Annotated in this window: 54 protein-coding genes (1 of these 54 cut by a window edge); 25 read left to right on the top strand and 29 right to left on the bottom strand. The window is 72.4% G+C overall.

The annotated features are described in order from the left end of the window. Positions 1–30: 30 nt before the first annotated feature. The 8 genes from H0H10_RS29200 to H0H10_RS29165 form a co-directional block, all read right to left on the bottom strand. Positions 31–1,080, bottom strand: a complete 1,050-nt coding sequence (locus H0H10_RS29200) for a BMP family lipoprotein (protein WP_188184124.1) — start codon at positions 1,078–1,080, stop codon at positions 31–33. A 259-nt stretch (positions 1,081–1,339) separates the two neighbouring features. After that, positions 1,340–2,392, bottom strand: coding sequence for a BMP family lipoprotein (locus tag H0H10_RS29195; RefSeq protein ID WP_188184123.1), 1,053 nt, complete (start codon positions 2,390–2,392; stop codon positions 1,340–1,342). A gap of 480 nt (positions 2,393–2,872) precedes the next feature. Next, complete coding sequence (locus H0H10_RS29190) at positions 2,873–4,102, bottom strand: M20 family metallopeptidase (RefSeq protein WP_188184122.1); 1,230 nt, start codon at positions 4,100–4,102, stop codon at positions 2,873–2,875. Positions 4,103–4,356: 254 nt separating this feature from the next. Then, positions 4,357–6,564 (bottom strand): alpha-N-acetylglucosaminidase, encoded by a 2,208-nt coding sequence (locus H0H10_RS29185; RefSeq protein ID WP_309141923.1) that lies wholly within the window; start codon positions 6,562–6,564, stop codon positions 4,357–4,359. A gap of 135 nt (positions 6,565–6,699) precedes the next feature. Next, a complete protein-coding gene (locus tag H0H10_RS29180) occupies positions 6,700–7,767 on the bottom strand; it encodes a hypothetical protein (RefSeq protein WP_188184121.1) in 1,068 nt (355 codons plus the stop codon). Positions 7,768–7,814: 47 nt separating this feature from the next. Further along, positions 7,815–8,753: an N-acetylneuraminate synthase family protein gene (locus H0H10_RS29175; protein WP_188184120.1), complete on the bottom strand. Its 939-nt coding sequence runs from the start codon at positions 8,751–8,753 to the stop codon at positions 7,815–7,817. Between the two features lie 14 nt (positions 8,754–8,767). Continuing rightward, complete coding sequence (locus tag H0H10_RS29170; protein ID WP_188184119.1) at positions 8,768–10,018, bottom strand: N-acylneuraminate cytidylyltransferase; 1,251 nt, start codon at positions 10,016–10,018, stop codon at positions 8,768–8,770. A gap of 62 nt (positions 10,019–10,080) precedes the next feature. Continuing rightward, positions 10,081–11,394, bottom strand: coding sequence for a DUF6716 putative glycosyltransferase (locus H0H10_RS29165; RefSeq protein ID WP_188184118.1), 1,314 nt, complete (start codon positions 11,392–11,394; stop codon positions 10,081–10,083). Between the two features lie 198 nt (positions 11,395–11,592). Here H0H10_RS29165 and H0H10_RS29160 point away from each other — a divergent pair, with 198 nt between their 5' ends. From H0H10_RS29160 to H0H10_RS29135, 6 genes are all read left to right on the top strand, one after another. Beyond that, complete coding sequence (locus H0H10_RS29160; protein WP_188184117.1) at positions 11,593–12,573, top strand: glycosyltransferase family 2 protein; 981 nt, start codon at positions 11,593–11,595, stop codon at positions 12,571–12,573. Further along, on the top strand, positions 12,570–13,904 hold the full coding sequence (locus H0H10_RS29155) for a polysialyltransferase family glycosyltransferase (protein WP_188184116.1): 1,335 nt from the start codon (positions 12,570–12,572) through the stop codon (positions 13,902–13,904). Before H0H10_RS29160 ends, H0H10_RS29155 begins: the two co-directional genes overlap by 4 nt. Positions 13,905–14,096: 192 nt before the next feature. Continuing rightward, positions 14,097–16,763 (top strand): glycosyltransferase family 4 protein, encoded by a 2,667-nt coding sequence (locus H0H10_RS29150; RefSeq protein WP_223180606.1) that lies wholly within the window; start codon positions 14,097–14,099, stop codon positions 16,761–16,763. Positions 16,764–16,975: 212 nt separating this feature from the next. Next, positions 16,976–17,923: a class I SAM-dependent methyltransferase gene (locus H0H10_RS29145; RefSeq protein ID WP_188184114.1), complete on the top strand. Its 948-nt coding sequence runs from the start codon at positions 16,976–16,978 to the stop codon at positions 17,921–17,923. Between the two features lie 43 nt (positions 17,924–17,966). After that, positions 17,967–19,121, top strand: coding sequence for an acyltransferase family protein (locus H0H10_RS29140; RefSeq protein ID WP_188184113.1), 1,155 nt, complete (start codon positions 17,967–17,969; stop codon positions 19,119–19,121). A 77-nt stretch (positions 19,122–19,198) separates the two neighbouring features. Further along, complete coding sequence (locus H0H10_RS29135) at positions 19,199–20,203, top strand: class I SAM-dependent methyltransferase (protein WP_188184112.1); 1,005 nt, start codon at positions 19,199–19,201, stop codon at positions 20,201–20,203. Positions 20,204–20,214: 11 nt separating this feature from the next. On the opposite strand, the gene leuE is transcribed toward H0H10_RS29135, so the two are convergent. From leuE to H0H10_RS29120, 3 genes are all read right to left on the bottom strand, one after another. Continuing rightward, positions 20,215–20,868 carry a leucine efflux protein LeuE gene (gene leuE / locus H0H10_RS29130; RefSeq protein ID WP_188184111.1) on the bottom strand — a complete coding sequence of 218 codons (654 nt, stop codon included), beginning with the start codon at positions 20,866–20,868 and terminating at the stop codon, positions 20,215–20,217. Between the two features lie 43 nt (positions 20,869–20,911). Next, positions 20,912–21,487: a Uma2 family endonuclease gene (locus tag H0H10_RS29125; RefSeq protein ID WP_188184110.1), complete on the bottom strand. Its 576-nt coding sequence runs from the start codon at positions 21,485–21,487 to the stop codon at positions 20,912–20,914. 92 nt (positions 21,488–21,579) lie between these two features. Beyond that, on the bottom strand, positions 21,580–23,160 hold the full coding sequence (locus H0H10_RS29120; RefSeq protein ID WP_188184109.1) for an acyl-CoA mutase large subunit family protein: 1,581 nt from the start codon (positions 23,158–23,160) through the stop codon (positions 21,580–21,582). A gap of 273 nt (positions 23,161–23,433) precedes the next feature. Here H0H10_RS29120 and H0H10_RS29115 point away from each other — a divergent pair, with 273 nt between their 5' ends. Beyond that, on the top strand, positions 23,434–24,282 hold the full coding sequence (locus tag H0H10_RS29115) for a L,D-transpeptidase family protein (protein ID WP_188184108.1): 849 nt from the start codon (positions 23,434–23,436) through the stop codon (positions 24,280–24,282). 217 nt (positions 24,283–24,499) lie between these two features. On the opposite strand, the gene H0H10_RS29110 is transcribed toward H0H10_RS29115, so the two are convergent. The 5 genes from H0H10_RS29110 to H0H10_RS29090 form a co-directional block, all read right to left on the bottom strand. Then, a complete protein-coding gene (locus H0H10_RS29110; RefSeq protein ID WP_188184107.1) occupies positions 24,500–25,639 on the bottom strand; it encodes a hypothetical protein in 1,140 nt (379 codons plus the stop codon). Beyond that, positions 25,639–26,301 (bottom strand): RNA polymerase sigma factor, encoded by a 663-nt coding sequence (locus H0H10_RS29105; protein WP_188184106.1) that lies wholly within the window; start codon positions 26,299–26,301, stop codon positions 25,639–25,641. Before H0H10_RS29105 ends, H0H10_RS29110 begins: the two co-directional genes overlap by 1 nt. A gap of 400 nt (positions 26,302–26,701) precedes the next feature. Beyond that, the gene (locus H0H10_RS29100; RefSeq protein ID WP_188184105.1) at positions 26,702–27,496 is read right to left on the bottom strand and encodes a hypothetical protein; all 795 of its coding nucleotides are present in this window, start codon (positions 27,494–27,496) and stop codon (positions 26,702–26,704) included. Between the two features lie 45 nt (positions 27,497–27,541). Beyond that, positions 27,542–28,159: an RNA polymerase sigma factor gene (locus tag H0H10_RS29095; RefSeq protein ID WP_188184104.1), complete on the bottom strand. Its 618-nt coding sequence runs from the start codon at positions 28,157–28,159 to the stop codon at positions 27,542–27,544. Between the two features lie 143 nt (positions 28,160–28,302). Then, positions 28,303–28,743 (bottom strand): hypothetical protein, encoded by a 441-nt coding sequence (locus H0H10_RS29090; protein WP_188184103.1) that lies wholly within the window; start codon positions 28,741–28,743, stop codon positions 28,303–28,305. A 192-nt stretch (positions 28,744–28,935) separates the two neighbouring features. Between H0H10_RS29090 and H0H10_RS29085 the strand changes: the two genes are divergently transcribed. Beyond that, positions 28,936–31,623: an N-acetylmuramoyl-L-alanine amidase gene (locus tag H0H10_RS29085; protein ID WP_188184102.1), complete on the top strand. Its 2,688-nt coding sequence runs from the start codon at positions 28,936–28,938 to the stop codon at positions 31,621–31,623. Between the two features lie 59 nt (positions 31,624–31,682). On the opposite strand, the gene H0H10_RS29080 is transcribed toward H0H10_RS29085, so the two are convergent. The 4 genes from H0H10_RS29080 to H0H10_RS29065 all read right to left on the bottom strand — a co-directional run bounded on the left by H0H10_RS29080 (position 31,683) and on the right by H0H10_RS29065 (position 35,116). Beyond that, on the bottom strand, positions 31,683–32,087 hold the full coding sequence (locus H0H10_RS29080; RefSeq protein ID WP_373566906.1) for a hypothetical protein: 405 nt from the start codon (positions 32,085–32,087) through the stop codon (positions 31,683–31,685). Positions 32,088–32,232: 145 nt separating this feature from the next. Next, positions 32,233–32,790 carry a hypothetical protein gene (locus tag H0H10_RS29075; RefSeq protein ID WP_188184101.1) on the bottom strand — a complete coding sequence of 186 codons (558 nt, stop codon included), beginning with the start codon at positions 32,788–32,790 and terminating at the stop codon, positions 32,233–32,235. A gap of 86 nt (positions 32,791–32,876) precedes the next feature. Then, the gene (locus H0H10_RS29070; protein WP_188184100.1) at positions 32,877–33,380 is read right to left on the bottom strand and encodes a hypothetical protein; all 504 of its coding nucleotides are present in this window, start codon (positions 33,378–33,380) and stop codon (positions 32,877–32,879) included. Positions 33,381–33,487: 107 nt separating this feature from the next. Then, positions 33,488–35,116: a beta-N-acetylhexosaminidase gene (locus tag H0H10_RS29065; RefSeq protein WP_188184099.1), complete on the bottom strand. Its 1,629-nt coding sequence runs from the start codon at positions 35,114–35,116 to the stop codon at positions 33,488–33,490. Between the two features lie 182 nt (positions 35,117–35,298). On the opposite strand from H0H10_RS29065, the gene H0H10_RS29060 reads away from it, so the two are divergent. From H0H10_RS29060 to H0H10_RS29015, 10 genes are all read left to right on the top strand, one after another. Beyond that, a complete protein-coding gene (locus H0H10_RS29060; protein ID WP_373566904.1) occupies positions 35,299–35,868 on the top strand; it encodes a 2-oxo-4-hydroxy-4-carboxy-5-ureidoimidazoline decarboxylase in 570 nt (189 codons plus the stop codon). 211 nt (positions 35,869–36,079) lie between these two features. Next, positions 36,080–36,460: a succinate dehydrogenase, cytochrome b556 subunit gene (sdhC, locus tag H0H10_RS29055; RefSeq protein ID WP_188184098.1), complete on the top strand. Its 381-nt coding sequence runs from the start codon at positions 36,080–36,082 to the stop codon at positions 36,458–36,460. Between the two features lie 5 nt (positions 36,461–36,465). Next, on the top strand, positions 36,466–36,948 hold the full coding sequence (locus tag H0H10_RS29050) for a succinate dehydrogenase hydrophobic membrane anchor subunit (protein ID WP_188184097.1): 483 nt from the start codon (positions 36,466–36,468) through the stop codon (positions 36,946–36,948). Between the two features lie 19 nt (positions 36,949–36,967). Beyond that, positions 36,968–38,722: a succinate dehydrogenase flavoprotein subunit gene (gene sdhA, locus H0H10_RS29045; protein ID WP_188184096.1), complete on the top strand. Its 1,755-nt coding sequence runs from the start codon at positions 36,968–36,970 to the stop codon at positions 38,720–38,722. Next, entirely contained in the window at positions 38,722–39,489 is a 768-nt protein-coding gene (locus H0H10_RS29040) for a succinate dehydrogenase iron-sulfur subunit (RefSeq protein WP_188184095.1), read from the top strand. The genes sdhA and H0H10_RS29040 overlap by 1 nt, the downstream gene beginning before the upstream one ends. Before the next feature lie 155 nt (positions 39,490–39,644). After that, the gene (locus tag H0H10_RS29035) at positions 39,645–40,265 is read left to right on the top strand and encodes a Uma2 family endonuclease (RefSeq protein ID WP_188184094.1); all 621 of its coding nucleotides are present in this window, start codon (positions 39,645–39,647) and stop codon (positions 40,263–40,265) included. A 41-nt stretch (positions 40,266–40,306) separates the two neighbouring features. After that, the gene (locus tag H0H10_RS29030; protein ID WP_188184093.1) at positions 40,307–40,717 is read left to right on the top strand and encodes a VOC family protein; all 411 of its coding nucleotides are present in this window, start codon (positions 40,307–40,309) and stop codon (positions 40,715–40,717) included. A gap of 108 nt (positions 40,718–40,825) precedes the next feature. Continuing rightward, positions 40,826–41,233, top strand: a complete 408-nt coding sequence (locus H0H10_RS29025) for a hypothetical protein (protein WP_188184092.1) — start codon at positions 40,826–40,828, stop codon at positions 41,231–41,233. A 4-nt stretch (positions 41,234–41,237) separates the two neighbouring features. After that, positions 41,238–41,726, top strand: coding sequence for a thiol-disulfide oxidoreductase DCC family protein (locus H0H10_RS29020; RefSeq protein WP_188184091.1), 489 nt, complete (start codon positions 41,238–41,240; stop codon positions 41,724–41,726). Positions 41,727–41,735: 9 nt separating this feature from the next. Further along, entirely contained in the window at positions 41,736–42,515 is a 780-nt protein-coding gene (locus tag H0H10_RS29015; RefSeq protein ID WP_188184090.1) for a TetR/AcrR family transcriptional regulator, read from the top strand. Here H0H10_RS29015 and H0H10_RS29010 read toward each other — a convergent pair. Both H0H10_RS29010 and H0H10_RS29005 read right to left on the bottom strand, forming a co-directional pair. Beyond that, entirely contained in the window at positions 42,506–43,858 is a 1,353-nt protein-coding gene (locus tag H0H10_RS29010) for a metallophosphoesterase (RefSeq protein WP_188184089.1), read from the bottom strand. The two genes, H0H10_RS29015 and H0H10_RS29010, sit on opposite strands and share 10 nt — an antisense overlap. Before the next feature lie 63 nt (positions 43,859–43,921). After that, on the bottom strand, positions 43,922–44,161 hold the full coding sequence (locus H0H10_RS29005; protein WP_188184088.1) for an SCO4848 family membrane protein: 240 nt from the start codon (positions 44,159–44,161) through the stop codon (positions 43,922–43,924). A gap of 91 nt (positions 44,162–44,252) precedes the next feature. Here H0H10_RS29005 and H0H10_RS29000 point away from each other — a divergent pair, with 91 nt between their 5' ends. Then, a complete protein-coding gene (locus tag H0H10_RS29000; RefSeq protein ID WP_309141922.1) occupies positions 44,253–45,542 on the top strand; it encodes a D-alanyl-D-alanine carboxypeptidase family protein in 1,290 nt (429 codons plus the stop codon). Here H0H10_RS29000 and H0H10_RS28995 read toward each other — a convergent pair. Genes H0H10_RS28995 through H0H10_RS28980 form a run of 4 tightly spaced genes read right to left on the bottom strand, consistent with a single transcriptional unit; the run spans position 45,490 to position 48,297 of the window. After that, positions 45,490–46,398 carry a YihY/virulence factor BrkB family protein gene (locus H0H10_RS28995; RefSeq protein WP_223180565.1) on the bottom strand — a complete coding sequence of 303 codons (909 nt, stop codon included), beginning with the start codon at positions 46,396–46,398 and terminating at the stop codon, positions 45,490–45,492. The genes H0H10_RS29000 and H0H10_RS28995 overlap by 53 nt on opposite strands. Next, complete coding sequence (locus H0H10_RS28990; protein ID WP_188184085.1) at positions 46,386–46,856, bottom strand: GtrA family protein; 471 nt, start codon at positions 46,854–46,856, stop codon at positions 46,386–46,388. The genes H0H10_RS28995 and H0H10_RS28990 overlap by 13 nt, the downstream gene beginning before the upstream one ends. Continuing rightward, positions 46,850–47,797, bottom strand: a complete 948-nt coding sequence (locus H0H10_RS28985) for a decaprenyl-phosphate phosphoribosyltransferase (RefSeq protein ID WP_188184084.1) — start codon at positions 47,795–47,797, stop codon at positions 46,850–46,852. Before H0H10_RS28985 ends, H0H10_RS28990 begins: the two co-directional genes overlap by 7 nt. After that, entirely contained in the window at positions 47,794–48,297 is a 504-nt protein-coding gene (locus H0H10_RS28980; RefSeq protein WP_188184083.1) for a phosphatase PAP2 family protein, read from the bottom strand. Before H0H10_RS28980 ends, H0H10_RS28985 begins: the two co-directional genes overlap by 4 nt. 133 nt (positions 48,298–48,430) lie before the next feature. Here H0H10_RS28980 and dprE1 point away from each other — a divergent pair, with 133 nt between their 5' ends. Further along, complete coding sequence (gene dprE1 / locus H0H10_RS28975; protein ID WP_188184082.1) at positions 48,431–49,786, top strand: decaprenylphosphoryl-beta-D-ribose oxidase; 1,356 nt, start codon at positions 48,431–48,433, stop codon at positions 49,784–49,786. Between the two features lie 19 nt (positions 49,787–49,805). Continuing rightward, complete coding sequence (gene dprE2 / locus H0H10_RS28970; protein ID WP_188184081.1) at positions 49,806–50,561, top strand: decaprenylphospho-beta-D-erythro-pentofuranosid-2-ulose 2-reductase; 756 nt, start codon at positions 49,806–49,808, stop codon at positions 50,559–50,561. A gap of 398 nt (positions 50,562–50,959) precedes the next feature. Here dprE2 and H0H10_RS28965 read toward each other — a convergent pair whose 3' ends face one another. Continuing rightward, complete coding sequence (locus tag H0H10_RS28965) at positions 50,960–51,541, bottom strand: 2'-5' RNA ligase family protein (RefSeq protein ID WP_188184080.1); 582 nt, start codon at positions 51,539–51,541, stop codon at positions 50,960–50,962. 174 nt (positions 51,542–51,715) lie between these two features. Then, positions 51,716–52,729, bottom strand: a complete 1,014-nt coding sequence (gene trpS / locus H0H10_RS28960; RefSeq protein ID WP_188184079.1) for a tryptophan--tRNA ligase — start codon at positions 52,727–52,729, stop codon at positions 51,716–51,718. 131 nt (positions 52,730–52,860) lie between these two features. Here trpS and H0H10_RS28955 point away from each other — a divergent pair, with 131 nt between their 5' ends. The 4 genes from H0H10_RS28955 to H0H10_RS28940 all read left to right on the top strand — a co-directional run bounded on the left by H0H10_RS28955 (position 52,861) and on the right by H0H10_RS28940 (position 55,887). Continuing rightward, positions 52,861–53,433: an RNA polymerase sigma factor gene (locus H0H10_RS28955; RefSeq protein ID WP_309141921.1), complete on the top strand. Its 573-nt coding sequence runs from the start codon at positions 52,861–52,863 to the stop codon at positions 53,431–53,433. Further along, a complete protein-coding gene (locus tag H0H10_RS28950; protein WP_188184077.1) occupies positions 53,426–54,301 on the top strand; it encodes a hypothetical protein in 876 nt (291 codons plus the stop codon). Before H0H10_RS28955 ends, H0H10_RS28950 begins: the two co-directional genes overlap by 8 nt. A 112-nt stretch (positions 54,302–54,413) precedes the next feature. Further along, positions 54,414–55,124, top strand: a complete 711-nt coding sequence (locus tag H0H10_RS28945) for a hypothetical protein (protein ID WP_223180564.1) — start codon at positions 54,414–54,416, stop codon at positions 55,122–55,124. 46 nt (positions 55,125–55,170) lie between these two features. Beyond that, complete coding sequence (locus H0H10_RS28940) at positions 55,171–55,887, top strand: hypothetical protein (protein WP_188184076.1); 717 nt, start codon at positions 55,171–55,173, stop codon at positions 55,885–55,887. Positions 55,888–55,926: 39 nt separating this feature from the next. Here the strand turns inward: H0H10_RS28940 and H0H10_RS28935 are convergent, their stop codons facing one another. Beyond that, a protein-coding gene (locus H0H10_RS28935) for a glycine hydroxymethyltransferase (RefSeq protein ID WP_188184075.1) crosses the window boundary here: on the bottom strand, positions 55,927–56,711 show its 3' portion. 664 nt of this gene lie beyond the right edge of the window; the window shows 785 of its 1,449 coding nt (coding positions 665–1,449); its start codon lies beyond the right edge, outside the window — the gene reads right to left on this strand; the stop codon is at positions 55,927–55,929.

Raw genomic sequence — 56,711 nt, 5'->3', positions numbered from 1 at the left:
GTTACACGCTGCTCAGGGTCTTGCTCTGGGTCAGCTGCTCTTGACCTTGATCTCGCCGCTGATGATCTTCTCCTTGGCCGCGGCGACGGCCTCCTGGACCGCCTTGTCGGCCTTGAACTTGGGGTTGGAGTCCGCGAGGCCGACCTCACCGGACTTCAGATCGCCCCTGACGATACCGGTCTCGGGCTTGCCGTCCTCGACCGACTTCGCGAGGTTGTAGACGGCCTTGGCGACGTCCTTCGTCGCCGACGTCAGGATGAACTCCTTGTACTTCGCGAGGGCTTCCTGCTTGTACTGGTCGGAGTCGACGCCGATCGCCCAGATCTTGTTGGCGGCGGCGGCCTCGATGACGCCCTGGCCGGACAGACCGGCGGCCGCGTAGACGACGTCGGCCTTCTTCTCGATCTGGCCCTCGGCGGCGGTCTTGCCCTTGTCCGGGCTGGAGAAGCCGCCCTCCTCGGCCGTCTGCGTCAGGTACTGCGACAGCACCTTGGCCTTGGGGTTGGTGTCCTTGACGCCCTGCTGGAAGCCGGCCTCGAACTTGTGGATGAGCGGCACGTCCACACCGCCCACGAAGCCGACGACGTTGGTCTTGGTGCTCTTGGCGGCGGCGACGCCGGCGAGGTAGGACGCCTCCTCCTCGGAGAAGACCAGGTCGGCCACGTTCTTGGCCTCGATGGTGGCGTCGTCCACGATGCCGAAGGTGGTGTCCGGGAACTTCTCGGCGGCGCTCTTCATGGCGGCGGCGTACGCGTAGCCGACGCCGATGACCGGGTTGTAGCCCTGCTTCGCCAGGGACTCCAGGCGCTGCTGCTTGTCGGCGTCCGTCTCGCCCTCGGTGGGCTCGATGTCGGCCGTCTCGTAGCCGAACTCCTTCTTCGCCTGCTCCAGGCCCGCGTACGCGGCGTCGTTGAAGGACTGGTCACCCTTGCCGCCGACGTCGTAGGCGATGGCCAGGCCCTTGTCGCCCTTCGACTCCGAGGACGACCCGGAGGTCGACGTACCACCGCAGGCAGCGAGGGCGAGGGCCAGGGAGGCGGTCGCTGCGCCTGCGACCGTGATCCGGGAAATCCGGCGCATGTCTGGTGCTCCTGTCGTACAAGCGCCGGACGGTTCGGCTTCGGCGCTGGCTTCGCCGCAGATTAACGCGCGTAGACCTGCCTGAAAACCCCTTCTGTCCACCTTGTTATCCGCCCGTGCCCAAGGCGCCGCGCGGGGCGGGCCGGGGCTTGCCGGACGCAAACGGCGCGTGGTCGGAGGGTGACGCGAAGGGCATGAACGCCGGAGCGGGCGGGCGCCTGCTCGGCGCCCGCCCGCTCCGCTCACGTTCCGTCGCGGGTCACTCGGTCTTGACCTTGATGGAGCCGTCGACGATGCCTTCCTTGGCCTTGGCCACGGCGTCCTGGGCGCCCGGGACCTCGGCGAACTTCGGGTTGCTGTCGGACAGGCCCACGCCGTCGGACTTCAGGTCGAAGGTCTGGGTGCCGGTCAGCGGCTTGCCGTCCTCGACCGACTTGGCCAGGGCGAACACCGCGCCGTTGATGTCCTTGAGCGCGGAGGTCAGGATGTAGTCCTTGTACGCCGCGAGGGCTTCCTGCTTGTACTGGTCGGAGTCGACGCCGATCGCCCAGACCTTCGCCTTGGCGGCGGCCTCGATCACGCCCTGGCCGGACAGGCCGGCCGCCTGGTAGACGACGTCGGCCTTCTTCTCGATCTGGCCCTCGGCGGCGGCCTTGCCCTTGTCCGGGCTGGAGAAGCCGCCCTCCTCCGCCGTCTGCGTCAGGTACTGCGAGATCACCTTCACCTTGGGGTTGGTGTCCGTGACGCCCTGCTTGTAGCCGGCCTCGAACTTGTGGATGAGCGGTACGTCCACACCGCCCACGAAGCCGACGACGTTGGTCTTGGTGGCCTTGGCGGCGGCGACGCCGGCGAGGTAGGACGCCTCGTTCTCGGCGAAGACGAGCGACGCCACGTTCTTGCCCTCGACCACGGAGTCCACGATGCCGAAGGTGGTGTCCGGGTACTTCTCGGCCACGGCCTTCATCGCCGGGCCGTAGGCGAATCCGACGCCGATGACCGGGTTGTAGCCCTGCTTGGCCAGCGAGGCCAGGCGCTGCTCCTTGTCGGCGTCCGTCTCGCCCTCGGTGGGCTCGATGTCGGCGGTCTTGTAGCCGAACTCCTTCTGGGCCCTCTGCAGGCCGGCGTACGCGGCGTCGTTGAACGACTGGTCGCCCCTGCCGCCGATGTCGTACGCGATGGCGAGGCCCTTGTCGTCCTTGGTGCCCTCGTCGCCGGTGTTGCTCTCGCTGCTGGTGCCTCCGCAGGCCGTGGCGGCGAGTGCGAGCGACGCGACCCCCACCGCGACGCGGGTCAGTCTCGATATCCGACGCATCTGAAGTTCCCCATTCTCCAAAGCCCCGCAGCGGGCGCTCGGTTCGGCGCACATTAACGCGCGTAGAAACTCCTGGGAACGGGGTTCCCCGGGGCCGTTACCCATTCGTGCCGCTGGCCGGTTACGCCCTTGTGAACCACCGGATCGAACGGGACCGAAAGGGGCGCTCGGGGCATGGTGCGGGCCTGCACCGCTCGCGCACCAGGCTGCTCCGACCACGCCCCGGCCGCAACCGGAACGGCCGGCGGGCCATCACGGCGGGAAGCCTGTCGCCGGACGGCGACGGTTGGTGCGGCCGGCGCGCGGTGTCGGCGGGCGCCGTCACGCGGTGATGATGAGCGCGGCCGTCACACGACGACGGGCGCGGCCCGTCACACGGCGACGACGAACACGACCGTCACACGGCTTCGACGAGCGGCGCGGCCCGTCACACGACGGCGGCAGGCGCGGGTGTCACAGGGCGACGGCGGGCTCGGCCCGTCACACCGCGTCGATGAGTGCGGACGCGGTGAAGAGTTCCACGCCGACGGTGATGGCGTGCTCGTCCACGTCGAAGTCGCCCTGGTGCAGGTCGCGGACCGTGCGCTCGCCGGGCGGGCGGACGCCGAGCCGGGCCATGGCGCCGGGCACCTGCTCCAGGTACCAGGAGAAGTCCTCGCCGCCGAGGCTCTGCTCGGTGTTCTCGACGGCGTCCGTGCCCCGCCGGGCGACCATGGCGGCCTGGAGCAGTTCGGTGCTGGTGACCTCGTTGACGACCGGGGGCACGCCGCGGACGTAGGTGATCTCGGACTTGGCCCGGTACAGGTTGGCGATCTCGTCGATGGCGCCGACGACCAGGTCGGGTGCCTGACGCCAGGCGTCGAGGTCGAGGCAGCGCACGGTCCCCGCGAGTTCGGCGTGCTGCGGGATGACGTTCGGGGCGTGGCCGGATTCGACCCGTCCCCATGTCATGACGAGCCCGCTGCGGCTGTCCACGCGCCGGGAGACGAGCGTGGGGACGTCGACGACCACGCGCGCGGCGGCGGTGACCAGGTCGGTCGTCAGGTGCGGTCGTGCTGTGTGTCCGCCGGGGCCGTTCAGGGCGATCTCCAGGCGGTCGCAGGCCGAGGTGATGGCACCGACCCGCAGACCGATCCTCCCGGCCTCCACCCGGGGGTCGCAGTGCACGGCCAGGATGCGGCGCACCCCGTCGAGCACGCCGCCGTCGATGGCGTCGGAGGCACCGCCGGGCAGCACCTCCTCCGCCGGCTGGAAGATCAGCCGCACCGGCCGGGGCAGCAGGCCCTGCTCGTGCAGGGCGGCGAGCACGAGTCCCGCCCCGAGGACGACGGTCGTGTGCACGTCGTGCCCGCAGGCGTGCGCCCGGTCCGGCACGGTCGACCGGTACGGGCAGTCGCTCTTGGTGTCCGGGATGGGCAGGGCGTCGATGTCGGCCCGCAGGGCGAGCATCCTCGGCCCGCCGGTCCACTGTCCCGACTCGGTGCCGATGTCGCAGACGAGTCCGGTCCCGATGGGGAGCACACGCGGCTTGAGGCCGGCCGCTTCGAGCCTTTCCTTGATCGCCGCGGTGGTGCGGAACTCCTGGTTGCCCAGCTCGGGGTGCATGTGCAGGTCGCGGCGGAAGGCGACGAGTTCGGCACGCAGTGCCTCCGGCAAGCTGCCGGGCAGCAGCGCTTCCCCTGACGTGTCGGCCTCGGACTCTCGGGACATCAGTTGCTTCACCCTCTGAAGGGTAGGACGCCGAGGCGGTCAACTGACCCACGATCAACAAAAGTTCAGCCCGTTAGGGGAAGAAAAGTTGGCCGTACGGCGCATGGCTCTCGACAGAGGTGGGTAAACTCGGATCCTTTTCGGCCCGGATCCGCGCTCTCCGTCCTCCTTGCTACTTTCACGGATACCACGCCCCGCCCGCCCCACGCGCCCGGGTCCACCACCCGGACGCGGGCACCCGGGCCCGATCCCCGTCAGGGGAGGGCGTCGAGTACGGCGGTGGCCAGTTCCACGGGGTCGCCCGAGGCCCTGACGGGGTAGGTGTTGCGCTGCCGGTTCCAGGCGTCCTCCAGTGCGAACCAGTCGATCGCGACCGGCTCCCGGCCGGTGGCCAGCGCGGTCTCCAGGGAGTCGAGGTATGTCGTCCAGCGCATCGCGTAGAAGTCGGAGACCAGGCCGGACCACTCCCTGTTGGCGTAGTCCCGCAGCCCTCCCTCGTCGCTTCCCGAGCGGTGGCCCCAGGTGGTGAGGATCGAGCGGGCGTCGAACTCGGCGGTGGCCCTCTCCGCCCTGGTGGCGCCCCAGGACCTGGCGTCCTCCAGCCAGGGACCGAGGAGGAAGCGGGTGTCGGTCGCGAGCAGGTCGTCCAGCAGGGCGAGGTCGCTCTTCCATTCGGCGGACAGCTCGCGGAACCGGGGCAGGTCCTTGGCGTCGTAGGCGGCCTTGATCTGCGGGAGCAGGGTCCGGCTGCGGTTGGTCAGGGCCTGGCGGGCGACGTCGACGAGGTCGAAGCGGTAGGCGTCGGTCGTGCGCAGGGCCGGTGCGACCTTCAGCAGCTCGACCAGCGCCCGGTGCACCGTGTCCGGGTCGTAGCGCATCGCGCCGGGACTCCAGGCGGCCGCCGAGGTGGCCGTCAGGTGGGGGCGGGCGGTGAAGAGGCTGTCCTGTGACTCGCTCCAGGTGCCGGACGGGGTGCTGTACGGGCCGCTGCGCAGCAGCTCCCACGCCTTCGCGGCGTGCGGGTCGCCGCCGCCGTAGCGGCGTTCCGCGTACTGGGCGAACCATGCCTGCTGGTCGACCGGGCCCGTCCGCCAGGCCAGTTCGGTGAACAGCTCGTAGGCCACGGGGTTGCCGCCGGTGCCCTCCGGGAGATAGGCGATGCCCTTCAGGGAGCTGCCGGGCTTGGTGCGCCACTCGTGGAAGCGTTCGGTCCAGACGCCGGTGTTGGCGCCGATGGTGGTGTGACCGCCGAAGTTGGGGATGGTGCCGAACGCGTAGGGCGCGCCGTGCCAGGCGGCCTCGCGGTCGAGGCCGTCGTAGCGGTCGGACAGGCCGTCGACGATCAGCAGCCTGCTCTTGTCGACGGCGTCGATGAGCTGCGTCGAGGGGTTCCGCTGCCAGCCGATCAGCGTCCAGACGGCACCGGGGTGCGCGGTCTGGAGGGCGTTCATCACGGCCCTGGCGGCGTCCGGGACGGGGACGTTCCCCGGCCGGCCGCCCTCGTGCAGCAGGTCCATCTTGTACATCGTGGAGTCGCCGAACAGTTCCCGCTGATGGCGGTAGAAGGAGGCGGCGACCTCGGGGAACACGTCGCTGCGCGGGTCGAGCCAGTCGGGCCGCTCGAAGCCGACCCAGTCGCCCTGCGGGACGACCGGTCCGGTGGGGTTCTTCTCCGTGAATCCCGGGGGCACGGTGCCGAAGTAGCCGGGCAGCACCGGGGTCATTCCCAGTTCGCGCAGCCGGTCCGCGATCCTGCGGCCGAGTTCGGCCCGGTCCTTCAGGAGCCGCTCGGAGACGGGGCCGCCGAAACCGGACATGTTCTGCATCAGCCACCACGGCTGGTGCGCCGGACCGGGGATCCACGACCTGAGCTCGTCCCCGGAGTAGCCGAACTCCTGGAAGGTCTCGTAGTAGACGGCGTCGGAGCCCATCTGGACGAAGACCTCGTTCACGCCGTGCAGGGCCAGCAGATCGATCTGCTTCTCGAAGGAGGCCCAGTCACGGTAGGCGCCGGAGTAGCCGTCGTCGGTGTCGTTGAGCGCGAAGCGGTGCGGTACCGACGCGTCCTTGCGGACGGTTCCGGCGGGCGCGGGCAGGGTCCGGGGCAGCCGTGCCGTGCTCGTTCCGGGCCAGCCGATGTCCACCTCGGCCGTGTACTTCAGGTACCAGTTGACGCCGCTGAGGATGACGGCGGGGCTGGTGCCCCGGACGCGTATGTCTCCGGCACGGCCGGAGACGGTGAAGTAGTCACCGGACTCGGGACGGCTCACCGGGACGAGAGTGAACTGCGAGACGTGATGCGGCAGCAGCCGGGCGAGCGCTGCCCTGGCGGCGGACGCGGTGAAGGCCGGCCGGCCCTCGGGAGCGGCCGTCGCGGTGGCGGGGGCGGGCATGAGGGGCGTGGCGAGAAGAGCGAGGACGGCTGCTGCGCAGAGGGCGGCCCAGGACCTGAGGCTTCTCACTGATCACCTCAATGGAGTCGTCGACGACACGTCGGTCCATTGGGCGGCGGCGACGTCCGGTCAGTCAAGACGCTCGACGCGCCGTTGCGGGAGGGGGGAACGGAACCGGACGGCCCGTGCCTGCCGGGCGCCCGGTCAGCCGCCGGCCGCGACCGCCGACAGCCGGTGGACGTCCCGTGCCGTTCCCGTCACGCCGGACAGGAAGCCGCGGGCCCGCGGGGAGGCGTGCTGGGTGAGCCAGGCGGGGTCGATGTCGCAGACGGCGATTCTCACCTCCGTGCCGGCCAGGGCCAGCGGGAGGGTGTGGACGACCGTGGACGGGAAGCTGAGGATGGTCCGGCCGATCGGGCCCCGGCGGGCGATCAGTTCCAGGGGCAGGTCGGGGCGGACGATCTGCAGGCCGGTCTCCACGGCCAGCCGGTGGAGTTTCTCGGCGCTCTCGCGGCGGTGCGCGAAGTAGCGGGTCGCGCCGTGGGTCTTCGCCAGGGCACGTACGGCGTCCAGGTAGCGGTCGCCGTCCACGACGCCCGTCTCCACCAGGGACGTGCCGACCATGTCGGCGCCCTTGGTGATGCGGGGCGGCCCGAAGCGGGCGCGGGTCCAGGCGAAGTCGTTCGCGGTGACCGTGACACCGTCCGGGGTCTCCTCGATCGGCATGGAGGAGAAGAGCGAGACGCGACGGCCGCCGGCCGGGGTCAGGCGGTGGCGTGCCGAGGCCGACACCGGGGCGAAGAGCAGGTCGCGGGGGCCGGGGCGGGTGCCCTTGCGGTGCCAGCGGACCAGGCGTTCGCCGCGGGCGAGCTGGGTGACGAACTCCATCGTGGCCGTGCCGTCGTCGACGACGACCAGGTCGCGGGCCCGGGTGATGGTGAGGAGCAGCTGGACGTAGCGGGAGAAGGGGTCGCCCAGGGCGATGCGGTCCGCGCGGCGGAGGGCGGACGCCAGGCCGCCGATCGTGCGGAAGGGCGCCGTGGCACCGCCCCGCGCCTCCTCCCAGCGGACCTCGTGGCCCTCCTGCCGGGCCAGTTCGGCCATGCGGCGCAGCTGGCCGCGGGTCATCGGGTCGACGGGTGACAGGACGACGAGGGTGAGCCCCGCGCCGGGCGCGTGCGTGTGCGCCCACTCGAGCACGTTCAGCAGCTGTACCGGGCTCTCGACGAAGGCGAGAGTGTGGGGGCCGGTATTCCCGGCGCGGGGGCTCATCGGCGTACGACCGTCCCGTCGGTGGGGGTGGTGGGGGGTGGGGTGGGTCAGACGGAGACCGGCTCGCCCGCCGCCGCGGCGATCTCCGCCTCGGCGACCACACCGGTGACGCGGCGCAGCTTCTTCATGGGGCCCAGCTCGGACTCGTAGACCTTCTTGACGCCGTCGCCGAGGGAGGCCTCGATGGTGCGGATGTCGCGGACGAGGCGCTGAAGGCCCTGCGGCTCGACGGAGGCGGCCTGGTCGGAGCCCCACATGGCGCGGTCGAGGGTGATGTGGCGCTCGACGAAGGTGGCGCCGAGGGCGACGGCGGCGAGCGTGGTCTGCAGGCCGGTCTCGTGGCCGGAGTAGCCGATCGGGACGTTCGGGTACTCCTGCTGGAGGGTGTTGATCACGCGGAGGTTCAGCTCCTCCGCCTTCGCCGGGTAGGTGGAGGTGGCGTGGCAGAGGAGGATGTTGTCGCTGCCCAGGACCTCGACGGCGTGGCGGATCTGCTTCGGGGTGGACATGCCGGTGGAGAGGATGACCGTGCGGCCCGTCGCGCGCAGGGCGCGCAGCAGCTCGTCGTCGGTGAGGGACGCGGAGGCCACCTTGTGGGCGGGGACGTCGAACTTCTCCAGGAAGGCGACGGCCTCGGTGTCCCACGGGGAGGCGAACCAGGCGATGTTCTTGGACTTGCAGTACTCGTCGATCTGGCGGTACTCGTCCTCGCCGAACTCCACGCGGTGGCGGTAGTCGATGTACGTCATCCGGCCCCAGGGGGTGTCGCGCTCGATGTCCCACTGGTCGCGCGGCGTGCAGATCTCGGGGGTGCGCTTCTGGAACTTGACCGCGTCGCAGCCGGCCTCGGCGGCCACGTCGATCAGCTTGAAGGCGTTGTCGAGGTCGCCGTTGTGGTTGATGCCGATCTCGCCGGTGATGTAGACGGGGCGGCCGGGGCCGGCCTCGCGCGTGCCGAACGTGCGGATGCGGGAGTTGGTGCTCATGGCGGGGGATTTCCTTACCTGGACTGGGTGCTGGTGGGGGTTCGGGGGGAGTCGAGCGAGGGGCCGAGGATCCAGCCGGCGATCTCCCGGATCGCGCCCTCGCCGCCGGGGACGGTGGTGACGGCGCGGGCGGCCGCGCGTACGACGTCGTGGGCGCCGGCGACGGCCACGGGCCAGCCGACGAGGGCGAAGCACGGGAGGTCGTTGACGTCGTTGCCGACGTAGAGCACGCGCTCGGGCGCGATGCCCTGCTCCTCGCACCACTGCTTGAGGGCGAGGTCCTTGCGGTCGATGCCGTGCAGCACCGGGAGCTTCAGCTTCCGGGCGCGGGCGGCGACGACCGGGTTCTGTTCCGTGGACAGGATCAGCATCGCCAGGCCGCTGCGGCGCAGGGCGGCGATGCCGAGTCCGTCGCCGCGGTGCACGGAGACGAACTCCCGTCCGTCGGAGTCGATCAGCACCCGGTCGTCGGTCTGGGTGCCGTCGAAGTCGAGGACGACCGCGTCGATGTCGGCGGCGGTCGGGAGGGCGCCGGGGCGCGCCGAGTCGAAGAGGGGCGCGAGGGCGCGGGCCCGGGCCAGGTCGTGCGGGTCGTCGATCTCCAGGACGCGGGCCGGGTCGGTGCGGACGAGTTCGGTGCGGCCGAAGAAGCGGTGGCCGTGGGTGCGGAAGCCCGCGGCGTCCATGGCGTAGGCGGCGCCGGTCTCCAGCAGGTCCTGGGGGCGGTCCTGGCGGCGGGGGCGGTAGGACTTGTCGTGGTTGACGCCGTGGCCGCCCTCGGTCGCGTCGTCCGCGTCGCGCCACACGAAGCCGTGGAACGGTGCCACCGTGACGGCCGTGTCCGCGCCGTTCTCGACGACCGCGGCGGCCACCCCGTCGACGTCCTCGCGGACCAGGAAGGGGCTGGTGCACTGCACGAGCAGCACCACGTCGACGGCCGCGCTGTGCAGGGCCTCGTGGACGTCCATGGCGTGCAGCACGGCCGCCTCGGAGGTCGCCGTGTCCCCGGCGATGGCGGCCGGCCGCAGCACGACCTCGGCGCCCGCCTCCCGGGCCGCCGCCGCGATGGCGCGGTCGTCGGTGGAGACCACCACGTCCGTCACCAGGCGGGTGGCACGGCATTCGCGCACCGCGCGGGCCACGAGGGGCACGCCGCCCACGGGCGCGAGGTTCTTCGCGGGGACGCCCTTGGAGCCGCCGCGCGCGGGGATCACGGCGAGCACGCGGCGCACCGCCGGGCCCAGGTCCGCTTCCGGGTCGGTCATGGGATCTGCTCCTTGCGCAGGTATGGCGGGGATCGGGGCGGTCGGCGCGGGAAGAGGGGTGGTCACAGTTCCCCCATGCGCCTGATCACCGGTGCCACCCGCTGCACGCCGTGCCGGTAGGCGCCACGCGCGGCTCGGCGGACGATCTGCCGGACGGCACCGGGTTCCCGGTCGGCGGCGGGCGCGCCGGGCAGCGGGGTGCCGTCCGGGCCGAGGTGGTGGCGGGCGAGGATGCCGGGCAGGTAGCCGGGAGCGGTGACGGGTGTGTAGTACGGGGTGAGCGGGGGCAGGCCGCCGGGCCGCCGGAGGAGTTCGGTGATGCGCCGGCGGGCCGCGTCGAAGGCGGTCGCGTAGCCGCCGCCGGCGGCGACGCCCTGCCGGGCGACCCACTCGGGGTCGGGCACCGGGCGGTGGCCGTCGTCGAGCTGGTCCCAGGAGGCGAGGCAGCCGGAGCCGACGAAGTGGTGGTTGCCGAGGGCCTCGCGCACGCCGAGGTCGGTGAGGACGACCGTGGGGATACGGCGGTGCAGGGCCTCCAGGGCGGCCGTGGAGCTGACGGTCACCAGCAGGTCGGTGCGGTCGAGGACCTCGCCCATGTGCCCGTAGACCAGGCGGAAGTTGGACGGCGGGTCGGCCTTCTGCACCAGCTTCTGGTAGGGCAGCTCCTCGATGTGCGTGGTGTGTTCGCCGGGCTTGGAGCGCAGCTTGAGCAGCACTTCGCGCTCGGGGTGCCGGCGGGCGTGCCGGATGAGCCGGTCCAGCAGGTAGGTGCGGTCCCTGCGGTTGTCCGGCACGGACGGCTGGGCCGCGAAGACGACCGTGTACGGGTCGTGGTCGCCGGTGTGCTCGGCGCCGCCGAGGAAGGGCAGCGCGACCTCCGTCACCGCCGAGGCGTCGGCGCCGACCCCCTCGTACACCGCCCGGAAACGGTCGGCGTCCTGACGGGAGTTGGCGAGGACGAGGTCGGCGCCGTGCCGCAGGAGGAGGCCGTCGGCGAGCTTCTCGTAGACGACGCCGACGTAGCCGGTGACGACGACGGGGCGGTCGGCGCGGTCCTCCCAGACCCGCTTCAGGCCGTGCAGCACGGCCTGGACGCCGCCGCCGACCAGGGCGAGGACGAGGACGTCGTACGGTTCCTCGGCCATCGCGCGCAGGAACTCGACGGCGGTCACCTCGCGCAGGGAGTCCGCGTCGACGCCGACCTCCTGCAGCTGGCGGGCGGTGGGGGTGGCGCGGCCCCGCAGGAGGTAGCCGTCCAGGTGGATGTCCGAATCGTTCGGTGCGATACGGTTCGCGGTGAGCGCGCCCCATTTCCACCGGGTGTCGGAGTCCGCGAGGACGGCCACTCGCAGGGCCTTCGTTGCACTTGCTGGCACGCCGAAGACGCTAGGAAGCCATTTCTAGGAACCGCCCAACCGGAATCCAACAAACGGTGAACAGCACACCGCCGAACGGCGAATCGGGTCGCCGGACGCCGGGAAAAGCGTTCGCTTCACGGCTTCGCCACGCCTCGTTCACCTCGCATCAAGCCACAGGTAAAACCGAATGCCGGGCCGCCGCCTAACGTCCCTCACGTGCTCAAGCTCTCCGTCATCGTGCCGTTCTACAACGTGCGGCAATACGCACCCGACACCCTGCGGAGTCTGCGCGCGAACGCGCGGGAAGACTTCGAATTCATTCTCGTCGACGACTGCTCGACCGACGGGACCGTGGACATTCTCGCGCGCGCGGAGCGCGAGCTGCCGGGGGCGGTGCTGCTCAGACACGAGCGGAACGGCGGCCTGGCGACCGCCCGCAACACCGGCATCGACCGGGCCCGTGGCGAGTACCTGACCTTCCTGGACGGCGACGACTGGCTCGCGCCCGGCTACTACCCCCGGCTGGTCGCCGCCATCGAGGAGCTGGGCTGCGACTTCGTGCGCACCGACCACGTGCAGTGCACGGCGCGGGCCCGCACCGTGCACCGGGCGCCGCACGGCCGGCGCAACGTCCGGCTGCGTCCGCGCGACGCGATCCTGCCCGCCCACCGGTCCACCTCCGTCGACTACCCCTACGCCTGGGCCGGCGTCTACCACCGCCGGCTGGTCGAGCGGGGCCTGCTGCACTTCACCGACGGGCTGCGCACGGCCGAGGACCGGCCGTGGATCTGGAAGCTGCACCGGGAGGCGGAGTCCTTCGCGGTGACCGGGCTGCTCGGGGTCTTCTACCGGCGCGGGGTGGCGTCCTCGCTCACCCAGATCGGGGACGTGCGGCAGCTCGACTTCATCCGTGCCTTCGACGAGGTCGTCGCGGGGGCCGCCGAGGACCCCGACGCCGCGGACCTGCTGCCGAAGGCCGTGCGCACGTACTGCGCGATCATCTCCCACCATCTCGGTTCCATCGAAAGGTTCGAGCCCGCCGTGGCACGGAAACTCAAGGCGATGAGCGCCGCCGCGCTGCGGCGGATGCCGCAGGACGCGCTCGACCAGGTGCTCGGCTCGATGGACGCCGAGCGCGCCACGCGGCTGCGCCGGCTGCGCCGCCGTCCGGTGCCGGCCGCGGAGGTGGCCGCGTGACCACGCAGATCTTCATGGCGTCGACGCTGTACGGCACGGCCACGCTCGCCGCGGCCCTCGACGCGGGCTGCTTCGCCCCGGCCGACCGGCGGATCCTGCTGGTCTCCAACAACGCGGCGACGCCCGAGACGACGCCGTCCGTGGACGAGATGCCCGGCTTCGAGCGGCTGCGGTCGCGGTTCGACGACGTGGTGTCGTGGAACGAGGCGATCTTCCCCTTCCATCCGGGCGGCTGGTCGCCGCGGGTGGAGGACGTGCCCCTGTGGGAGCGGTATCTGCGGCTGGCCTGGGGACTCGGCGACGACGACGTGGCACTCGCCGTGGAGTCGATCCAGGTGCACCCGGCGCTCGGGGTGGCGCAGATCTTCACCGACGCGCCGCTCACCGTCTACGCGGACGGCCTGATGAGCTACGGCCCCACCCGCAACAAGCTCGATCCGCTGGTCGGCACGCGGGTGGAGCGGCTGCTCCACCTGGACCTGGTGCCGGGGCTGAGGCCGCTGCTGCTGACCGAGTTCGGCGTCGCACCGGAGACCGTGCCGACCACCGCGTTCACCAAGGTGCTGGCCGAGCTGGCGGACACCGGCACCGGTCTGCCGGACGCCGAGGAGCCGGCGCTGCTGCTCGGCCAGTACCTGTCGGCCCTGGGCATCCTCTCCGCCGAGGAGGAGGAGGGGCTGCACGTGCGGATGCTGACGGGGGCCGTCGGGCTCGGTCACACCCGGGTGGTGTTCAAGCCGCACCCGACGGCACCGGCCCGCTTCGCCCGCACCCTGGAGCAGGAGGCGGAGAAGCTGGGCGTCGAGCTCACGGTGCTGGACACGCCGGTCCTGGCGGAGGTGCTGTACCAGCGGATGCGCCCGGCGCTGGTCGTCGGCTGCTTCTCGACCGCCCTGCTCACCGCGTCCGCGCTGTACGGGCTGCCGGTCGCCCGGGTGGGCACCGACCTGCTGCTGGACCGGCTGACGCCGTACGAGAACAGCAACCGCGTCCCCGTGACCATCGTCGACGCGCTGCTGCCCGAGCCGGCCGACGCCGCCGCGGTCGCCGAGGGGCGGCGGGGCCTGGACACCGACGCCCTCGCCGCGCTGGTGCGGGCCGTCGGGTTCGCGATGCAGCCGAAGATCCTGCCGGAGCTGCGGCCGGCGGCCGAGGAGTACCTGCGGAGCAGTCTGAACGCGCGCACCCGGCGGTACTTCAAGAAGCGGCGGCTCACCTCACTGGGCCTGCCCGGCGGCATTCCGGAGCGGCTGGCATTCCTCCCGCACAATTCCACGGCACGCAAGGTGGTACGGCGGGCGCGGGCCATTCGGCGCTCGATCAAACGATGAGGTAATTCCCGGTGTCGGGAACATGAACGCGGAGTTCGTCATCGACCAGCCCGCTCTCCGTTCATTTTCCCTTCACCCATTCGTCGTCACTCCTCATGCGATGATCCCCCAGGGAAATCTCCTCGGAAAAACCACATCTCTGTGCATCTGTGCATCTTGCATCACAGACCCTTTGGACTGGGCTGGTTGTCTATGCGTATCGCCGTCTTCATCGAGAACCGCAACGGTGTCGGTCTCACCGCACGGATCATGAACGCCCCCGGCGCACGGGAGCACACCTTCCTGCCGGTCACCGCCGACCTCGACGGAGACGTGGGGCGGTGGATCGAGGAGGAGGCCTCGGCCCGGCTCGACGGCACGCGGGTGCGCAATCTCTTCCGGGAGGAGGAGACGCTGGCGCACGCGCAGTTCCTGGAGGAGACGGGCCCCCGAATATCGGAGTTCGTGCGGGCCGAGGCCGTCGACCGGCTGATCCTCTTCAATGACCAGTCGCAGCGCGGCAGCAGGGTCGCCCGCGCCCTCACCGGCACGCTGCCGGTGGTCCTGGTCCAGGACGGCCACCTCGACTTCCACTACAAGAGACTCAGACCCGGCCTGCGCGACCAGAACTGGTACTACGGGTCCTCCAACCCCGCCGCCGTGTGCGTCTGGGGACCGGCCACCGCCCACCACCTGCTGTACCGCACGGCGGACGCGGACCCGGCCGTCCACATCACCGGCGCCCTCGGCCACAGCGACGACCCGGACCTGGTGCGGGCCGCGCACAATCCCGCGCCGCGTCCGGCGCGCACCTCCCGCGACCCGCTGCGGATCATCGTCCTCGACCAGCCGCTGGGCGACCAGCGCAAACTGGCGGCCGGTCAGCACCGCGAGTACCTGCGGGCGGCCTGCGAGGCGCTCGCCGAGTTCGGCGAGGTCGCGGTCAAGCCGCACCCCTCGACCCTGTCCGGGCACCTGAGGTGGCTGGAGGGCCTGCCCGGGATCACCGTCCTCGACGAGTCGGCACTGCTGGACGCGGCCGGCCTGGAGTCCTACGACCTGGCCGTCACCTTCTTCTCCACGACCTATCTGCAGACCCTGCGGGCCGGCGTCCCGCTGGTGCTGTTCAGCCCGCCGCCGCTGAACATCGTCTTCCCGGCCGTCAACCACGCGCTGCTGCGCAACGTCGGCAGCGTCGGAGAACTCGCCGACGTGGCGGGCCAGCTGCACCGCACGGGCAAGTTCGCGGGCAACAACACCGGCGAGCCGCTGACCCACTTCCTCACCTTCCGCGAAGACGTGGCCGAGCGGATCCTCACGGTGGTGGAGGAGGCCGAGGTCCGCGAACCCCGCGCTGCCTCCGAGTCCGCCGGGGCCGTGCCCGCGCGGTCCGGCACCCGCGCCGAGCGCGCCCTGCGGGCCGTACGGGACCGGCAGACGCCGCCGCGCTCACTGGCCGTGCTCGGCCTCGGCTTCGGCTACGTCACCGGTGTGGCGATCCCCGTCCTGACGTACACGCAGGCACTGCTCGCGCACTCCCCCGTGGACATCCGCTACATCGACCTGAGCGCCTACTGCCGCACCGAGGACGTCCTGGACGCGCTGAAGGACATCGACGTCGTCCTCGTCAACAGCCTGGCACCGTTGTGGCGTTCGGCCATCGGCAACGAACTGCTGGGCGAACTGGTGTCCGACGACCGGAAAGTCTTCCTGTACGCGCACGAGACCGAGCACGTCATGGCCTACGAGGCCGAGCACCACACCCTGCGCCACAAGGAGATGCTCCGGCTGCTGCCGCAGCTCCAGGTGCTGTGCGTGTCGACGGCCCAGGCCGACATGTTCCGCGGGCTCGGCGTCACCGATCCCGTCGTCGTCTACAACACCGTCCCGCAGGACGCCCACCGGGTACGGGCGCGGGCCGTCCCCGGCGCGGAGCCGCGGATCGTGATGGTCGGCTCCATGCAGGACCGCAAGGGCCTCGACATCTTCTCCCGGGTCGCCGAGCTGGCGCACGCCGAGGGACTGCCGTGGCGGTTCGCGTGGATCGGCCACCGCACCCCGCGGATCGCCTCCTCCACGCTGATCTCCGACCGGGTGACCTGGATGGGCGCGCTGTCGCGTGCGCGGGTCCGCGAGGAACTCGCCGCGTCGGACGTCTTCTTCCTCTCCTCCGTCGACGACCCGATGCCGCTGTCCGTGGTCGAGGCGGTCCAGCAGCGGCTGCGGGTGGTCACCTACCGGCGGGTGGGCTCCCACGAGGTGCTGGACGGGGTGCCCGGCTACCGGTCCTTCGCCGACTACACGCCGAGGGCGGCGTTCGAGGCACTGCGGGCCGTGCTCGGCGAGCGGGTCTCGGAGGACGACTACCGGGAGGTCGAGGAACTCTTCGACATCCCCGCGTTCACCGCGCGGATGACGGCGGCGCTGGGCCTGCCCGGGCCGGGTGACATGCCGCACCGGCAGGACGCCGCTGCCGCGGAGGCCGGCGAGGCGGCGGACGACGGCGGTCCCGAAGAGCTGCGGGCGGTGATCCCGCAGCAGATCCGGCACCTCAACGAGGACTTCAAGCGCCACGTCAGGACGGGCAACGTCGAGGACGCCCTGCGCGTGGGCACCGAGATCCTGCGCCGCCGGCAGCCGGTGGACGTACTGATCGGCATGGCCGAGCTGCGCGCCGCCCGGGGCCAGGCCAAGGAGGCGTGCCAGCTGCTGGCCGCGGCGGCGATCGCCGGCGGCGACCGGGGCCGGGTGTGGTCGGAGATCTCCCGGGTGGCGGCCCTGCTCGGTGCGCGCGGACGCGCCATCCGGCAGCTGGCCCGCAAGGAGTCGGTCAGGGCACAGGTGACCCACCACTCGGCACGGCTGCGCAAGGGGGACTGAGCGGCGGCCGGCCGGGGGGCGCGACGGCGGCCGGCGGGGGCGCGACGGCGGCCGCCCCCGGCCCGACACCCGGAGTTCCGCAGAAGTTCCCCTGATGGCCCGCTCAGTTGTTCTTCTCCTGGGCGGGCCCTTGCCTAGCCTTTGCCCCACCCACCCCACGCATGTTCCTCGTACTCACGTTCAACTCCGTGACGGATTGAGGTCCTTGGTCCATGAACAGCCGTTCCCTGCTCCGCAGTTCGGTTTCCCGGCGTCTGCTGCGCCCGGTCGCCGACCTCATCGACCAGCGCATCGAGCGGCAGGTCCGCTCGGCGGTCCGGCGCGCCACCGACCGGGGGGCGGCGGGCGGCTCGGGCAGCGAGCAGCTGGTGCGTGACGTCGAGCTGCTGCAGCGCCGGCAGCTCACCTTCGAACTGCTCCTCGGTCCCCGCGGGCGCGGTATCTCCCGCATGGTGGCCGAGGCCCCGCTGGAGCGCCTGTACGCCGAGGTCGCGGCCCTGTCCGGCGACCGTGACGCGGCGGTGCGCAACGTCGCCGCCGCCTTCCGGCTGCTCGTGGCGCTGGAGTCGCTGGGCGTGGGCCGGATCGCGGGCGGCACCATGAACATCTGCGGCAAGCTCGGCACGATCCCGCTGCTCGACCCGCCGAACGACGAGATCCTGGAGATCGGCACGCTGTACGGCATGTTCTCCGCCGGGCTCGTGCGGATGATGGAGCGCGACGGCCGCAGCCCGAGCCTGACCATCGTCGACCCCTTCGCCGGCGTGCAGCTCCAGCCCGGCACGGAGCAGCGCCCCGACCCCACCGGGGCCCCGGTCGACGAGCACGCCGTCCGCACCAACCTCGGCCTCGCCGGTCCGGCGGGGGCCGCGGCGCGGATCCAGCAGGGCTTCTCCGAGGACCCCGAGACCCGGGCGGCCGTCTCCGACCGCCGTTACGGCGTGATCGTCGTGGACGGCGACCACTCGGCCAAGGGCGTCGCCCAGGACCTGGAGTGGGCCGAGGAGATCGCCGCGCCCGGCGCGGTCGTCGTGCTGGACGACTACGGCGACCCGCACTGGCCGGGCATCAAGAACGCCCTGGACGACCACCTGAAGGGCGACACCCGCTTCACGTACCTGGGCAAGGCGGCCCACTCGGCGTACCTGCGGGCGTCCTGAGCACCGACACCGACCGGAGAGCGGTCTAAGGAGAAGTACGAACGTGACCGAGACGGTCGTGAGCACGTCGACAGCGCGGCCCGGGACGCCCACGGCGGCCCCCTCCCCGCCCGCACCGGCACCGGGGGCCCCGAAGGCCGGCCCGGGCGGACGGCTGCGGGCCCTGGACGGGCTGCGGCTGGTGGCCGCGCTGATGGTGGCGGCGTACCACTACGGCGGACGCGGCGGGTACGTCACCGACGCCTGGGGCAGCTCGCCGAAGTTCCAGTTCCCGACGCTGCACACGCTGTTCGCCTACGGCTGCCTCGGTGTCCAGGTCTTCTTCGTGATCAGCGGGTTCGTGATCTGCCTGAGCGGCTGGGGGCGGTCCCTGACGTCGTTCTTCGCCTCCCGCGTGTCCCGGCTGATGCCGGCCTACTGGGTGGCGGTCGTCCTGGTCACGGCGGTGTTCGCGCTTCCGGTGGTCGCCTACGACGCGGTGTCGCCGAGCGATGCCCTGGTCAACCTGACGATGCTGCAGCAGCCACTGGGCGCGGACCGGGTGCTGGGCGTGTGCTGGACGCTGTGGGTGGAGGTGCGCTTCTACGCGCTGTTCGCGCTGTGCGTCGTCCTGCCCGGCGCGAACCGCCGGCGCGTCGTGCTGTTCTGCGCCGGCTGGCTGCTGGCGGCGGCGCTCGCGCAGGCCGCGCACGAGCCGCTGCTCGACCTGGTGCTGATGCCGGAGTACGCCCCGTTCTTCGTCGGCGGCATCGGCCTGTACCTCGTCCACCGCGACCGGCGGGACGCCCACGCGTGGGGCATCACGGCGGTGAGCTTCCTGATCGGGCAGCACTACGCGGTGGGCGAGCTGTGGAACGCCTCCGACCCGAACGCCTTCGCGCACCGCACCACGTTCGGCATCGTCCTCGTCGTCGCCTTCGGTTTCGTGGCGGTGGCGGCGATCGCGCTGGGCTGGCTGAGCCGGGTGAACTGGCGCTGGCTGACGGTGGCCGGGGCGCTGACGTACCCCTTCTACCTGGTCCACGAGCATCTGGGCTGGGTGGTGATCCGTGCCCTGCACCGGGGTCTGCACGTGCCGTCGGCGGCGACCTTCGCACTGACGGTGGCCGCGATGCTGGTGCTGGCCTGGCTGCTGCACCGGTTCGTCGAGAAGCCGCTGACGCCGCGGCTGCGGACGGTGCTGTCCCGGACACGTTGAGCGAATCGTGCGATATTCCGCCCAGAAGATTGCGCGCGCTGACCGCTTTCCGGCCATGAAGCGGGCATGCTCGCTTCATGGCGACTGCGCAAGCTACGCACAAGGACCCCAGTGAGCTGAACGACGTCCCGGGCTGGTTCTGGCCGCTCGACCAGGTGCTGTTCTCCTGGTTCCTGGACTGGCAGGAGTCGCGGGAGATCCGCGGCGACCTGCTGGAGCTGGGCGCCTACATGGGCAAGAGCGCGATCCTGTTGGGCCACCACCTGCGGGACGGCGAGAGACTGACCGTCTGCGACCTGTTCGGGACCGATGCGCCGGACGAGGCGAACCGGGCCGAGCTGGCGCGGTCGTACTCCTCGCTCACCCGGCAGGCGTTCGAACGCAACTACCTCACCTTCCACGACACCCTGCCGACGATCGTCCAGGCCCCCAGCTCCGCGATCGTCGACGAGGTCGCTCCCGGCACCTGCCGGTTCGTCCACATCGACGCCTCTCACCTGTACGAGCACGTCCAGGGCGACATCGGCGCGGCCCGCGACCTGCTGCTGCCCGACGGCATCGTCGTGCTCGACGACTTCCGCACCGAGCACACCCCGGGTGTCGCCGTCGCCGCCTGGGAGGCCGTGCTCAACCGGGGGCTGCGTCCCGTCTGCCTGAGCAGCCAGAAGCTGTACGGCACCTGGGGCGATCCCGAGCCGGTGCAGGAACGATTGCTCGCCGCGCTGCGCGAGCGCGACGACTGCGGGGTGACCGTGGAGCGGGCCGCCGGGCACCGGCTGGTCCGGGCCCGCGCCAAGGCGCAGGGGATGCGGCCGCCGTCGCTGCCCCGCTCGCGACGGCCCGCGGCACCGGCGGCCGCCACCGGCCCCGGACCGGACCGGGGTTCGGGCGCGGCTGCGTCCGGCGCCCCGGCGCGGCCGGCCGGGGCGAAGGCGACCGGTCCGGCGCGGCCGCCGGCTCCCCGGGCCCGCGCCCGCCGTCTCGCCCTGGACCTGCTGCCGCCGGTCGTCACCCGGGCCGTGCGCCGGTACCGGGCGGAGCAGCGGGCCCGGGCGGCCCAGGGGACTCGGCCGAGGCCGTAACAGGCCGCCCGCTAGGCGCTCGCCAGCGACAGCTTCACCGCGAAGCCGAGGAACAGCGCGCCCGCGGCCGAGGTGGCGCCGGCCGCCAGCCGCCGCCTGCGGCGGAAGGCTTCGGCCAGGCGGGTGCCGCCGAATATCAGCAGCGACAGGTAGAGGAAGCTGGCCGTCTGGAGCAGGGCGCCGAGCACGACGAAGGAGAGCGCGGGGTAGGCGTAGCCCGGGTCGACGAACTGCACGAAGAAGGAGATCAGGAAGAGGATCGCCTTCGGGTTGAACAGCGACACCACCAGGGCGCGCCGGTAGGGGTGTTCCCCGCCGGACGGGGCGGCGGCCGGCGTCTCGGCCGCCGCCCTCTCGCCCCGCGCCTTCCACATGCTCCACGCCGAGCGCAGCATCCCGTACGCCATCCACGCGAGGTAGGCGGCACCGGCGTACTTCACCACCAGGAACAGCAGCGGCGTCGTGGTGAGCACGGAGGCCGCGCCGAGCGCCGCCAGCGTCATCAGGATCGTGTCCCCGGTGAAGACACCGGCCGCCGCCGCGTAGCCGGTGCGCACGCCCTTGCGGGCGGCTACGGAGAGGACGTAGAGGGAGTTGGGCCCGGGAAGCAGGACGATGAGGACGAGTCCTGCCAGGTAGGTGGGAAGGTCGATCACGCCGAACATGGAGGGAGTTTCGCACGGGGGTACGACACTCCGCGCCGGTGTTTCAGCCGTCGAGAAGCGTGTCCACGGAGAGCTCGACGCGCACACTGACTGACTCGGGCACGGCCACGTCCTGGCCGCGCTTGAAACGCTGAGGGTCGGGGTACTTGCCGTCGGCCGGTTCGGTGTAGAGCAGGACCTCGTCGTGCTTGCGGTCCACGATCAGGTAGGCCGGGATGCCGGCCTGGGCGTAACACTCGACCTTGGGGCCGAGGTCGTCGGACCAGTTGGACGAGGTGATCTCGACGACCAGGCGGAAGACGTTCGGCGCGTAGTAGTTCTTGGTGACGTGGGCGTCGCGGAAGTCCTCGTCGACGACGGAGAAATCAGGGATCGCGAAGTCCGCCGGCAATGTCGGCAGCCAGAGCCCGACCCCCTGGACGTACTCCTGCCCGGTCTCAACGATCCCGGCACGGTCGAACGCCCTGCCGAGTTTGGTCAGTGCGAGCTGATGCGAGCCGTCCGGCGGCGGTGTCACAGTGAGCCTCCCCTGGAGAATCTCCACGCGGTGGCCAGGCAGTGCACGGGCGAGCTGGTCGGCAGCCTCGCCCAGGGTCAGCTCCTGCTGCAGTACGGCCATGGCGTCCTCCTTTTCGGGGCCCACTCTCCACGAGAGTAACCGGGGACGGACGGCTTCCGCCCGCGATCACTCATACGGGGTAACCCTCCAGGTCAGAAGGCGTCCGAGGGCACGTACGTGCCCCACACCTCCCGCAGGGCGTTGCACACCTCGCCCACGGTGGCGCGGGCGCGCAGGGCGTCCTTCATGGGGTAGAGGACGTTGTCCTCGCCCTCGGCGGCCTTCTTCAGGGCGGCCAGGGCGGTGTCCACCGCCGGCTGGTCGCGCTCCGCGCGGAGTTTGGCGAGGCGTTCGGCCTGCTGGGCCTCGATGGCGGGGTCGACGCGCAGCGGCTCGTAGGGCTCCTCCTCGTCGAGCTGGAAGCGGTTGACGCCGACGACGACCCGGTCGCCGGAGTCGGTCTCCTGGGCGATGCGGTAGGCGTTGCGCTCGATCTCGCTCTTCTGGAACCCGTGCTCGATGGCGTTGACCGCGCCGCCCAGGTCCTCGACCTTGCCCATCAGCTCCAGCGCCGCGGCCTCGACGTCGTCCGTCATCTTCTCGATCACGTACGAGCCGGCGAAGGGGTCGACGGTCGCGGTCACGTCCGTCTCGTAGGCCAGGACCTGCTGGGTACGCAGCGCGAGGCGGGCGCTCTTGTCGGTGGGCAGGGCGATGGCTTCGTCGAAGGAGTTGGTGTGCAGCGACTGGGTGCCGCCGAGGACCGCCGCCAGGCCCTGGACCGCCACGCGGACCAGGTTCACCTCGGGCTGCTGCGCGGTCAGCTGCACCCCGGCCGTCTGGGTGTGGAAGCGCAGCATCAGCGACTTGGGGTTCTTCGCGCCGAACTCCTCCTTCATCACCCGCGCCCAGATCCGGCGGGCCGCGCGGAACTTGGCGACCTCCTCCAGGATCGTGGTGCGGGCCACGAAGAAGAACGACAGGCGCGGGGCGAAGTCGTCGACGTCCATGCCGGCCGCGACCGCCGTGCGCACGTACTCGATGCCGTCGGCGAGCGTGAACGCGATCTCCTGCGCGGGCGAGGCGCCCGCCTCCGCCATGTGGTAGCCGGAGATCGAGATGGTGTTCCACTTCGGGATCTCGGCACGGCAGTACTTGAAGATGTCCGCGATCAGCCGCAGCGACGGCTTGGGCGGGAAGATGTACGTCCCGCGCGCGATGTACTCCTTCAGCACGTCGTTCTGGATGGTGCCGGTCAGCTTGTCCGCCGGCACCCCCTGCTCCTCCGCCACCAGTTGGTACAGCAGGAGCAGCAGTGCCGCCGGGGCGTTGATCGTCATCGACGTCGAGACCTTGTCCAGCGGGATCCCGCCGAACAGCACCCGCATGTCGTCGATGGAGTCGATGGCCACGCCGACCTTGCCGACCTCGCCGGAGGCGATCGGGGCGTCCGAGTCGTGGCCCATCTGGGTCGGCAGGTCGAAGGCGACCGACAGACCCATCGTGCCGTGCGCGATCAGCTCCTTGTAACGGGCGTTGGACTCCGTGGCCGTGCCGAAGCCGGCGTACTGGCGCATGGTCCAGGGGCGGCCCGTGTACATCGTCGGGTAGACCCCCCGGGTGAACGGGTACGCCCCCGGATCGCCCAGCTTCTCCGCCGGGTCCCAGTCCTGGAGGGCGTCCGGCCCGTAGACCGGTTCGATGGGCAGTCCGGACTCCGACTCGCGCGCCATGGTGTGATGCCTCCCGCTGAGCAATTACTCGGTTGGTTGCCGGTTGCCCGCTCGTGCAGACCGAACCCCGACGGACTGTAGCGGCGTGCGTGCACCCGGTGGAGAGGCACACGCTGGGACCTTGCTCACAACCGTGATGAGGTCTCCGTCACCACCTTGCCGCCCCGTTCGCGGACCGTCATCCGCGGGGAACATCTCGTATGACGTCCGTACGGATCCAGGCGTCCGTACGGGCCCGGGAGAGGGTCCAGGAGACGACGCGGGGGGGCCGTGATGCGCAGAACGGGGACGGTGGGCGCGGGGAGGGCGGGGAGGTCGTTCGCGGTGGCGGCCCTCGCCGCCGCGGTGACGGTGGGCGGGTGCACGGTGCAGGGCACGGGGGCCGACGGCAGGGGGCGTTCGCCGGTGCACGCCGACGTCACCGGCGCACCGCCGCCGGACACCCGGCCCGACGACCGGCGGAGCGCCGCCCCGCCCGCCCGCACCCGGCCGCGGGTGCTGTGGTCGCGCGGCGACACGGGGCGGGACGTCCGCGAACTCCAGGCGAGGCTGCGGCAGATCGCCTGGCTCTTCGAGGGGCCGACCGGGACGTACGACGACGTGACGGAGCGGGCGGTGAAGGGCTTCCAGGGCAAGCGCGGACTGCCCCGGACGGGCCGCACCGACACCGTGACCTGGCAGCGGCTGCTGCGGATGACGCACGAGCCGGGCCGGTGGGAGCTGTACCTCATGGGCGGACAGCCGGCCGCCGCCCCCGACCCGCGCTGCACCACCGGCCGGGTGCTGTGCGTCAGCAAGTCGAGCCGGACGCTGCGCTGGATGATCGACGGCAGGACGGTGTCGACGATGCCGGTGCGGTTCGGCTCGCAGTACACGCCGACCCGGGAGGGGGTGTTCCGCGTCTACTGGAAGTCCCGCCACCACTGGTCGACGCTGTACGACTCCCCCATGCCGTACGCGATGTTCTTCAGCGGCGGCCAGGCCGTGCACTACTCGGAGGACTTCGCCGCCCGGGGGTACGCGGGTGCCTCGCACGGCTGCGTCAACGTGCGGGACGAGGCGGCGATCGCCAACCTGTACGCGCAGGTGCGCAACGGCGACAAGGTCGTCGTGTACGCGTGAGCCCGGGCCGACGAGGCGACTGGGGGCGCGGGCGGGACCGGGGGAACGTGTCCCGCCCGCGCCGAGGTGCACGAGCCGCAGGTACGGGGGGAACCCCGGCTCGGTGCGACAGCCGATGACCAGTCGGCTCACTTCTTACTGCGTCACGGCGGCGGAAAGTGTCACACCGGTGGCGAAAAAAGTGCCCCTCGCTCACGAAAGCGCAGGTCGGGCGGTGTCACCGGGAGGAGGACGACGACTGCGGCGCGTACCTCGGCCGCTCCTGCTTCAGGGGTGCGTAGGTCGAGGAGCCCTCGGGTTCCGAGGGCTCCTGGGACTGCGGGGCGAGGTGGTGGCCGTCGTCGTCACCGTTCCTTCCCTCGTCACCGCTCCTGGCGTCCTCGCCCTTCGCGTCGTCCTCGCCGTTCCCGCCGTTCCCGTCCGCCCTGCCGTCCTGGCCGCCCGTGCCGCCGCCGGCGTCCTTGCCGGCCCCGGCGTCCTCGCCGGTCGTGTCCTTGCGGGGCTCGCGGTTTCCGGCGGCGTCCCCGCCCTCGCCGGTCATGCCGCTGCCGCTGCCGTCGCCGTCCCGGCCGGTCCCGGCGAGGACGCCCTCGCAGTACGTCCACACCCGCGAGGCGCCGCCGGCCGCCTCCGTGAGCGCGCGCCTCCGGGCGCCGTCGAGCCGCTCGCCGGCGCGGACGTCACGGCAGGACGCGGCGAGGCTCTGCCGCCGGCCGCCAACGTCTCCGGACCGGTCGTCGGCACCGGGGTCGCGGCCGGTGGCCGTGCCTCCGCCCGCCTCGTCCCGTGCGTCGCCACGGCCGGAGGGTGCGGTCGCGGCGCCGTCGGGCGTGGAGCCGCCCCGCTCGCCGTCCGGCGCCGACGCGAGCGGCCGGTCGGGCGTCGTGGCCGAGACGGTGGCCGCGGGCGCCGGTTCCGCCCCGCCGAACGGCGTCGGGAGCACTCCGGTTCCGGCCGCGACCGCGACTCCGCCCACCATGCCGGCGGTGAGCGCGGCGGCCAGTCCGAAGCGCGCGGGCCGGCCCCAGCGGGAGCGCCGGACACGGTCGCCCCGCCCGCCGATGCGGACCAGCCCGGCGTCGGCGGGCTGCACCCCGGTGTCCCGGCCGAGGCCGCCCGGGACCGCGTCCGGCCGGCCGGCCCGCTCGGCGCGCACCTTGCGGAAGGCGGCCAGGGCGGCGGCCTCGCCGGGGAGTTCGCCGCTGGTCGGCGGGGGTGGCGAGGACAGCGTGTGCAGCGCCCGGGCCAGCCGTTCGGCGCGGTCCCGGACCGCGGGGTCGACAGCCTCCGGTGACTGTCCGCGCAGCAAGAGTTCCGCCGTTTCGCGGTCCAGCCAGCTGTCCTGCTCGTCGGCCATCACATGTCCTTCTGCGTCCGCGTACGCGTATGCGTCACAGTCGCGGACGTCACCGCACGGCGGCGCGGTTCTCGCTGGGCGGGCAGGGCGTCGAGTCCGCCGGCCGATTCCGGATCGGCGCCGAGCAGTTCGGCCAGCCGTTTCAGGCCGCGGTGGGCCGCCGTGCGGACGGCGCCCGGACGCTTGCCCAGCGTCTCGGCGGCGCTCTTGGCGTCGAGGCCGACCACCACGCGCAGGACGACTGCCTCGGCCTGGTCCTGGGGCAGCCGGGCGATGAGGGAGAGGGTGCTGCCGGTGGCCAGCGCCTCGATGGCCTCGCCCGCGGTGTCGGACTCCGCGGGCTTCCCGGTCAGCTCGGTCTCGTCACCGCCGATCGCGGGCCGGCGCCCGCGCATGCGGATGTGGTCCAGCGCGCGGTTGCGGGCGATCCGGGCGGCCCAGCCGCGGAACCGGTCCGCGTCGCCGCTGAAGCGCTCCAGGTCACGGGCGATCTGCAGCCATGCCTCCGACGCCACGTCCTCGGCGTCGGGATCGCCGACCAGTGTCCGCACGTACCCCAGCAGCCGCGGGTGCACCGTGCGGTAGACGGTCCGGAACGCGGTCTCGTCCCCGTCCTGTGCCGCACGCACCGCGGCGGTCAGCTCCGCGTCGTCCCCCAGCACCGCGCCTCTCTTTGCGCCCAAGCCGGCGCCGCTCTCACGGACCGGGTTCTCGCCGTCGTGGTTCCTCAACTGATCGTTGCGGTGGTCTGCCGCTGGTGTGACGCGAGGGCAGGCCCCTCCGCTGGTCGGCGCGAAAGGCACGTTACGTCTTGAAACCGCCGCTCGTCCATGTCCCCATCGCATTGCCGTACAAGCTGCAACTAACCCGTGACGCGGTGAGGTGTGACAGAAAACGCAGTCGTGGCGCTGTAGGGAGTACGGGCCGCCGCGCGGCCCGTGCCGCGCGACGGCCGGGGCCTCTCCTGTGGGGGGTGGCGGCCCCGGCCGTTGCCTTGGCGCCGCCGTCGCCGCCGTCGTCCGGGCGCGGCCATGTGCGGGTGTCCGTCCGCCCGGGGGCGGGCTATTCGTCGCCGCCGCGGGACGAGCCGCCGCCCGTCTTCCGTCCGCCGTCGGCGCCGCCGTTGCCCTGGCCGGCCGTACCGCCCGGATTGCCCTGCGAACCGCCCGGGTTGCCGCTCTTGTCGGGCTTGCCCGTGCCGCCGGCTCCGCCCGCTCCGTTCCCCTTGCCCGGCTCGTCCCCCGCGGACGGCCGTGCCTGGACCGCGGCGCAGTAGGCGGCCACGTTCTTCTCGCCGCCCGCCTCCTCCACCAGCCGCCGCCAGGCCGTGGCGTCCAGCGCCCTGCCCCGGCCCTCCAGCCGCTCGTACACACGGCAGTGGGCCTCGGTGTCCCCGGCGGCGGACGGGCGGTCCGGCCGGTCCGGCCGGGGTGAGCCGGCGGAGGGCGGGGCGGAGGGCCGCGGGGCCGGCCGCCCGGGGGTGCTCGCGGCGGCGGACGGGCGGGCCCGGTCGCCGTCGGCGCCGTTCCCGGCGGAACCGCCCGAACCGGCCGCGCCGATCGCCGCGTAGGCGACACCGCCCAGGGTGAGGCTCGCCAGCAGTACGGAGAGCGTGGACTTCAGCGTGCGCCGTCCGCCCCGCAGTTCCCGGGGCCGCCAGTCGTCCCGGCGGCGGGTGCGTGCCGTCCGGTGGGCGCCCGTGTCCCGGGCGGCCCGGTAGGCGGCCAGGGCCCGCACCTCGCCCTCGCCCCCGCGGCCCCCACTCTCCTCGCGCAGGGCGGCGGCGAGCAGTGCCGCGGCCTCGGGGTGCGCAGGCCGGCGGTCGGCCCGACCGCCCTGCGTCGGCCGTTCACCCATGTCCGCTTCCGTTCCCGCTCGGTTGGCCGGGCCGCCACCGGCCCGTCATGTCGACTCCCCCAGCGTCCGCGGGGCCTCTTCCGTCACACCGTCGACGCCGAGCTGCCGGGCGAGGCGCTTCAGGCCGCGGTACGCCGCCGTGCGCACGGCCCCCGGCCGCTTGCCGAGGACGCGCGCGGCGGCGGGGCCGTCGAGGCCGACGACGACGCGCAGCAGCACGGCCTCCGCCTGGTCGCGCGGCAGTCCCCGGACCAGCTCCAGGGCGGCCTGCGTGGACAGCGACTCCAGCGCCTGGTCGTGCGTCGAGTGCTGCCCGGGCAGGTCCAGTAGGTCCTGTTCCAGCGCGGCCGGCCGGGGCCGTACCTTCTGGCGGCGCAGGTGGTCCAGTGCCCGGTGCCGGGCGATGGTCGCCGTCCAGCCCCGGAACCCGGCCCCGTCGCCCTTGAACCGCCCCAGGTCGCGGGCTATCTCCAGCCAGGCGTCGGACGCCACGTCCTCGGCGTCGTCCCCGACGATCCCGCGCAGATAGCCCAGCAGACCGGGCTGCACGAGCCGGTAGGCGACCGCGAAGGCGGCCTCGTCACCCTCCTGGGCCCGCGCGACGGCCGCGCCCAGTTCCCCGTCGTACGCCTGTACACGGCGGGGTTCCCCTCGCTGGCCCAAGAACCGTCCCTGTCCGTACCGAGTTCTCGGCGCGCTCTCGTGAGCCCGCCCCGTGCGGCACGCACGGCAGGTCACGCCGCACGTCCCCCAAGGTCATCAGCGCCGGGCCGCACAGAAACGTCACAGGCGGCGGCCCGGGGGTCTCACGCCACGGCCGGCCGGTCGCGGCGGGCCCGGCCGTGCAGCGTCAGGTAGAAGCGGAGCAGCGACTCCTCGGGCGCCCCGGACACCAGGCGGTTGTGGACCTTGCCGAGCGGGTTCCACACCCGGCCGTCCGGCATCCGCACGCCGACCGGCTGCCCGAAGTACGCCCGCTGCCCGTCGTCGAAGTCCACCCAGACCGCGCCCGCGCGGCGCACCAGCACCTCGCCGGCGTAGGCGCCCAGGCCGAGCAGTGTGCCGCGGGCCCGCTCGTGGTCGGCGCCGCCCTTGCGCAGCCCGTCGATCAGGAAGTCGACGATCCGCAGGCTGGCCGGGGAGTAGTCCAGCGGCAGCCGGTTGCGGGCGGTGGCCCGGCCGACGAAGGCCGCCGCGTGCGCCCGCATCTCCCCCGCGCGCGGTCTGCCGCCGTCCACCTCGTCCATCCGGACCACCCCACCCCTTCGCTCGGTGCCGGGAGGCCGCCCCGGCTCCCCCGCTGATCCAGCGGACGAGGCGCCCCGGGTGTCACTCCGGTGACGGGGCCGCCTGTGACGTTCCGTACGCTCTGCACGCTGAGTCATTGACACCTGTGTGACAGGTGTGCCGATCGTGTTCCTTTTCTAGGGGTGGGGCAGTTGAGTCCTCGCAGGACCCATGCGTACAAACCGCTCAGTCTCAAAAGACGGGTCTGGCTGACGACCGGAGCCGTCGTCCTGAGCGCCGGGGGTGTGGTGACGTACGCGGTGGCGGACCAGTCCGCGCCGTCCGACGGCAAGGCCACGGCGCGCAAGCCGTCCATCCACACGCTGAAGCTGGAGAACGAGGGCGCGGGCCGCAAGGGGCTCGACCGACGGGACACCAAGCGCTTCAGCGCCGTGCTGGTGACCTGGGACGACCCCGATGCCAAGGCCAAGGGCACCCCGCAGGTGCGGACCCGGGACCTGGAGAGCGGCAAGTGGTCCGGCTGGCAGGATCTGGACGTCGAGCCGAACCAGGCCGACGGCGCCGAGGGCGAGCGGGCCGCGGCGCGCGGCGGCACCGGCTCACTGTGGACGGGTGACGCCGACGGCATCGAGGTGCGCGTCGTCAAGGCGGACGGCACCGAGGCGGGCGGCCAGCCGGCCGGCATGGACGTCAAGCTGCTCGACCCCGGCACGGACCCCAAGGGCGCGATCCAGCCCGCGGCGTTCGCGGCCGAGACCACGGCTCCGGCGACGCAGTCCCCGGAGCCCACGGAGACGGCGACGAGCACCGCGCCCGGCGCGGGCACGGCCACGGAGTCGGAGCCGGCCGCGCCGTCCGCTTCGCCCACGGAGACGGTCACCGGGGCGCCCAGCGGCTCGGCGTCCCCGTCCGCCTCCCCGTCCCCCACCCCCACGATCCCCGCGCCGCGGCCCTCGAAGGTCGTGAAGCCGCCGATCATCACGCAGGCCCAGTGGGGTGCCTCCACGGACTACGACGGCACGCCGAGCTACGGCACCGACATCAAGGCCGCCGTCGTCCACCACACCGGCATGGACAGCGACAACGGCCTGTCCTGCGCCCAGTCGCGCGCCCGGATGCGCTCCATCCAGCAGGAGCACTTCGCCCGCGGCTACTACGACATCGGCTACAACTTCGTCGTCGACCGGTGCGGCCAGATCTTCGAGGGCCGCAGCGGCGGCATGGACCTGCCGGTGACCGGCGCGCACGACGTCGGCTTCAACACCAACACGCTCGGCATCTCCTACATCGGCAACTTCGAGAAGGTGCAGCCCAGCCGGGCCGCGCTGGACGCGATCGCGCGGATCGTCGCGTGGAAGTTCGGGATGTACGGCATCGACCCGACCGGCAAGGTCACGCTGACCTCCGGCACCCCGAAGGGCCAGGACGGCAACCTGGTCGACAAGGGCACGTCGATCACGCTGCCCCGGGTCTTCGGCCACCGTGACACCAACGCCACGGCCTGCCCCGGCGCGAACCTCTACCCCAAGCTCTCCCGCATCGCCACGCTCGCGAAGACCCCGGGCATCTCGCACGCGCTGCCCACCGCCGACTACAACCGCGACGGCGTCACCGACCTGGCCCTGGGCGTCCCCGTGGGCAACCAGGTGAAGGTGGTCCCGGGCGGCGTCAACGGCCCGGTGACGGGGTCCAAGGTGACGCTCACCCAGAACAGCGCGGGCGTCCCCGACTCCACCGAGACCGGTGACGCCTTCGGCACCTCCACGGCCTGGGGCGACGTCAACGGCGACGGCCACGCCGACCTCGCGATCGGCGCCCCCGGCGAGGACGACACCAGTGGCAACGCCGACCGCGGCATGGTCACGGTGCTCTACGGCCCCGCCCTCAACACCGGCTTCTCGTACTACGCGACGGGTGTGACGTGGGCCGGCGCCAAGCTCGGCTCGGCGGTGACCGTCGGCGACTTCAACGGCGACGGCAAGGCGGACGTGTTCTCGGCCGGCACCGGCCGGGGCGGCAACTACAACGTCAAGCTGACCGGCGGCGCCACCGCGTACGGCAGGCTCACCTCGGCCACGGGCTCGGTCGGGTACATGGACGCCGCCACCGGCGACTTCAACCGGGACGGCTACGCGGACGTCGCCCTGAACTACCGCGACAACGCCGGCGTCGCCCGCGTGGCCCGCTTCGCCGGCTCGGCGTCCGGCCTGACCATGGCCGGCGTCATCTCCGTCAAGGGCGGCCGGTCCATCGCCGCGGGCGACGTCAACAACAACGGCTACGACGACATCGTCATCGGCCAGCCGGTCGCCAAGGAGTCCGGCGGCATCTCCGGCGGCCAGGTCACCATGCTGCTCGGTACGTCCACCGGGTTCACCACCACCGGCATGCGGGTCATCCACCAGGACACCTCCGGCGTCCCGGGCGCCAACGAGGCCAACGACTCCTTCGGCATGTCGGTGTCGATGGGCGACTACAACGCCGACGGCTACGCGGACCTCCTCACCGGCGTCACCGGCGAGGACGCGAGCCGCGACGGGGTCAACCGCGTCAACTCCGGCTCCGTGGTCCTGCTCAAGGGCACCGCGTCCGGCCTCACCGGCACCGGCTCGGTGTTCATCTCGCAGGACACCTCCGGCGTCGCCGGCTCCACGGAGAGCGAGGACCGGGTCGGCTCGTCCGTGTCCCTCACCGACCTGTCCGGGTTCGGGCGCGCCGACCTCACCTTCGGGGCCGACGGCGAGGACGGCACGGACGGCCTGGTGCACCACATCCCGAGCAACAGCAGCGGGCTGGGCTACTCGCAGTCCGTGATCTGGAGCAAGACCACGCTGGGCACGCCGACGGACGGACGGCTGGGTCAGACACTGACCCCGTAGCCGCCGGTCCGAGCCGGCCGGGGACCGCACCCGTACGGTCCCCGGCCGGCCGTCGGGCGTCAGCCGCCCGTCGCCTGCCGGCACAGCAGCCGCAGCGACCCGTCGCCGGTGAAGCAGCGGCGGGCCTCGTCGATGGGGTCCCACAGGCGCCCGTCGGGGGTGCGCACCCAGTGGTCGCCGCCGGCCGACCACCACTCGGCGCCGGTCTGACGCACGATCACCTCACCGGCGTACGCGCCGAGGCCGCGCAGCACGGTCTCCACCGCGGCGTACGGTGCCTGCTCGGCCCGGATGCCGTCGATCAGGCGGTCGACGCGCCACAGACTCTGGGCCGAGTAGTCCAGGCGCAGCCGCGCGCCCTCGCGCAGGGTGGCCACGGCGTCCGCCGCCCACCGCACCGGCTTGGCCGCGGCCTGCGGCCGGGTCTCCTGCTGAGTCGTCAATCCGCTGGTCACAGTCGTCACATCCGCTAGAGCGTCGACCGGCGGCGTTTCGTCACACGGATTGGGCCGTGGTCCCGCTACCGGTGCAGGACCACCCCACCTCCGCCACGACCGGCGCACCTCCGCCGCGTCTTCCCCGCACGACGGCCACAGGCGAGGACGGCGTTCACCCCCGCCCGCGGGCCCGTCGGGACACCACCGCGCGCAGTACCCGGCGTCCCTCGGTGGCGACCTCCAGGGCTCCGCGCAGCCCGGCCGTGCCGTGTCCGGCGAGCAGTTCCAGGACGGTGACCTGGCGGCGCAGTTCGGCGGCGACGAGCGGCGACAGACCCTCCGTACGGCCCTCCCGGCCGACCTCGCCGCCGGCGGCGTCGCCGGACGCCGGGTCGAGGAGCCGGTGGATGCGCAGCGAGGCGACGGAGCAGGCGTCGGCCCACACCCGCACCTCGGCGGCCGCGTGCCCGGCCGGGGCGGCGGCCAGCATCCGGCGGGCCAGCAGCACGGCCTCGTCCTCACCGGCCGCGTCGGGCCCGGCGAGCTTGCCGCGCACCTGTTCCAGTCCTTCGCCCCAGCCCTGCCCGTCCCCGTCGGCGAGGGTCGCCCACAGCGGACGCAGGACGTCGTCGTCGCCGTCCAGCAGGGGGATGCAACGATCCAGACAAGCCAGTCCGCTCGCGGCCAGTCCGCGTGCGTCGGCCTGCGCGATCATTTCCACCAGGCTCATCCAGCGTCTCCCTCGTCTTGCCGATTCACCCGCTCACAGCCACGGAACCCGCGCTTCCCCCTACTGCGTGCGACGGCCCCGGAGTGTCACAGGGGCACCACGCCCAGCCGGTCGAGGAACCTGAAGAAGAGGTTTTCGGCCAAGGGATCGGGGTCGGCCGACAGCACGTCGGCCAGGTCGTCGGCGCTCGCGACGCGCCCGGCCTCGGCGGCCCAGGCGACCGCGCGGTCGGCGGCGTCCCGGGGCTCCAGGAAGTAGTCCTCCAGCGTCAGCCCCTCCCTCTCGGCGCCGAGGTACCCGGCCATCGCGGCCCGTGCCAGACAGGTGGTCCACGCCCCGCTCTCCGGCGCCGCCGCCTCCACGACCACGCAGTCGCTGTCCATGACGTATCCGAAGAGCGCAGGCGCGCCGGTCTGCGCGGCCAGGTCGTTCATGTTCCCGACGTCGCCGTCGCCGCCCGGGTACTCCCACACCTGCCAGCCGTCCGGCGCGGACGCCCGCAGGGTCATGTCCGGTGCGCCCGCCAGCGCGTCCAGTTCCGCGAGCGGCCGCTCGGCGCGGCCCACGACGAAATACCCCCAGTAGCCCATGTCCCGGCTCCCCCCGGTGTGTCGGTTCGGCTCGCCAGAACACCACCACAGCCGCGCGGGGGTTCGCAGCCGTATCGGACAATCCGTACGACCGGGCAGGTGCGGGGTCAGTCGAGCCGGTCGGCCAGCGCCCGGAAGTCCGTCCAGGACAGCTCGGGCCGCTCCGGGTCCCAGAGCTTCTGGACCGTGGCCGCCAGCGGCAGCCGGATCCCCGCGGCGACCTGGGCCGGCGTCTGCGCGTTGGGCAGGTCGCCCCAGACCGCGAAGCTGCCGCCGAGGATCTGGTCGTCGTACTGGGCGTCGACGGGCTGGGTGCCGCGCAGGATCCGCGGGGTCCACTGCTCGTAGATGCGCTGTCCGGTCGGGTAGACGAAGGTCTGCGGCTGGCCGAGCACGTAGTAGAGGAACTCGTCGTTGTAGTTCAGGACCTTGCGGCCCTCACGCAGGTACTCCACCGGCTGCCGGGCGCCGATCTCCTTGCCGGTCCAGTAGGCGACCTGGATGTCGTCGGCGGGCTTGACGGAGGTGTCGCGGAAGAAGCCGTCGTTCCAGGCCCGCGGCGTCCGGTGGTGGGCGCGGACGGTCTCGGCGCGGCCGTTGAGCCAGCCGGTGGTGAGGTCGGCGACGGTGGCGCCGGAGCCGTAGGCCCTGCGGGCGGCGGCGGCCAGCTGGGGGTAGGACGCCTCGGGGTCGGGCACCACGAGCGCCTGGTACTCGTCGGCGCCGAGGTGCCACTGGGAGCCGGGGAAGAGGTCGGCGTACTCGTTCAGGAGGTCGTCGACGATCTTCGCCGACTCCGGCTTGGAGATGTCGATCGCGCCCCGGGTGGGCGTGCCCTGCGCGTTGCGCAGCTGGAGGTCGGGGTGGGCGGCGATCACGGCGCCGAGGTGGCCGGGCGAGTCGATCTCGGGGACGACGGTGATGTGGCGGGACGCGGCGAGATCGATGATCTCCTTCATCTCGGCCTTGGTCAGGTGGTCGTCGGAGACGATCTCCGGGTGGGAGTCGGACTCGATGCGGAAGGCCTGGTCGTCGGAGAAGTGCAGCCCCAGTTCGTTGTACTTCAGGTCGCCCAGCTCGCGGATCCGGTCCTTGATCCAGTCGGCGGTGTAGTGCTTGCGCGCGATGTCCAGCATGAAGCCGCGGCGCGGCTTGTCCGGCTCGTCCCGCACGACGCCCTCCGGCGCGGCGGCGCCGCCGTCCACGGCCTGCTTCAGGGTGCGGGTGCCGTAGTAGACGCCGGCCTCGGCCGGCCCGGTGACGGTGACGCGCCCGTCGCGCACGGTCATGGTGTACGACTCCGGGTCCGCGCCCTTGTCGGCCCTGACCTCCAGCCGCAGGTCCCCGGCCTTGGCGTCGTCCTTCTCGCCGGCGTACGTCAGTCCCAGCTCGTCCGCCACCAGGCGGCCCTCGTCGGCGAGGGCGGGGTCGGTGACGACGACGCGGTGGCCGCGTTCGGGCTGCCATCCGGGGCCGCGCGCCGGGGTGTGGTCGCGCACGGCGGGGATGGTGCGCGGCTCCTGCGACAGGGGGTAGGAGCGGGTCGGGGTGGGCGTGGGCGCGGCGGGCGGTGCCACGGAGACGCCGTCGGTGGACCGCGCCGAGCCGGTGGGTCCGTCGTCGCCGCCGGTGGCCCACAGGCCGACGCCGGCGCCGAGCGCGGCGACCGTCGCGCCGGCGATCACGGCCCGCTGCCTCACTTTTCGCGCCGGGATCCGGCGCCCGTGCTGGCTCACGTCGCCAACCTACGGCCGTGGGCGACGTCATGCGTCCACCACACGTTCCGAAACTCTCCCGTTCGGGTGAAATTCGGGCAACCGTCGGACACCTCATGCCCCCAGTCGATAACGTGACGCCACATCTCTCACACAATCCCCTGCCGACACACACGTGACGCCCACGAGGACCCACGCTGCCTGTGCACCGCCTTCCCGACCTCCCCGGCCGAGTCGCCATACCGGTCCCCGCGCAAACCTGCGGCGCGCCGGACCCGCTGGAGCGGTTCAACACCGCCCCGGCCGACACCGCCGTCCAGTCCCTGCTCACCTGCCTGCACAGCCGCCGCTGGGCCCGCCGCATCGCCGCCCACCGCCCCTATCCGGACCTGCCCGCCCTGCTGGCGGCGGCGGACGAGGCGTCGTACGACCTGACGCCCGGGGACCTGAAGGAGGCACTGGCGGCGGAGGCGCTGCCGCCGCTGCCCGAGGACACGTACGCCGTCGCCCATACGGCTCTGAGTGCGGCGCATGCCGCGTACGAGGCCCGCTTCGGACAGGCATTCGTCATCTGCCTGGACGGCCTGCCCGTGGCCGAGACCCTGGATCACGTACTCGAAGACATCCGGTCACGATTGGCCAACGATCCGGAGGAGGAGCGCCTGGTGGCGGCGGAGCAACTGCGCCGCCTGGCCAGGGGCAGGCTGACCGGCATGCTCGGGCGCGGGGCCGTGCCGTCGGCGGCTCCGCCGCGGGGCGCGACCAGGAGCTGACGGCCTGCGCCCGGCAAACGAGACAAGCGCCCCGTTTCCTCGCCGCCGATGAGCCACCCGCGTGCAAGTTTGATCACACCGGTAGGCCCGCCGTAAGCGCCACGGGCAACCGTCGCTACGATGCTGGGGGCCGGTGGACCGTACCCGGCCGGGCCCGACCGACACGAGAAAGCCGGCGCGGCCCCAATCCCCGCTCCCGGAGGAAACTTCCGTGCCGGCTGGAACGCTGTACCGCGGCCGGGAAGGAATGTGGTCCTGGGTGGCTCACCGAGTCACCGGCGTCCTCATTTTCTTCTTCCTGTTCGTTCACGTGCTGGACACCGCGCTCGTCCGTGTGTCCCCCGAGGCCTACGACAAGGTCGTGGCCACGTACAAGTCGCCGATCGTCGCGCTGCTGGAGTACGGCCTCGTCGCCGCCATCCTCTTCCACGCGCTCAACGGTCTGCGCGTCATCGCCGTCGACTTCTGGGTCAAGGGCGCCCGCTACCAGAAGCAGATGCTCTGGACCGTCGTCGTCCTGTGGGTCGTGCTGATGCTCGGGGCGATCTACCCCGTCCTCGGCCACGCCGCTCGTGAACTGTTCGGGAGCTGACGCACATGTCCACCACTGAGACCACCGCTTCCGGTATCGGCCCGGTCGAGGGCGGGTCCGTCTACACCGTCGACAACCCGGCGCCGCTCATCGAGCCCCCGCGCAAGCGCACCAAGAAGACCCCGAAGACCACCCGGGGCAACTTCGAGATGGTCGCCTGGCTCTTCATGCGGCTGTCCGGCGTCGTGCTGGTCGTCCTGGTCATCGGCCACCTGCTGATCCAGCTCGTGCTGGACGGCGGCGTCTCCAAGATCGGCTTCGCCTTCGTGGCCGGCCGCTGGGCCTCGCCGTTCTGGCAGGTCTGGGACCTGCTGATGCTGTGGCTCGCGATGCTGCACGGTGCCAACGGCCTGCGCACGGTCATCAACGACTACGCGGAGCGCCCCAACACCCGTCTGTGGCTCAAGGGCCTGCTCTACACCGCCACGGTGTTCACCATCCTGCTGGGCACGCTGGTGATCTTCACCTTCGACCCGAACATCCGCTAGGCACGGGGCTGCGAGAATCATGAAGATCCACAAGTACGACACCGTCATCGTCGGCGCCGGTGGCGCCGGTATGCGGGCCGCCATCGAGGCGACCAAGCGCAGCCGCACGGCCGTCCTGACGAAGCTCTACCCCACCCGCTCCCACACGGGCGCCGCGCAGGGCGGCATGGCCGCCGCGCTGGCCAACGTGGAGGAGGACAACTGGGAGTGGCACACCTTCGACACGGTCAAGGGCGGTGACTACCTGGTCGACCAGGACGCCGCCGAGATCCTGGCGAAGGAGGCCATCGACTCCGTCCTCGACCTGGAGAAGATGGGCCTGCCGTTCAACCGGACGCCCGACGGGACGATCGACCAGCGCCGCTTCGGCGGTCACTCCCGCAACCACGGCGAGGCCCCGGTCCGCCGCTCCTGCTACGCGGCCGACCGCACCGGCCACATGATCCTCCAGACGCTGTACCAGAACTGCGTCAAGGAGGGCGTGGAGTTCTTCAACGAGTTCTACGTCCTGGACCAGCTGATCACCGAGGTCGACGGCGTCAAGAAGTCGGCCGGTGTGGTGGCGTACGAGCTGGCGACCGGCGAGATCCACGTCTTCCAGGCGAAGTCCGTGATCTACGCCTCCGGCGGCACCGGCAAGTTCTTCAAGGTGACGTCCAACGCGCACACGCTCACCGGTGACGGCCAGGCCGCCGTGTACCGGCGCGGGCTGCCGCTGGAGGACATGGAGTTCTTCCAGTTCCACCCGACCGGCATCTGGCGCATGGGCATCCTGCTGACGGAGGGCGCCCGCGGTGAGGGCGGCATCCTCCGCAACAAGGACGGCGAGCGCTTCATGGAGAAGTACGCGCCGGTCATGAAGGACCTGGCGTCCCGTGACGTCGTGTCCCGGTCCATCTACACGGAGATCCGCGAGGGCCGCGGCTGCGGTCCCGAGGGCGACCACGTCTACCTGGACCTGACCCACCTCCCGCCGGAGCAGCTGGACGCCAAGCTGCCCGACATCACGGAGTTCGCGCGCACCTACCTCGGCATCGAGCCGTACACGGACCCGATCCCGATCCAGCCGACCGCGCACTACGCGATGGGCGGCATCCCGACCAACGTCGAGGGCGAGGTCCTGGCGGACAACACCACCGTCGTCCCGGGCCTGTACGCGGCCGGCGAGGTCGCCTGCGTCTCGGTGCACGGCGCCAACCGCCTGGGCACCAACTCGCTGCTGGACATCAACGTCTTCGGCCGCCGGGCCGGCATCGCCGCCGCGCAGTACGCGCAGACGGCGGAGTTCGTGCCGCTGCCCGAGGACCCGGAGGCGTTCGTCGTCGGCCAGATCGAGCGGCTGCGCACCTCCACGGGCAACGAGCGGGTGGCCACGCTCCGCCGGGAGCTGCAGGAGACCATGGACGCCAACGTCATGGTGTTCCGCACCGAGCAGACCATCAAGACGGCGGTCGAGAAGATCGGCGAGCTGCGCGAGCGCTACAAGAACGTGGCGATCCAGGACAAGGGCAAGCGGTTCAACACCGACCTGCTGGAGGCCATCGAGCTCGGCAACCTGCTCGACCTGGCCGAGGTCATGGCCGTCTCCGCGCTCGCCCGCAAGGAGTCGCGCGGCGGTCACTACCGCGAGGACTACCCGAACCGCGACGACGTCAACTTCATGCGCCACACCATGGCGTACCGCGAGGTCGGCGACGACGGCACCGAGTCCATCCGTCTCGACTACAAGCCGGTCGTCCAGACCCGCTACCAGCCGATGGAGCGTAAGTACTGATGGCTACTCCCGTTATGGACAAGGCGGAGGCCGTCGCGAAGGCGGCGGAGTCCCCCTACATCACCGTCACCTTCCGGGTCCGCCGCTTCAACCCCGAGGTCTCGGCCGAGGCCACCTGGGAAGACTTCCAGCTGGAGCTCGACCCGAAGGAGCGCGTCCTCGACGGCCTCCACAAGATCAAGTGGGAGCAGGACGGCACGCTGACCTTCCGGCGTTCCTGCGCCCACGGCATCTGCGGGTCGGACGCCATGCGGATCAACGGCAAGAACCGTCTGGCCTGCAAGACGCTGATCAAGGACATCAACCCCGAGAAGCCGATCACGGTCGAGCCCATAAAGGGCCTGACGGTCCTGAAGGACCTCGTGGTCGACATGGAGCCGTTCTTCCAGGCGTACCGGGACGTGATGCCCTTCCTGATCACGAAGGACACCAACGAGCCGACGCGCGAGCGTCTGCAGTCCGCCGAGGACCGCGAGCGCTTCGACGACACGACGAAGTGCATCCTCTGCGCCGCCTGCACGTCCTCGTGCCCGGTGTTCTGGAACGACGGCCAGTACTTCGGTCCGGCGGCCATCGTCAACGCCCACCGCTTCATCTTCGACTCGCGTGACGAGGCCGGCGAGCAGCGGCTGGAGATCCTCAACGACCGCGACGGCGTCTGGCGCTGCCGCACGACCTTCAACTGCACGGACGCCTGCCCGCGCGGCATCGAGGTCACCAAGGCGATCGCGGAGGTGAAGCGGGCGCTGATCACGCGCCGCTTCTGACGTCCGTCGCCGTACGTCCGTGAGGGCCCCGTTTCCGCTGGAGACGGGGCCCTCTGGCATATGCCACACGTTCGGGTGACGGGCCTGAGAAGTGCCCCGCGGGCGCCTCCCGTCCTACGATGATGCTCTCGACACCAGCCCACGGGAGGCACGTGATGTCCGCAGCATCCGTCGAGCGGCCTTATGGCGAGCGTCCGCTGATCGCGGAGGCGAACCTTCTCATGGACCGTCTTCCTGGCTACCGCGTCGAGATCATCGGAGGCCAGCTCCTCGTGTCCCCGCCGCCGGACGGCCCGCACGCCGTTGCCTTGACCGATCTGATGCTGCCGTTCATGACAGCCGGCCTTCATGGGCCGGGCTCGAAGGTGGTCCAGGGCATCGGCCTCTGGCTGCCGGTCGGCACCGAGGACTACGCGATCCCCGACCTCTCCCTCGTGGACGCCGACTACGAGGACCATTACATCGAGAACAACTGCTACGACCCGGTCTGCTTCCGGCTCGTCCTGGAGGTCACCTCAGGGAACTGGAGGACCGACCTGAAGACCAAGGTCGCCGCCTACGCCGAGGCCAAGATCCCGGTCTACGTCATCGTCGACCGCAAGCACGAGCGCCTGCACGTCCTCACAGACCCGGTCGACGGCGACTACGCCGGCCACCGCTTCCACTCCCCCGGCGCACAGGTGACCCTCCCCGACTCCATCGGCGCCAAGGTCACCCTGGACGTCGCCGAGATCCTTGCCGCCGGACGGCCTAAGCCCGCACGCGACGACGACTGACAATCAGCCGTTCCCGGCGATGATCGCCCTACCCTGACGCCATGTCAGATGACGAGTCGTACGAACTGCTCGGGTTCGACAACGTACTGCTGCCCGTCGGCGACCTCGCAGAGGCCGTCGGCTTCTACGAGCGCGCCGGCTTCCCGGTGGCCTTCCGGCTCGACGAGGCCGGGATCGCCCTGCTGAAGGTCGGGGGCGAGACCCCCGGCGTCCTGCTGCGCGCGGAGGAGGAGTTCGGGCACCGTCCGCCGCTGTGGCCCTCCGCACGGGTGTGGCTGGAGGTGCCGGACGCCCGCACGGCGGCCCGCGCCCTGCGCGACGCCGGCATCGCACCGCTCGACGAGCCGTTCCCCGTCGCCACCGGATGGACCGTGGAGTTCGCCGACCCGTGGGGCAACGTCATCGGCCTCACGGACTACTCCAAGCGCCCGGAACTCGGCCGCCGCCCGTAACCCCCGGTCCGTGACGCGGACCACTGCACCCTTGAGTTGAACACGTTCAAAAGCAGGTCTAGAGTCTGCCCTGTCAGCGTTTTGAACGCGTTCAAGAAGGGGTGGGGCATGGACCGCACCGTCATCGCCTACGTCATCTACCTGCTGGTCAGCATCGGCCTGACCATCTGGGTCGCCCGCACGCTCAGCCGCAACGGACGGGTCTTCCTCTCCGACGTCCTGCACGGCAACGAGAAGCTCGCCGACGCCGTCAACCACCTCCTGGTGGTCGGCTTCTACCTCGTCAACCTCGGCTTCGTCGCCCTGTACCTGAGCGGTGACGAGACGATCAACGACACCCGCGGGATCTTCGAGGCCCTGTCGACCAAGCTGGGCGTGGTGCTGCTGGTGCTCGGCGTGATGCACCTGGGCAACGTGTACGTGCTCAACCGCATCCGGCGGCGCGGCGTGATGGAGCGCGAGCAGCTGCCGCCGGTCGAGCCGCAGGGGTGGGTCGCCCCGACGGCCGGGGCCTGAGCCGATGGCTCCCGCTCCCGTGACGGCGGGACGGGCCGGCGCCCCGGTGCGCCGGCTCACCGTCCTCTACGACGCCGAGTGCTCCCTGTGCGCCTTCGTCCGGGACTGGCTGACGCGGCAGCCGACGCTGGTGCCGCTGGAACTGGTGCCGGCCGGGTCCGAGGACGCCCGGGGGCGGTTCCCCGGCCTCGACCACGCGGCCACCCTCGACGAGGTCACCGCCGTCGGCGACGCCGGGCAGGTCTACCGGGGCGCGGCCGCCTGGATCGTCGTCCTGTGGGCACTGCGCGAGCACCGGCCGCTCGCCCACCGGCTCAGCACCCCCGCCGGGGCGAAGCTGGCCAAGGGCGCGGTCCTGGCCGCCGCCAAGTGGCGGGGCGGGCAGTGGGGCGGCGGCGCCTACCGCCGGGCGGACGGGTGGACGTACGAGCCGGGTACCGGCTGGATCCACCGGGGACCCGGCTGTGACGACGGCACGTGCGCCACTCGTTAGGCTCTGGTCGTGCCTGCGATGAACGACGGCCCCGGCGAGGGTGCCCCACTCAGCAAGTCCGAGCAGACCCGCGCGCTGATCCTGGAGACGGCCATGCGGCTGTTCCAGGAGCGCGGCTACGACCGGACGACGATGCGGGCCATCGCCCAGGAGGCCGGGGTCTCCGTCGGCAACGCCTACTACTACTTCGCGGGCAAGGAACACCTGATCCAGGGCTTCTACGACCGGATCGCCGCCGAGCACCAGGAGGCGGTCCGGGAGGTCCTGGCCCGGGAGACCGAGCTGGAGGCACGGCTCGCGGGCGTGCTGAAGGTGTGGCTGGACATCGCCACGCCGTACCACGAGTTCGCGGTGCAGTTCTTCAAGAACGCCGCCGACCCGGACAGTCCGCTCAGCCCCTTCTCCCCGGAGTCGGAGCACGCGCGCAGGGAAGCCATCAGTGTCCACCGCGCGGTGCTGGCCGGGGCGAAGACCAAGGTGCCCGAGGAGCTGCGGGAGATCCTGCCGGAGCTGATGTGGCTCTCCCAGATGGGGCTCGTCCTGTACTGGATCTTCGACCGGACGGAGGGGCGCCGGCGCAGTTACCGGCTCGCCGAGCGCGGCGCCCGGCTCACGGCGCGGGGTGTCGCGCTGGCCCGCTTCCGGGTGCTGCGCCCGCTGGTGCGCGAGGTGCACGAGCTGTTCACGGACTTCCTGCCGGGGATGACGAAGGCCCTTCCGGACCCGGCGAAGAAGGAGACGGAGAAGGAGACGGAGAAGGAGAAGGAGAAGGAGACGGGTCAGGCCTGACGGGAGGCCAGCTCGATCACCGTGATGTCCGAGGGCGCCCCCACGCGCGTGGGCGGGCCCCAGGCGCCCGCACCCCGGCTGACGTACAACTGGGTGTCGCCGTAGCGCTCCAGGCCCGCGAGCGTCGGGTTGGCGGCGCCGGCGATGAGGTTGCCGGGCCAGAGCTGGCCGCCGTGGGTGTGGCCGGAGAGCTGGAGGTCGACGCCGTGGTCGACGGCATCGTGGATCTGCACCGGCTGGTGGGCGAGCAGCACGCAGGCGCGTGACCGGTCCCGGTCGCCGAGGGCCTTCTCGTAGTCGGGACCCTGGCCCTCGTCCTCGCCGGCCACGTCGTTGACACCGGCGAGGTCGAAGTGGGGCAGTTCCGTGCGGGCGTTCTCCAGCGGGAGCAGGCCGAGCCGCCGCACCTCGGCGACCCACTGCTCGGCGCCGGAGAAGTACTCGTGGTTGCCGGTGACGAAGTAGGCGCCGTGCCGGGCCTTCAGCCGGGCCAGCGGGGCCGCCGCCGGACCGAGGTCCTTGACGCTGCCGTCGACCAGGTCGCCGACGACCGCGATGAGGTCGGGCTGTGTGGAGTTGACCGTGTCGACGACCTTCTGCGCGAAGCCCCGGCCGAGGACCGGGCCGAGGTGGATGTCGCTGACCACGGCGATGCGGAAGCCGTGCGCGGCGCGCGGGAGTTTGGCCAGGGGCACGGTGACCCGCTTCACCTTCGGGCCGCTCAGCACGCCGTACGTGCCGTACCCGACGGTCCCGACGGCGGCCGCCGCGGCGGCGCCCGCGACGACGCGGGAGACGAACAGCCGGCGGGAGGGGACGGCGAGCGGGCTCTCGGGCGTGGCGTCCGGCGGGCCGTCGGGCACCGGCACGGCCTCCGGCTGCGGATCCGGCTCCGGCTGCGGCTCCGGGACGGGCGTCCTGGGCGGTGCGGTGCCCGCGGGTATGCGCTCCGGGGCGGGTGGCTTCGGCGCCTCCTCCGGGGCGTTCTCCGGCCGGACCGCTTCCGTCTCCCGTGCGGCGGCCCGCCGGGCCGGCAGCCGCCGCAGCAACGGCCGCACGACCTCGCCGGCCAGCACGGCCAGCAGCAGGTAGATCGACAGGGCCAGCCACAGGAAGCCCGGCCAGGCCAGGACGCGCTGGAGCCAGAAGGGGGCACCGGTGCGCTCGGCGACCAGCGCGCCGACGGCCAGCGCCCAGCCCCCGGCGATCACGACGGCGCCGATGCGGCGCACGGGGCCGGGGCCCCGGGTGGTGTCGCGGAACAGGCGCCGCCACACGTACCAGTTCGCCGCCACCAGCACGCTCACCGCGAGCAGCGCGACGAGCGCGAAGACGACCACCATGCCGTCGTGTCCCCTCCGTTGCGACGTCCAGGACGTCTGTGACGTTCGGTTGCGGCGTTGCGTCTATGACGTTCGGCGCAGGGCGCGCAGTCCGCGCAACCCGATGACCCCGATGATCGTCCCCAATACGAAGGAGACGACGGCGAGCAGCAGGTGGACCCAGAAGTACGCCGTGGGTTCACCGTCCTCGAACGCCAGCCCGCTACTGTCCTTGATCAAATTATTGACGAAAGTGATCCAGATGAACCAACTCCACACCCCGAAGGCGAGCAGGAACCAGGAGACGGGGCGGCTGAGCTTCATGCGTCCAGTATCGCCGCCGCGTGTCCGGTTCCGTGGCCGGGGTGGGGAGGGGGTCGGGACTTCGCCGCGCCCGGCAGGTACGTTCTCGCTCGTGCCCGCACCCAAAAACACCGCCAGGCGATCCCTGCTGGTCACTTCCGCCGTCCTGACCACCCTGTCGTCGCTCGCGATCACGACGCCCGCCGCGCACGCCGCGCCCAGTCCGTCGGCGAGTCCGTCGGCCACGCCCCCGGCGCAGATGTCGGTCGTCGGCGGTGCCCGGCTCGGCAGGCCCGGGACCCAGGTCGACCTGGCGGGCGGGGCTCCCGTCCTGCCCAAGGACCTCACCGCCCGCTCGTGGATCGTGGCCGACGCCGAGTCCGGCGAGGTGCTGGCCGCGCACAACGCGCACTGGCGGCTGGCCCCGGCGAGCACGCTGAAGATGCTGTTCGCCGACACGCTGCTGCCCAAGTGGCCGAAGACCACCAAGCACAAGGTCGAGGTCTCCGACCTGGCGGGCGTCGGCGCCGGTTCCAGCATGGTCGGGATCAAGGAGGAGGAGACCTACACGGTCCACGACCTGTGGCTCGGGGTCTTCCTGCGGTCCGGCAACGACGCGGTGCACGTGCTGTCCGCGATGAACGGCGGCGTCGAGAACACCGTGCGGGAGATGAACGAGCACGCCGAGGAGCTGCAGGCCGGCGACACCCGGGTGATCAGCCCCGACGGCTACGACGCGCCCGGCCAGGTCTCCTCCGCGTACGACCTGACGCTGTTCGCCCGCTCGGGGCTCCAGAAGAAGGACTTCCGCGAGTACGCCTCCACGGTCCGCGCGAAATTCCCGGGGAAGACCACCAAGGACAAGAAGGGCAAGACGACCCGCGAGTCCTTCGAGATCCAGAACACCAACCGGCTGCTGACCGGTGACAGCGGCCTGGAGGTCTACCCGGGCATCGCGGGCGTGAAGAACGGCAACACCACCCACGCCGGCTCCACCTTCACCGGCGTCGCCGAGCGGAACGGCAGGGTGCTGCTCGTCACGGTCATGAACCCGGCCAAGGACGAGCACAACGAGGTCTACAAGGAGACCGCCCGCCTCTTCGACTGGGGCTTCCAGGCGGCCGGGAAGGTGCGGCCGGTGGGCGAGCTGGTGCCGCCGAGGAGCGCCGCCCAGGCGAGCCCGCAGCCCGGGTCCGCTGCCTCCGGCGAGGCCGGCGGCGCCGGGAAGGGCGCTGCCGGGTCGAAGCCGGTGGCGGGCGCTCCGGCCGCCGACGGCTCCAGCGGCCTCTGGACGGCGGCGGCCGTGACCGGCGGGCTGCTGGTCCTCCTCGCCGGTGGCGCGTTCCTGGTCAACCGCCGTTGGCCGCTGCCGGACCTGGTGCGTCGCCGGTCCCGTCCGTGAGTTCCCTCTCTTTGCTCTGCGTCGCCGTCCAGGCGGCGCAGAACAGGACCAGCTTCGACGTGAAGTTGATCCACAGCAGCAGCGCGATGGGGACGCCGAAGGTGCCGTACATGCTCTTCGCCGCCACGCCCTGCATATAGCCGCTGAGCAGCAGCTTCAGCAGTTCGAAGCCGACCGCGCCGATCAGGGCGGCCACCACCAGGCGGCGGCGGGGCGGTTCGACGCCGGGCAGCAGGGTCAGGGCGTAGAGCAGGAGCAGGAAGTCGGCGAGTACGGCGACGGCGAACGCGGCGACGTACAGCAGGACCCCGCCGAAGCCGCCCTGGTCGATGTCCAGCCGGCGGATGATCCAGCCGACGAGCGCGGAGGCCACGGTGGAGATGCCGACGGTGACCAGCAGCGCGCCGCCGAGGCCGACCAGGACGCCCGCGTCCTTGGCGCGGCGCAGCACCGGGTTCTCGTCGTCGTCGGGCAGCTCCCAGACCGCGCGCAGGCAGCCCCGGGTGGCCTCCACCCAGCCCATGCCGGTGAACAGCAGCAGCGCGGCGGAGACCACTCCGACGGTGCCCGCGTTCTGCACCAGGCTGTCGATGTTCAGCTGGTCGGAGATGCCGGGCACCTGCTCGGCGAGCTTGTCCTGAAGCTTGTCCTGCTGCTCGCGGGTGAGAGTGGCGGCGGTGATCGCGGCGGCCAGGGTGAGCAGCGGGAAGAGCGCGACGAAGCTGGTGAAGGTCATCGCGGCGGCCAGCCGCGTCCACTTCACCCGGTCCAGCCGCTCGTAGGACCGCCACGCGTGCGTGGCCATCAGCCGTGCCACCCAGGGCCCCACGACGGGGAGCTTCTTCAGCCAGTCCATGATCCGACCCTGCCCCCGCTCTTGCCGGTCCATGATTCCGGCGTGCCGCCGGGTTCTTCCGCGGCACGGAAGACCAGTGTTCTCGTACCCCAGAAACGCAGGACGGTGGCGAGCGCCATGCCGATCCCCGCGCCGGAGACGGTGTCCGCGCGCTGCGAGGTGAAGCCGAGGCCGTAGTGGCTGACGGCCAGGCACAGCAGCTGTACGGCGGCCCCGGCGACGTTCACCGCGAAGAACACGGCGTACGCGCGCAGGCCGCCGGGCCGGGTGTGGCGGTAGGTGCCGAGCGCGTTGCCCGCGTACGCCACGGAGCAGCCGGCGACGAAGGAGAGCAGCTTGGCGGTGAGCGGGTCGAGGCCCACCGGGCCGCGCAGCCAGGTGAACAGGGCCAGGTCGGCGGCGTAGGCGAGCAGACCGGCCGCGGCGAACCCGAGCAGTTCGCGCCGGCGGCCTACCAATTGGCCACCGCCAGGCCGTACATCGCCACCCACACCAGGCCGATCAGGGCGAGTGCCCGGTCGCGCAGGACGACGTCCTCGGGCTCGCCGGCCGTGCCGCGGTCGGCGAAGACGGCGTAGCGCAGGATCGCGAGGATGAAGGCGACCATGGACAGCTGCCGCCAGGGCAGCACGCTGGTGTGCGGGACTCCGCCCTCTTCCATGGCCCACAGGCAGTAGGCGACGACGGCGACGCCGGCCGCGAGCTGCCAGACGAAGCGGAGGTAGCCGGTGGTGTACTCGGTGAGCAACGCGCGTGTGGCGCCCGCGTTCGCCGCCATCTGGACGGCTTCGGAGTAGCGCTTGGCCGACACCATGAACAGCGCGCCGAAACCGGTCGTGATCAGGAACCAGCGCGAGAGCGGGATGCCGAGCGCGAGCCCGCCGATCATCGCCCGCATCAGGAAGCCGGTGGTGACGACGGCGAGGTCGACGACCAGGACGTGCTTGAGGCTGACGCAGTACGCCAGTTGCATGAAGAGGTAGGCGGCCAGCAGGGAGGCGACGGCGGGCGGGCAGAGCCAGGCCGCGACGACGGGCGCGAGGACGCCCAGCGCGCCCCCGACGGCGTAGGCGACGGGTACCGGTACCTGTCCGGCGGCGACCGGCCGGTGCCGCTTGACCGGGTGGGCGCGGTCGGCCTCGGCGTCACGGGCGTCGTTGACGAGGTAGACGGCGGCCGCGCAGACGGTGAACAGCACGAAGACCAGAGCGAGCCGGGTCAGGGCGTGCCGGGAGAACAGTTCTCCGGCGGCGGCCGGGGCGGCGACGACCAGGACGTTCTTGACCCACTGCCGGGGGCGTGCGGTCCTGAGCAGACCGGCGGCCAGGCCGCCCTTGCGGGGCGGCGCGGGCGGCTGCTGCTCGGGGGCGCGCTGGTGCAGGACGGCCGTGTCGGTCACGGGTTGCCTCCTGTCATCCAGCGGGCGCCGAGCCGGGCCGTGAGAGCGCCCAGGGCGGCGCCCGCCGCCACGTCCGAGGGGTAGTGGACGCCGGCGACGAGTCGCGAGAGACACACGGCCGCGGCGAGCGGCCGGACCGCGGGCGCCCCGAGCGCGCCGAAGGCGACGGCGGCGGCCGCGGCGGAGGTGGCGTGCGAGCTGGGGAAGGAGTGCCGGCCCGCCGTGCGCACCAGGGGCTCGACGTGCGCGGGGCGCGGGCGGCGCACGATCCGTTTCACCCCCATGCTGGCCAGGTGCGCGCCCGCGGTGAGCGCGGTGCCGCGCAGCCAGGCGTCGCGGCGGGCGCGGTCGGCGGCGGCTCCGGCGATGCCCGCCGCGATCCACAGCGCGCCGTGCTCCCCCGCCCACGACAGGGCGCGGGCGGCGCCGGCCACGCGCGGGTCGGCGCCGCACGCTCTGAGCACCGAGACGGTCCGGTGGTCCATGTCGAGGTCGTCCATGTGGACTCACTGTTCACCGCGACGGCACCGGAAGTCCGGCAATATCGAGCGACATACCATTAATCACCCGTTTCGGGGAGGCTTGTGAGGTTTCAGAACTAATCATTCGCATAGGGGCGCTACGGTCACCGGCATGTCTGCCGACACCGTTCCCGTCACCGGCTGGGGCCGTACGGCGCCCACCGCCGCCCGTCTGATCCGCCCACGGACGTACGAGGAGGCCGCGGCCGCGGTCCGGGGCTGCGGAGCCCGCGGCAGCATCCCGAGGGGCCTGGGGCGGGCGTACGGGGACGCCGCGCAGAACGCGGGCGGTGCCGTGCTCGACATGACGGGTCTGGACCGCATCCACGCCATCGACGCCGACGGCGGGACCGTGCTGTGCGACGCGGGCGTCTCCCTGCACCGGCTGATGGAGGTCCTGCTGCCGCTGGGCTGGTTCGTCCCGGTGACGCCCGGCACCCGGTACGTGACGGTGGGCGGGGCGATCGGCGCCGACATCCACGGCAAGAACCACCACGTCTCCGGCTCCTTCGCCCGCCACGTGCTGTCCCTGGAACTGCTCACCGCCGACGGCGAGATCCGCACCGTCGGTGCCGGCACGCCCCTGTTCGACGCGACCGCCGGCGGCATGGGCCTGACCGGCGTGATCCTGACCGCGACCGTGCGGCTCCAGCCCGTCGAGACCTCGCTGATGTCCGTCGACACCGAACGCGCCCGCGACCTCGACGACCTGATGGCCCGGCTGACGGCCGGCGACCACCGCTACCGCTACTCGGTGGCCTGGATCGACCTGCTCGCCCGCGGCGCGGCGACCGGCCGGGCGGTGCTCACCCGCGGCGACCACGCGCCCCTGGACGCCCTCCCCGCCCGCACGCGCGCACGGAGGCAGCCACTCGCCTTCCGCACCTCCCGTTTCCCGCCCGCCCCCGCCTTCGTGCCCGAGGGGCTGCTCAGCCGGACGACGGTCGGGCTCTTCAACGAACTCTGGTACCGCAAGGCCCCCCGCGCGTCCGCCGGCCGGCTCCAGCGGATCTCCACCTTCTTCCACCCCCTGGACGGCGTGCCCCACTGGAACCGGATCTACGGCCGCGGCGGGTTCGTGCAGTACCAGTTCGTCGTCGGCCACGGCCGGGAGGACGCCCTGCGCCGGATCGTGCGGCGGATCTCCGAGCACCGCTGCCCGTCCTTCCTGGCCGTCCTCAAGCGGTTCGGGGACGCCGGCCCGGGCTGGCTCTCCTTCCCCGTGCCGGGCTGGACGCTCGCCCTGGACATCCCCGCCGGCCTGCCCGGCCTCGGCGCCTTCCTGGACGGCCTGGACGAGGAGGTCGCCGCGGCCGGCGGCCGGGTCTACCTCGCCAAGGACTCCCGGCTGCGGCCCGAACTGCTCGCCGCGATGTACCCGCGCCTGGCCGAGTTCCGCGCGCTGCGGGCGGAACTGGACCCGCGCGGCGTGTTCGTCTCCGACCTGGCCCGCCGCCTCCACCTCTAGGCAACCTCTAGGAGCTGTCGTGAAGGACGCCTTCGGCACCCCCCAGTCCCTCCTCGTCCTCGGTGGTACGTCCGAGATCGCCCTGGCCACCGCACGCCGGCTGATCGCCCGCCGTACCCGCACCGTCTGGCTGGCGGGCCGCCCCTCCCCCGCCCTGGACGCGGCCGCCGGGCAGCTGCGCGGCCTCGGCGCCGAAACGCACACGGTCGCCTTCGACGCCCTCGACCCGGACTCCCACGAGGCCGTGCTCGGCAAGGTGTTCGCCGAGGGCGACGTCGACATGGTCCTGCTCGCCTTCGGCATCCTCGGCGACCAGGCGCACGACGAGCGGGAACCGGCCAGCGCGGTGCGGGTCGCGCAGACCAACTACACCGGCGCCGTCTCGGCCGGCCTGGTCAGCGCCCGCGCGCTCCAGGCCCAGGGCCACGGCTCGCTGGTGGTGCTCTCCTCCGTCGCCGGCGAACGCGCCCGCCGCGCCAACTTCATCTACGGCTCCAGCAAGGCCGGCCTGGACGCCTTCGCCCAGGGGCTGGGCGACGCCCTGCACGGGACGGGGGTGCACGTCATGGTCGTACGTCCCGGGTTCGTCCGGTCGCGGATGACCGCCGGGCTGGAGGAGGCGCCGTTCGCCACGACGCCGGAGGCCGTCGCGGGCGCCATCGAGCTGGGGCTGCGGCGGCGTTCGGAGACGGTGTGGGTGCCCGGCGCGCTGCGGGTGGTGATGTCGGCGCTGCGCCACCTGCCGCGCGCGGTGTTCCGGCGGCTGCCGGTGTAGGGCCGGCGCACGGACCGGCCCCCGCGCCGGGGGCCCCGTCCGGCGTCGGGAGCCGTCCGGCGTCGGGCCGCACACGTCGAGGGCACGCGCCGGCCGACACGCGCGCGTGGAGCGATTCTCCGTGGACCCGGTGCGGCCGGTGCGGCCGGTTGGTCCACGCCACCGCCGTCCGGTGCCCCCGCGGACGGGCCGCAGGCGACGGGGCATCGGCGCTGCGGCGCTGCGCCACCTGCCGCGCGCGGTGTTCCGGCGGCTGCCGGTGTAGGGCCGGCGCGCGGACCGGGGCTCCGTGGACCCGGTGCGGCCGGTGGTCCATGTCGCCGCCGTCGCGTGTCCGCTCGGGCCGGCCGCGCAGGCTACGGGGCCCGTCTTCGCCGTGGCGTCCGGCCCGCTGCCGGTCAGTGCGCGGCCAGTCCGCCCCGTTCCAGGGGAGCACCGGCCTGCGGCGGCACCACCGCACCGCCGAACGCGTACTCGCGCAGCTTGCGCCAGACGCCGTCGGCGCCCTGCTCGTACAGGGCGAAGCCGCTGCACGTCCACTCGGCCTCGTACCCGGCCAGTTCCTCGTACGCGCGGTCCATGGCGGCGTCGTCGATGCCGTGCGCCACCGTGACGTGCGGGTGGTAGGGGAACTGCAGTTCGCGTGCCACGGGCCCGGAGGCGTCCCGGACCCGCGTCTGGAGCCGGGCGCAGTCCTCCGCGCCCTCGACGACCTGGACGAACACCACCGGTGACAGCGGCCGGAAGGTTCCGGTCCCGGACAGCCGCATGGGGAAGGACCGGCCGGCCGCGGCGACGCCGGTGAGGTGCGCCTCGATGGCCGGCAGGTCGGCGCCGTCGACCTCCGTCGGCGGCAGCAGCGTGACGTGCGTGGGGATGCCGTGAGCCGCGGCGTCGCCGAAGCCCGCGCGCAGCTGCTGGAGCTCGCTGCCGTGAGGCTCCGGGACCGCGATCGACACGCCGATCGTTACGGTCCCCACGTCGTCTCCTGTCCTTCTGTCCGTGCCGCGCCCCGCCGGGCGAGCGGCGGTGGCCGCCGATGCGGCCACCCGGTTATCGACTGTACGGCCACGACCGCGCCGCGGGCAGGCGCAAGCGGAGTGATGTGCAGCGCTCCGCGCGCGGTCGTACGGCCCGGGGCCGGGGTGGTGCGGTCAGTGCTTGGCGGGCAGGAAGCCCACCACGTCGTAGGTGCGGGAGAGGGTCTCCGCGGCGACGGCACGAGCCTTCTCCGCGCCCTTGGCCAGGACGGAGTCGAGCGTCTCCGGGTCGTCGAGGTACTGCTGGGTGCGCTCCCGGAAGGGCGTCACGAACTCGACCATGACCTCGGCGAGGTCCGTCTTGAGCGCTCCGTAGCCCTTGCCCGCGTACTTCTCCTCCAGCTCGGTGATCCCCGCGCCGGTGAGGGTCGAGTAGATGGAGAGGAGGTTGCTGACGCCCGGCTTGTTCTCCGGGTCGAAGCGGATCACGGTGTCCGTGTCGGTGACCGCGCTCTTGACCTTCTTGGCGGTGGTCTTCGGCTCGTCCAGGAGGTTGATCAGGCCCTTCGGCGTGGACGCCGACTTGCTCATCTTGATCGACGGGTCCTGGAGGTCGTAGATCTTCGCGGTCTCCTTCAGGATGTACGGCGAGGGGACGGTGAAGGTCTGGCCGAAACGGCCGTTGAAGCGCTCGGCGAGGTCGCGGGTGAGCTCGATGTGCTGGCGCTGGTCCTCGCCGACGGGTACCTCGTTGGCCTGGTAGAGCAGGATGTCCGCGACCTGGAGGATCGGGTACGTGAACAGGCCGACGGAGGCGCGTTCGGCGCCCTGCTTGGCGGACTTGTCCTTGAACTGGGTCATGCGGGACGCCTCGCCGAAGCCCGTGAGGCAGTTCATGACCCACGCGAGCTGGGCGTGCTCGGGGACGTGGCTCTGGACGAAGAGCGTGCAGCGGTCCGGGTCCAGACCGGCGGCCAGCAGCTGGGCGGCGGCGAGCCTGGTGTTGGCGCGCAGCTCCTTCGGGTCCTGCGGAACCGTGATCGCGTGCAGGTCGACGACCATGTAGAACGCGTCGTGGGTCTCCTGCAGGGCCACCCACTGGCGGACGGCGCCGAGGTAGTTGCCGAGGTGGAACGAGCCTGCGGTGGGCTGGATTCCGGAGAGCACGCGGGGTCGGTCAGAAGCCATGCTCACCATTCTCTCAGGTCGCGCGGGCCGCTCCGGAACTGGCCGGAAACAGGTGGGAACCGATCGGCCCCCGGCGGTGTACCAAGTGTGTGAGGACGCGGGAGGGGGGCCGCATCGTCGATGAGGCCGCGGTGATCGCACGCGTACGCGCCGGGGAGCCGGAGGCGTACGCGCAGCTGGTGCGGGCCCATACGGGCATCGCGCTGCGGGCGGCCACCGCGCTCGGGGCGGGTGCGGACGCGGAGGACGTGGTGCAGCAGGCGTTCGTCAAGGCCTACTGCGCGCTCGGACGGTTCCGGGAGGGCACGGCGTTCAAACCGTGGCTGCTGGCGATCGTGGCGAACGAGACGAGGAACACCGTGCGCACGGCCGCGCGCCAGCGCACGCTCGCCGATCGAGAGGCGGCGTTCGTGGAGGCGGAGCCGCTGATACCGGAATCGGCGGACCCGGCGGTCGCGACCCTGCGGACCGAGCGCCGGTCGGCGCTGCTGGCCGCCCTGGAGCAGCTGAGCGAGGAGCATCGTCTGGTCGTCACCTACCGCTATCTGCTGGAGATGGACGAGTCCGAGACGGCCCAGGCCCTGGGCTGGCCCCGGGGGACGGTGAAGTCGCGGCTGAGCCGCGCGCTCAGGAAGCTGGCCCGGCTGCTGCCGGACTTCCGGCCCGGGGACGAGCTGCGGGAAGGAGGTGAGGGGCGTGCGTGACGAGCGGGAGGCGTCCGGAGGGGACGGCGGGCTGCCGGAGGAGCTCCGGGCGCTGGGGCGGTCGCTGGATCCGCCGGGGAGCGACGGCGGCGCGGGGCCGGAGACGATGGTCGAGCGGGTGCTGGGACAGATACTCGCCGAGAACCTGCCGGTGCCGGTGGCCGCGCCGTCGGGGCCGGCGGAGCGGCTGCGGGCGGTGCGGCGCTGGGCGCGGGCGCGGTGGCGTTCGCTGACGGCCGCGCTGTGCGGTCTGCTGACGGTGCTCGTGCTCACGCCCCCCGTGCGGGCGGTGGTGCTGGACTGGTTCGGCTTCGCCGGCGTCGAGGTGCGGTACGACCCGTCGGCGCGGCCGTCGCCCGGCGCCGAGGTCCCCGGCTGCGGGCGGTCGGTCTCCCTCGCGCGGGCCGGGCAGCAGGCCGGGTTCGAGCCGGTGGTGCCGGCGGCGCTGGGCGCGCCGGACGCGGTTTCGGTGACCGGGATGCCGCGCGGGCGGTTCCTGGTGAGTCTGTGCTGGCGCGACGTGTCGGGCGGGCGGGGCGGCACGGTCCGGCTGGACCAGTACCCGGCCCGGCTGGACATCGGCTTCGCCAAGACCGTGCGCGAGCAGCCGGAGTGGCTGTACCTCGGCGGTGGCGGCACGGCCGGCGGGGTCCCGGATCCGGCGCTGTGGTTCCGGCGGCCGCACCTGCTGAGTTTCTGGCTGGTGGACGCGGACGGGCAGCGCTTCATGCGCCAGGAGCGCACGGCCGGTCCGACGCTGCTGTGGACCCGGGACGGTGGGGAGATGACGCTGCGGCTGGAGGGGGTGGCGTCGAAGGCGCGGGCCGAGGAGATCGCGGAGTCGGTGCGGGAGCCGTCCCGGAAGTAGTGGGTGCGGGGTGGGAACGCGGGCGGGCCGGGCGGTGTACCAGAAGTGACATGCGGCTCGGGGACGGGCCGCCCGGCTTCGGCGGTTGGGGGTTCGGATGCGCAGGTGGTGGGTGAAGGCCCGTGGACTGACGGCTCTGGCGGGAGCGTTGGCGGCAGTGCTGACCCTGATGATGTGGGGCGCGTCGTCCGCCTCGGCCGGGGGGCCGACGAGCGTGCTGCTGGTCTCGCGGGCGAGCGGGGAGACGGCGTCGCTGTCCCACGCGGACAGGGAGTACGGGGAGTTGGAGCGGTTGCTGGGCCCGGCGGGCGAGGGCAGCCGAACCAAGGCCCCCGAGGCCGATCTGCAGTCCGCCTTGCTGATCAACGTGACATGGATGGTGCACGACGTGACGCCCTGGCGGGTCGACCAGGTCTATCCGGCGCTCGACGGCGGGCCGGTCTGGATACACACGTCGACGGACGTGCCCGGCTCGATGCGGGGCCACTGGCACCGCGCCGAGCAGCCGGACCGCCTCCGTGCCCTGCTGAAGGAGCTGGGCCTGACGGGCAGGGCATGGGTCGACGGCTCCTCCGGCGTCGTCCCGGCGCCACAGGAGACGGGCGGGTCCCGGGCGGACGGGAGCACGGCAGCCGTGGCACCGCAGACACCTGCCGCACGGACGGCCGCGGTGACGGACGACGGTACGGACTGGTGGTGGGCGGTGCCGGGCGCGGCGGCCGGTGCGGTGCTGGCGCTGGTGCTGCGGCCATGGGTCTCGCGGATACCGGGGGAGCTCCGCCGGCGCAGGGCGGAGCCTCGGCAGCAGCTGTTCGACGCGTGAGGCACCGGGGCAGCGCACGGGATACGGCGGGAGACGTGGGGGGCTCATGGCACGCAGGGGCGGACGGGCGAGGGCGGGCCTGGTCGTGGTTCTGCCGGTGACGGCGGCGGTGGTCCTGTGCGGGGTGTCGCAGGCGGGGGCCGACGACGCCCGGCCGGCCCGTGACGCGCCGGATCTGGCCGTGGTCCTCACCGCGGCCGGCGGGCCCACGGCGGTGTCCTCGGGGCAGGCGGAGTTCGCCCTTCTGTGGCAGCTGCTGCAGCCGGCGTTCAACGGGACGGAGCCCGTGCCGAGGGCATGGGTGAAGGGCGACCATCCGCCCGTGCGGATGACGGTGGTCTGGGGGCTGACCGGCGTCGGGGGCTGGCCGTCGACGCGGCGGCCGCCGGGGGGCGATGTCGCTCTTCGGCGGGTGGACCAGCTGTTCGTGGCCGAGGACGGCACACCGTGGGTGCGCACGGACCCGGCGCCGGACGTGGAGGACGACGACATCCGCTGGCACCGTGCGCCGCGCTGGGCCTATGAGCGGTCGGCGTGGGTGGGGCCGTTCGCTGCCGCCTCCAAGGGCGGCGACGGTTCGCGGTCCCGGTCCGCGGAGGCCGGGCGCGGCTCCGGGGGGCGGCCGGGAGCGGACGGCTTCTGGTGGGCGGCCGGCGGCCTGGCCGCCGGGGTCGGCGGCACGCTGCTGATACGCCGCGCGGCGGTCCGGCGTGAGGCCGGGCCGCCGCGGGAGGAGCCACGTCAGGAGCTGATCGATCTTTGAGCGCCGCCGGGCGGGCCGGCGGAGCGTCCGCGGCCCGGGTCAGCCGAGGTCGATCTCCGGGTAGAGGGGGAAGCCGGCCACGAGGTCGGTGGCGCGGCGGGAGATCTCGTCCGCGACCTTGGGGTCGAGGACGTGCTGGGCCTTGGAGGGGGTGCCCTTGCTGGTGGTGCCCGGCTCGGTGGTGGTCAGGACGCGGTCGATGAGGCCGGCGACCTCGTCCATCTCGGCCGTGCCCAGCCCGCGGGTGGTCAGGGCGGGGGTGCCGATGCGGATGCCGGAGGTGTACCAGGCGCCGTTCGGGTCGGCCGGGATGGCGTTGCGGTTGGTGACGATGCCGGACTCCAGCAGAGCGGCCTCGGCCTGGCGGCCGGTGAGGCCGTAGGAGGTGGCGACGTCGATCAGGTTGAGGTGGTTGTCGGTGCCGCCGGTGACGAGGGTCGCGCCCCGGCGCATCAGGCCCCCGGCGAGGGCGCGGGAGTTGTCCACGATGCGCTGGGCGTAGTCGCGGAAGGAGGGCTGGCGTGCCTCGGCCAGGGCGACCGCCTTGGCGGCCATGACGTGCGGGAGCGGGCCGCCGAGGACCATCGGGCAGCCGCGGTCCACCTGGTCCTTGAGGGAGTCGTCGCACAGGACCATGCCGCCGCGCGGGCCGCGCAGCGACTTGTGGGTGGTGGTGGTGACGATCTGGGCGTGCGGGACCGGGTCGAAGTCGCCGGTGAGGACCTTGCCGGCGACGAGACCGGCGAAGTGCGCCATGTCGACCATGAGCGTGGCGCCGACCTCGTCGGCGATCTCGCGCATGATCCGGAAGTTCACCAGACGGG

Source organism: Streptomyces griseicoloratus (assembly GCF_014534645.1).
Lineage (GTDB): Bacteria > Actinomycetota > Actinomycetes > Streptomycetales > Streptomycetaceae > Streptomyces > Streptomyces griseicoloratus.
This window is presented reverse-complemented; position numbering and strand designations above follow the sequence as displayed.

Bases quoted from the DNA above. Each gene is read 5' to 3' on its own strand.
- H0H10_RS29200 (WP_188184124.1), bottom strand. From the start codon at position 1,080: ATGCGCCGGATTTCCCGGATCACGGTCGCAGGCGCAGCGACCGCCTCC.
- H0H10_RS29195 (WP_188184123.1), bottom strand. From the start codon at position 2,392: ATGCGTCGGATATCGAGACTGACCCGCGTCGCGGTGGGGGTCGCGTCG.
- H0H10_RS29190 (WP_188184122.1), bottom strand. From the start codon at position 4,102: ATGTCCCGAGAGTCCGAGGCCGACACGTCAGGGGAAGCGCTGCTGCCC.
- H0H10_RS29180 (WP_188184121.1), bottom strand. From the start codon at position 7,767: ATGAGCCCCCGCGCCGGGAATACCGGCCCCCACACTCTCGCCTTCGTC.
- H0H10_RS29175 (WP_188184120.1), bottom strand. From the start codon at position 8,753: ATGAGCACCAACTCCCGCATCCGCACGTTCGGCACGCGCGAGGCCGGC.
- H0H10_RS29170 (WP_188184119.1), bottom strand. From the start codon at position 10,018: ATGACCGACCCGGAAGCGGACCTGGGCCCGGCGGTGCGCCGCGTGCTC.
- H0H10_RS29150 (WP_223180606.1), top strand. From the start codon at position 14,097: ATGCGTATCGCCGTCTTCATCGAGAACCGCAACGGTGTCGGTCTCACC.
- H0H10_RS29145 (WP_188184114.1), top strand. From the start codon at position 16,976: ATGAACAGCCGTTCCCTGCTCCGCAGTTCGGTTTCCCGGCGTCTGCTG.
- H0H10_RS29135 (WP_188184112.1), top strand. From the start codon at position 19,199: ATGGCGACTGCGCAAGCTACGCACAAGGACCCCAGTGAGCTGAACGAC.
- leuE (WP_188184111.1), bottom strand. From the start codon at position 20,868: ATGTTCGGCGTGATCGACCTTCCCACCTACCTGGCAGGACTCGTCCTC.
- H0H10_RS29125 (WP_188184110.1), bottom strand. From the start codon at position 21,487: ATGGCCGTACTGCAGCAGGAGCTGACCCTGGGCGAGGCTGCCGACCAG.
- H0H10_RS29120 (WP_188184109.1), bottom strand. From the start codon at position 23,160: ATGGCGCGCGAGTCGGAGTCCGGACTGCCCATCGAACCGGTCTACGGG.
- H0H10_RS29115 (WP_188184108.1), top strand. From the start codon at position 23,434: ATGCGCAGAACGGGGACGGTGGGCGCGGGGAGGGCGGGGAGGTCGTTC.
- H0H10_RS29110 (WP_188184107.1), bottom strand. From the start codon at position 25,639: ATGGCCGACGAGCAGGACAGCTGGCTGGACCGCGAAACGGCGGAACTC.
- H0H10_RS29100 (WP_188184105.1), bottom strand. From the start codon at position 27,496: ATGGGTGAACGGCCGACGCAGGGCGGTCGGGCCGACCGCCGGCCTGCG.
- H0H10_RS29090 (WP_188184103.1), bottom strand. From the start codon at position 28,743: ATGGACGAGGTGGACGGCGGCAGACCGCGCGCGGGGGAGATGCGGGCG.
- H0H10_RS29075 (WP_188184101.1), bottom strand. From the start codon at position 32,790: ATGAGCCTGGTGGAAATGATCGCGCAGGCCGACGCACGCGGACTGGCC.
- H0H10_RS29070 (WP_188184100.1), bottom strand. From the start codon at position 33,380: ATGGGCTACTGGGGGTATTTCGTCGTGGGCCGCGCCGAGCGGCCGCTC.
- H0H10_RS29050 (WP_188184097.1), top strand. From the start codon at position 36,466: ATGTCCACCACTGAGACCACCGCTTCCGGTATCGGCCCGGTCGAGGGC.
- sdhA (WP_188184096.1), top strand. From the start codon at position 36,968: ATGAAGATCCACAAGTACGACACCGTCATCGTCGGCGCCGGTGGCGCC.
- H0H10_RS29040 (WP_188184095.1), top strand. From the start codon at position 38,722: ATGGCTACTCCCGTTATGGACAAGGCGGAGGCCGTCGCGAAGGCGGCG.
- H0H10_RS29035 (WP_188184094.1), top strand. From the start codon at position 39,645: ATGTCCGCAGCATCCGTCGAGCGGCCTTATGGCGAGCGTCCGCTGATC.
- H0H10_RS29030 (WP_188184093.1), top strand. From the start codon at position 40,307: ATGTCAGATGACGAGTCGTACGAACTGCTCGGGTTCGACAACGTACTG.
- H0H10_RS29025 (WP_188184092.1), top strand. From the start codon at position 40,826: ATGGACCGCACCGTCATCGCCTACGTCATCTACCTGCTGGTCAGCATC.
- H0H10_RS29020 (WP_188184091.1), top strand. From the start codon at position 41,238: ATGGCTCCCGCTCCCGTGACGGCGGGACGGGCCGGCGCCCCGGTGCGC.
- H0H10_RS29010 (WP_188184089.1), bottom strand. From the start codon at position 43,858: ATGGTGGTCGTCTTCGCGCTCGTCGCGCTGCTCGCGGTGAGCGTGCTG.
- H0H10_RS29005 (WP_188184088.1), bottom strand. From the start codon at position 44,161: ATGAAGCTCAGCCGCCCCGTCTCCTGGTTCCTGCTCGCCTTCGGGGTG.
- H0H10_RS28995 (WP_223180565.1), bottom strand. From the start codon at position 46,398: ATGGACTGGCTGAAGAAGCTCCCCGTCGTGGGGCCCTGGGTGGCACGG.
- H0H10_RS28980 (WP_188184083.1), bottom strand. From the start codon at position 48,297: ATGGACGACCTCGACATGGACCACCGGACCGTCTCGGTGCTCAGAGCG.
- dprE1 (WP_188184082.1), top strand. From the start codon at position 48,431: ATGTCTGCCGACACCGTTCCCGTCACCGGCTGGGGCCGTACGGCGCCC.
- trpS (WP_188184079.1), bottom strand. From the start codon at position 52,729: ATGGCTTCTGACCGACCCCGCGTGCTCTCCGGAATCCAGCCCACCGCA.
- H0H10_RS28940 (WP_188184076.1), top strand. From the start codon at position 55,171: ATGGCACGCAGGGGCGGACGGGCGAGGGCGGGCCTGGTCGTGGTTCTG.